This is a genomic window from Streptomyces sp. 135, assembly GCF_020026305.1.
In the GTDB taxonomy this organism is placed as follows: Bacteria; Actinomycetota; Actinomycetes; order Streptomycetales; family Streptomycetaceae; genus Streptomyces.
Genome location: NZ_CP075691.1, coordinates 2,224,828 through 2,281,978, shown reverse-complemented (window position 1 = coordinate 2,281,978; position 57,151 = coordinate 2,224,828). Strand labels below are relative to the sequence as shown.

Here is a 57,151-nt window from a genome sequence, read left to right as displayed (position 1 = left end):
CCTTCAAGGTGCCGACCCCTGGTACTTCCGAGGCCATCGTCGACGCGATCGCCTCCGCCGTGGAAGGCGCGCGGGCCGGTCACGACATCGTCGGCGTCGGCATCGGCGCCGCCGGGTACGTCAACCGCCAGCGCTCCACGGTCTACTTCGCGCCGAACATCGACTGGCGGCAGGAGCCGCTCAAGGACGAGGTCGAGAAGCGCGTCAGCCTGCCGGTCGTCGTGGAGAACGACGCCAACGCCGCGGCCTGGGGCGAGTACAAGTTCGGCGGCGGCAAGGGCCACCGCAACGTCATCTGCATCACCCTCGGCACCGGCCTCGGCGGCGGCATCATCATCGGCAACAAGCTGCGCCGCGGCCACTTCGGCGTGGCCGCCGAGTTCGGCCACATCCGGATGGTCCCGGACGGCCTGCTCTGCGGCTGCGGCAGCCAGGGCTGCTGGGAGCAGTACGCCTCCGGACGCGCCCTCGTGCGCTACGCCCGCCAGCGGGCCAACGCGACGCCGGAGAACGCCGAGTTCCTGCTCTCGCTGGGCGACGGCACCCCCGAGGGCATCGAGGGCAAGCACATCTCCATGGCCGCGCGGCAGGGCGACGCCGTCGCCATCGACTCCTACCGCGAGCTGGCCCGCTGGGCCGGCGCCGGCCTCGCCGACCTGGCCTCGCTCTTCGACCCGTCCGCGTTCATCGTCGGCGGCGGCCTCTCGGACGAGGGCGAGCTGGTCCTCGACCCGATCCGCAAGTCCTTCAAGCGCTGGCTCGTCGGCGCCGCCTGGCGCCCCGAGGCCCAGGTCATCGCCGCCCAGCTCGGCAACAAGGCGGGCCTCGTCGGCGCCGCCGACCTGGCGCGGGAGCCCGACCCCGTCATGTGACCGCCCGGCCCAGTCCGGTCCGGCCCGAACGCCAGTGCCCGCCGCGCCCCACGAGGGAGCGGCGGGCACTGTCGTATCTTGATCGCCATGTCGACGAGTCCCATGGGTACGCTCCCCAACTCCCGCACCGAACCCGACGGTTCGGCGGTCGTCCGGGTGCTCAGCTACAACATCCGATCGATGCGCGACGACACCGACGCGCTCGCCCGGGTCATCGCCGCCTGCGCCCCCGACCTCGTCCTGATCCAGGAGGCGCCGCGGTTCTTCCGCTGGCGCAAGAAACTGGCCCGCCTCGCGCGCGCCGCCGATCTCGTGATCCTCTCCGGCGGCGGCACCGCGGCGGGGCCCGCGCTGCTCTGCTCGCTGCGCGCCACCGTCGAGCGGACCGAGGACGTGCTGCTGCCCCTCACCCCGGGGCTGCACCGGCGCGGCTTCTCGAGCGCCGTCGTCCGCTTCGGGGGCGCCCGCCTCGGCGTCCTCAGCTGTCACCTCAGCCTCCAGACCGACGAGCGGTACGCGCAGGGCGGGATGCTGCTCGACCGCCTCGGGGAGCTGGGCGTGGAGCACGCGGTCGCGGGCGGAGACCTCAACGAACGGCCTCAGGGGCGTACGTTCCGCAGGCTCGCGGCCGAGCTGCGCGACTGCTGGACGGCCGAGCCGTGGGGCGGCGAGTACACCTCGACGCCGGACGATCCGCACCAGCGCATCGACGCGCTGTTCGTCACGCCGGGCGTGGAGGTCCTCGGCTGCGGTGTGCCGCTGGGCCTGCCCGGGGTGACCGAGGCGGACCTGAGGGCGGCCACGGACCATCTGCCGGTGCTGGCCGCCCTCAGGGTCCCCTCTGCCCGGTGAGGTCCGGGCCTCAGACCACCGCGCCGCGCCCCGGGTCGTCGTCCTCGTCGTCGTCCCCGCTGTTCATCCGCACCACGAGCGTGGCGAAGCCGCCCAGGAAGCCGCCGAGGCCGAGCGTGGTCAGCCACCACGTCATCTGCCAGCCCAGCAGCACGGCGAGCAGGATGAGGAGCGGGCCGCCGAGCACGGCGAGCCAGGCGAACTTGGCCGTCACGTCGGCCTCGGGCAGCGGCGGCGGCTCCGGCGGCACGAAGTGGCCCTCGTCGTCCGCGTCGAAGTCGTCCTCGGAGGGCTCCGCGGTGGCGTAGTCGCGCGGGCCACCGCCGCCGACACCGGGCGCGAAGGAGACGGAGCCGCCGAGCGGCTTGCCCGCGCCGGGGCCCGCCTCGTCGTCCGGGTCGGCGGCGCCCTTTCCGGGGTCCTTGCCGACCCCCTTTCCGGCGTCCTTGGCGGGACCCTTGCTGAGGCCGCTCGCGGGGCCGTCCACCGGGCCGTTCGACTCCGGCTCCAGGAGCGCGAGGTCCTCGACCGACTTGAAGGGCTTCGCGCCCGGCGGGTCCGCGGGCTCCTCGCCGTACCCCGCGACGATCGCCTGCCAGGCGGCGTCCTCGTCCAGCGGCAGCCCGTCCTCGGGCGCCGCCTTGTCCTTCCCGGGCTCGCGGTCCTTCTCCGGCTCGCGACTCTCGTCGCGGCTCTCGTCCCGGTCCGCCTCGTGCTCAGCCACCGCTGGCCGTCCCTTCCATACCGACGCTGGGAGCGAGCCGGCCGATGAACGCGTGACTCTCCTCGAAGATCCGGTCCGCGTCGTGGTCCAACGTCGCCACGTGGTAACTCTGTTCCAGCAAGATCTCCGTGACGTCCGTCGACGAGACGCGGCTGAGGACGCGGGCCGAGTCGGCGGGCGGCACCACATGGTCCCGCGGGCTGTGGAGCAGCAGCAACGGCTGGGTCACCTGCGGCAGTTCGGCGTCGACCATGCGGAAGAACACGCGCATGGAGTGCGCGGCGTGCAGCGGCACCCGGTCGTAGCCGATCTCCACCGAGCCCTCCTTGGCGATGTCGCTGGCGATGCCCTTCGTCGTCCGTACGAGGTGCCGGGCGACCGGCAGCGCGTAGGGCGAGAGACCGTGCAGCTTGTTCGCAGGGTTGACCAGGACGATGCCGCTGATCGCGTCGCCGTGCTTGGCCGCGAGGCGCAACGTGAGCGTGCCGCCCATGGAGAGGCCGAAGACGAAGACCCGCGCGCACCGCTCCAGGAGGCCGCGCAGCTCGCGGTCCACCTCCGCGTACCAGTCCTGCCAGCCGGTGACCTGCATGTCCTCCCAGCGGGTGCCGTGCCCGGGCAGGAGCGGCAGCGAGACGGTCAGGCCGCGCTCCGCCAGATACTGGGCCCAGGGACGCAGCGACTGCGGGGATCCGGTGAAGCCGTGGCAGAGCAGGACGCCGACCTCGCCGCCTTCGTGGCGGTACGGCTCGGCTCCGGGGAGGACCGGCACCTTCGGTCTCCTTCGTGAGACGTGGCAAGGGGGGTAGGGAGTACCTCACCGTACGCGACCGGACTGACACCGACCAGGGTCGTCGGGCCCATTGGCCGTACCGCGGGTTAAGGTCTGATCCACAGAAACAGGAGGCACTCGGTTTGATCTACGGCGCAATGAAGGTTGCCATCGGAGGGCCGCTGAAGCTCGGCTTCAGGCCCTGGGTGGAGGGCCTTGAGAACGTCCCCGCCGAAGGCCCCGCGATTCTCGCGAGCAACCACCTCTCGTTCTCGGACTCCTTCTTCCTCCCCGCGGTCCTCGACCGCAAGGTCACCTTCATCGCCAAGGCGGAGTACTTCACCTCGCCGGGAGTGAAGGGCAAGTTGACCGCCGCCTTCTTCAAGGGCGTCGGCCAGCTCCCCGTGGACCGCTCCGGCGCGCGCGGCGCGGGCGAGGCGGCCATCAAGAGCGGCATCGAGGTCCTGGAGCGCGGCGAGCTCTTCGGCATCTACCCCGAGGGCACGCGCTCGCCCGACGGCCGCCTCTACCGCGGCAAACCGGGCGGCCTCGCGCGCGTGGCGCTCGCCACCGGAGCCCCGGTCATCCCGGTGGCCATGATCGACACGGAGAAGATCCAGCCGCCCGGCAAGGTGCTGCCGAAGCTGATGCGCCCCGGCATCCGCATCGGCAAGCCGCTCGACTTCCGCCGCTACCAGGGCATGGAGCAGGACCGCTTCGTGCTGCGGGCGCTGACCGACGAGGTCATGTACGAGATCATGAAGCTCTCCGGCCAGGAGTACGTGGACGTGTACGCGACGGCCGCCAAGCGCCAGCTCAGCGAGGCCGCGAAGGCCGCCAAGGCGGGCGAGAAGTAGCAGCCGGGGGACACCGCGTGGGGGACCGGGGGAGCTGGGGGGCATGGCCAAGCGCGAGCGAGTCATGAGGATGTCGGTCGAGCAGCCGCTCTGGCGCGCCCTCACCGGCTACCGCGTCCTCACGATGCTGTACGCGATCGGGCTCTTCACGACGGCGCACGAGGAACTGGACCGCCCCTGGGTGGCCATCGCCTACTACGTGGTGCTCGCCGGCTGGACGCTTGGCACGCTGCGCCGCGTGGCGAACGCCGCGAGCTGCACCAAGCGGTTCCTCGTCATCGACCTGGCCGTCGCCCTCGTGGGCATCCTCCTGACGCCGCTGGCCGACTCGCACCAGCGGATCGTCGAGGGCGGCCCGACGCTGCCCTCCATATGGACCGCGGGCGCCGTCCTCGCGTACGCCATCAAGGGCGGCTGGCGCTGGGCCGCCTTCGCCTCGCTCCTGGTGGGCGTCGCCAACGTGGTGCAGCGCGGGGCCTTCAGCCGCGACACCATCCACAACGTCCTGCTGGTCTGCATCGCCTCCATCGCCATCGGATACGTCGTGGAGGTGGCCCGCGCCTCCGAGCGCACCCTCGCCCGCGCCCTGGAGATAGAGGCCGCGACCCGCGAGCGTGAACGGCTCGCCCGCGACATCCACGACAGCGTCCTCCAGGTCCTCGCCATGGTGCAGCGGCGCGGCACCGCGATCGGCGGCGAGGCCGCGGAGCTCGGGCGGCTGGCGGGCGAGCAGGAGGTCGCGCTGCGCACGCTGGTCGCCGGCGGCATGGTGCCCGCCTCGCGCGCCTCGGAGGACGCCTCGCAGGGTGCGCTCGTACGGGCCGTCGAGGAACCGGACGACGAGACCGGCGCCGCCGACGACGCGGCGCCCCGCGACCTGCGCTCGCTGCTCGCCCCGCACGCCGGGTCCAAGGTGACCCTCTCCGAACCGGGTGCCCCGGTGCTGCTCGCGCCGTCCGCCGCGAGGGAGCTGGCGGCCGCTGTCGGTGCCGCCCTGGACAATGTCCGCAGACATGCCGGAGCCGAGGCGCACGCCTGGATCCTGGTCGAGGACGAGCCGGGCGAGGTGATCGTGACGGTCAGGGACGACGGGCCGGGCATCCCGGAGGGCCGCCTCGCCGAGGCCGAGGGGGAGGGGCGCCTCGGCGTCGCCCTGTCGATCCGGGGGCGGCTGCGGGAGCTCGGGGGCACGGCCGAGCTGATCTCGGTGCCGGGCCAGGGGACGGAAGTGGAACTGAGAGTCCCGCGCGAAGCGGCGCGGGAAGCACGGGGGAAGGCAGGAAAAGCATGAAGAGCGAGCAGGGGCAGCCGGGGCAGCAGCGGCGGGAGCCGTCCACGGACACCGGTGGGGGAGCGGGCCCGATCAGGGTCATGGTCGTCGACGACCACCCGATGTGGCGCGACGCGGTCGCCCGCGACCTCGCCGAGGCGGGTCTCGACGTCGTCGCCACCGCAGGGGACGGCGAGCAGGCGGTCCGCCGCGCCCAGGCCGCCGCGCCCGACGTCCTCGTCCTCGACCTGAACCTCCCGCTGAAGCCGGGCGTCCAGGTCTGCAAGGAGCTGGTCGCCGCCAACCCCGCGCTGCGCGTCCTGGTCCTCTCCGCGAGCGGCGAGCACGCCGACGTCCTGGAGGCGGTCAAGTCGGGCGCCACCGGCTATCTCCTGAAGTCGGCGTCCACGGAAGAACTGATCGACGCCGTGCGGCGCACGGCCGAAGGCGACGCGGTCTTCACCCCGGGCCTCGCCGGTCTGGTCCTCGGCGAGTACCGCCGCCTGGCCACCGAGCCCGAGGCCGGCACCCCGGACGACCCGAAGGCCCCGCGGCTCACCGACCGCGAGACGGAGGTCCTGCGGCTGGTCGCCAAGGGCCTGAGCTACAAGCAGATCGCCGAGCGCCTGGTCATCTCCCACCGCACCGTGCAGAACCACGTCCAGAACACCCTGGGCAAGCTCCAGCTGCACAACAGGGTGGAGCTCGTGCGGTACGCGATAGAGCGGGGCATCGACAGGGCGGACGACGCCTGACCCCTCGTACGAGTGAACGCCTGTGAGCAACTCCAGCCACATACTGGGGAATTGACCGTTCGCACCGTCCCGTAGTGACCTGGGTCACCATTAGCGTGACTCGCATCAGGTCACTGAGGCGAAGGGACACTTCCATGGGGGCCAAGAAAATTGGCGTACTGACCGGAGGCGGCGACTGCCCCGGGCTCAACGCCGTGATCCGTGGCGTCGTCCGCAAGGGCGTGCAGGAGTACGGCTACGACTTCGTCGGCTTCCGGGACGGCTGGCGCGGTCCGGTGGAGGGCGACGCCGTCCCGCTCGACATCCCCGCGGTCCGCGGCATCCTGCCGCGCGGCGGCACCATCCTCGGCTCCTCGCGCACCAACCCCTTCAAGGTGGAGCACGGGGTGCGCCGCATCAAGGAGAACCTCGCCAAGCACGAGGTCGACTCGCTCATCGCGATCGGCGGCGAGGACACGCTCGGCGTCGCCGCCCGCCTCACCGACGAGTTCGGCGTCCCGGTCGTCGGCGTCCCGAAGACCATCGACAACGACCTCTCCGCCACCGACTACACCTTCGGCTTCGACACGGCCGTCGGCATCGCCACCGAGGCGATCGACCGCCTGCACACCACCGCCGAATCCCACATGCGCGTCCTGGTCGTCGAGGTGATGGGCCGCCACGCGGGCTGGATCGCCCTGCACTCGGGCCTCGCGGGCGGTGCGAACGTCATCCTCATCCCCGAGCAGCGCTTCGACGTCGACCAGGTGTGCGCGTGGGTCGCCTCGCGCTTCAAGGCGTCGTACGCCCCCATCGTCGTCGTCGCGGAGGGTGCGATGCCGAGGGACGGCGAGATGGTCCTCAAGGACGGCACGCAGGACTCCTTCGGGCACGTGCGGCTCTCCGGGGTCGGCGAGTGGCTCGCCAAGGAGATCGAGGGGCGCACCGGCAAGGAGGCGCGCACCACGGTCCTCGGGCACGTCCAGCGCGGCGGTACGCCCAGCGCCTTCGACCGCTGGCTCGCCACCCGCTTCGGGCTGCACGCGATCGACGCGGTGCGCGACGGCGACTTCGGCAAGATGGTCGCGCTGCGCGGCACGGACATCGTGCGGGTGCCGATCGCCGAGGCCACGGCGAAACTCAAGACGGTGGACCCGGCGCTGTACGCGGAGGTCGGCGTCTTCTTCGGGTGAGGCCCCGCCGGGACGGCGCCCCGAGCCGGAGCTCCGGGTGCCGTCCCCGCGGGCGGTCCTTAGACTCGCCGCATGGAGATCCTCGCGTTCGGCGTGCAGTCCGACGAGAAGCCGCTGATGGAGAAGGCCTTCGCGGGACACCACGACGTCCGCTGTCTAGACGTCTTCCTGAACGAGGACACCGCCCCCATCGCCGCGGGCTACGAGATCATCTCCTCCAGCGTCAACGCGACCCTGGACAACCGCGTCCTGCAGACCCTCGCCGCCGGCGGCACGCAGATGATCGCCCAGCGCTCCACCGGCTTCAACAACATCGACCTCCGGGTCGCCGAACGCCTCGGCCTGACCGTCGCCCGCGTCTCGTCCTACTCGCCGTACTCCGTCGCCGAGTTCGCCTGGACGCTCGCCATGGCCGTCAACCGCCGCATCGTCCGCGCCAGCAACCGCACCCGCGACTTCGACTTCCGCCTTGACGGGCTGATGGGCCGCGACCTGCGCGGCCGCACCGTCGGCGTGCTCGGCACCGGCAAGATCGGTGAGGCCTTCACCCGCATCGCGCACGGCTTCGGCATGAACCTCCTCGGCTGGGACGCCGTGGAGAACCCGGCCTGCGTCGCACTCGGCATGACGTACGTCGAGAAGGACCGGCTCCTGGCCGAGGCCGATCTGATCAGCCTGCACGTCCCGCTGCTCCCCTCGACGCAGCACCTCATCGGCGCCGAAGCGCTGCGGTCGATGAAGGACGACGCGATCCTCGTGAACTCCAGCCGCGGCGGCCTGATCGACACCGAGGCGCTCGTCGTGGAGCTGCGCGCCGGACGGTTCACCGGCGTCGGTCTCGATGTCTACGAGGCCGAGGCAGGCCTGTTCTTCCTCGACAAGTCCCTGGAGGTCGTCGCCGACGACACCCTGGCCCGCCTCGTCACGTTCCCGAACGTGGTCGTCACGTCCCACCAGGCGTACTACACGGCGGACGCGGTCACCCAGATCATCGACACCACCGTCCAGAACGTCCTGGACTACCGGGCGGGCCGCCGCTCCGAGAACGTCCTGGTCCCCGCGCCGGCCGTCAGCTGACCGAGCAGTTCCCGCACGATCGAGGCGCCGCGCAGCGTCAGCACCGACTCCGGGTGGAACTGCACCCCGGCGAACCACGGACCGCGCACCGCGTGCACCTCACCGCTCCCCGCGTCCCTGCTGACCTCCACGCCGTGCGCGCCGAGTTCGAGTGCCGCGGCGTCGTCGCAGCGTGCCACGTAGCTGTTGTAGAAGCCGACGGTCTCGGGCCGCCCGAACAGGTCGACGTCCGTCTGCGCGCCCTGGCCGGGCACGTCCTTGCGTACGATCTCCAGGCCCAGCTCCGCCGCGATCAGCTCGTGCCCGAGACAGACGCCGAGCACGCCGTACTCGTGGTCGCGGATCACCTCCGCCGTCAGTGAGCGCAGGAACCGCATCTTCGGGTCGGTGAGGTCGCACGGGTCGCCGGGGCCGGGCCCGAGCACGACGGGCCCCTCGTGCGCGAGCACCGCCTCCCGCAGCCCCCGCGCGTCGTACCGCAGCACCGAGACCCGAAGGCCGCAGGAGCGCAGGACGTGCGCGAGCATCGCGGTGAACGTGTCCTCGCCGTCCACGACGAGCGCGTGCCCGCTCAGTGCGTCACCGCGCTCCTGCATCCGCAGCCAGAACGGCGCGAGCCGCTCCCGCCGCCCGTCCAGCGCCGCCCGCACGCGCGGATCGTCGGCCAGGGCGGGCCGCGTGCCCTCCGTCCGCGGACGGCCGGGCCGCACCCCGAGCGCCGCCAGCACCCCCGCCGCCTTCGCATGCGTCTCGGCGACCTCGCCCACCGGGTCGGAGCCGCGCACCAGCGTCGCGCCGACCGGTACGCGCAGCTTCCCGGCCGCGGAGATGTCGGCGGTACGGATCAGGATGGGGGAGTCCAGCGTCTGCGCGCCGCCGCCGTCCCGGCCGATGAGCGCGAGGGCGCCGGCGTAGTAGCCGCGCCCGGACGGCTCGTACCGCTCGATGACCCGGCAGGCGTTCTGCACGGGTGACCCGGTGACGGTCGCCGCGAACATCGTCTCCCTGAGGACCTCGCGCACGTCCAGCGACGACTTGCCCCGCAGTTCGTACTCGGTGTGCGCGAGGTGCGCCATCTCCTTCAGACGCGGCCCGACCACGACCCCGCCCATGTCGCCGACGGTGCACATCATCTTGAGTTCCTCGTCGACGACCATCGACAGCTCCTCGATCTCCTTGCCGTCGGCGAGGAAGGCGAGCAGGTCGTCGGGGGTCGGCCCCTCGGCCGGATAGCGGTAGGTCCCGCTGATGGGGTTCATGACGACCGTCCCGCCGGACATCCGCACATGCACCTCGGGGCTCGCCCCGACGAGCGTGCGCTCCTCGGTGTGCACGACGTACGTCCAGTACGCGCCCCGCTCGCCCACCAGGAGCCGCCGGAACAGCGCGAGCGCGTCGGCCCGGTCAAAGCCCGGGATCTCGCCCTCGTACGTACGGCGGATCACGAAGTTGGCGCCCTCGCCCCGCCCGATCTCGTCGCGCAGGACGCGCCCCACGATGTCGGCGTACGCGGTGTCGTCCACGTCGAAGGCCCCGCCCTCGACCCGCACGTCGTGCGCGGGAAGCGCGGCCAGGGCCTCGCCGAGCGCGAGTTCGTACGTCTCCTCGGGGGTGAGGACGGTCAGCGGCGTGCCGTCGTCGCGGACGTCGAAGCCGCGCTCCCGGATCTGCCGGAAGGGCACGAGCGCGAGGCCCTCGGGGATGTCGGCGAGGCGGTCGTACGTGCCGGTCGGGCCGATGAGGACCTCGACCGTGTCGTGCTCGTGGCCCGGCGTGCGGCGGCGCAGCAGGGCGAACGGGCGGTCGTCGCAGAGCAGATCGGTCAACTGCATCAGTTCTGTTCCTTCTCACTCGGAGAGGAACGGCCCGGCCCCGGGGAGTCCGGGAAACACGGAAGGCCGCCCCTCGGGCGGCCTTCGCGAGTCTGTGGGTACGCGCAGTCAGTGGGCCGCCGGATGAGCGGGCCACCACCAGTTTCGAGTCGTCGTCTGCGCGTGCATGTGCGGCACCCTAGCGCATCATCAGGAGGTCGAGGCCCTCGTCGAGATACGCGCCGAGTTCCTCACCCGCGGGCACCACGGAGGGCACCGCGTGGCCGAGCTGGGTGTGGCCCAGGTAGACGCTGTACGCGAGCAGGCCGCGGCGGCGTGCCTCCGCCTCCGGGAAGCCGAGCGCGGCGAACAGCTCGGCGACGTACGCCAGGCGGCGTTCGGTCACCTTCCGCAGGGCCGCGGCGACCTGCGGGTGCTCCGCGGTCGCCAGCAGGGAGACCTCCAGGGGGCCGGAGGCGGCGGCGGTGATCGCCTCGGCGAAGAGCAGCCGGATGCGCTTGCGGACGTCCGGCTCGGCCTCCACCTGGGTGATCATCCCCTCGGTGTGGAGCTGTGCCCAGCGGTCCAGAGCCGCCTCGACGAGCGCGTCACGGTTGGCGAAGTGCCAGTAGAAGCTGCCCTTGGTGGTGCCGAGGCGGACCGCGAGCGGCTCCACGGCGACGGCCGCGAGGCCGCCCTCGCCGATCGCCGTCAGCGCCGCGTCCGCCCAGTCGTCGGCGCTCAGCCGGGGCTTCGCCGGGGTCGTCTTCCGCTGCCGTTGCACCATGGCCATACGGTACCGTACGGTGACCATACGCCAGCGTATGGAGGTGCGGCATGGGTGTCGTGCGCAACGAACACGAGCGGCTTCTCGAGGCCCCGGCGGAGGCGGTCGGCGCGCTGCTCGACCGGCTGTCCGCCGAGGATGACCCGGTCTTCCCGGCCCCGCAGTGGGCCCCGATGGTCTTCGACCGCCCCCTGGGCGTGGGCGCGACCGGCGGCCACGGGCCGGTCAGGTACGCCGTCACGGAGTACGAACCGGGCCGCCGCGTCCGCTTCGCCTTCACCCCGCCGGACGAGGGATTCCACGAGCTCACGGTCGAGCCGCGCGCAGAGGGCCGCTGCCTCGTGCGCCACGTCCTTGAGACGCGGCAGCGCGGTCTCGACTTCCTCCTGTGGCCGACGGCCGTCCGGCCGGTGCACGACTCGATGATGGAAGAGCTGTTCGACAACATCGAGCGCGTGGTGGCGGGCGGCTGCGCACGGCCCGTGCGCTGGTCGCCCCGGCTCCGCCTGCTCAACCGGCTCTGGTGGCCCCGGCCCCGGACGGTCGAGGTGCCGCCGGAGGCCCGCCTGCTCCGGGACTCCGTCGAGCGGCCCGACTATCAGGACGCGTACCGCATGGACATGCGCGCCGGCCTGCCCCGCGACCCCGGCGCGTGGACCGGCGTCCTGCGCGACGCCTTCCCCGTCATCGCCCGCGAGGGCGGCGAACTGCTGATGGACGTGAAAACGGCAGGCCTGACGGCCCGCGCCTCGATCCTGGTCGACGAGCGGCACGTCACCCTGAGCACGGCCGTGCGGGCGGACACCACCTGCGCACGGCTCTACTGGAGCGCCGTGCGACGCGCCCACCCCTTCATGGCCCGCGTGATGCTGCGCCGCGTCCACCGCGAGCTCTGCCTCGCGGCTCCGACCGCGGGCGACCGGGCGGCGGCGGCCCCTCGCTCTTCCGTGTCTGCTCCGTCTCACTTGGTGAGCGGGTGAATGGACGGGGCGCCCGACCCCGTAATGTTGACGAGGTGACCGTGAACGCTAAGACCACCGCAACCGGTGGCAACACCTGGCGAAACCTGCCCGCGGCGCAGCAGCCCGAGTACCCCGATGCCGAGGCTCTGCGCGATGTGATCGCGGACCTCGAGTCGTATCCCCCGCTCGTCTTCGCGGGCGAGTGCGACCAGCTGCGCGCCCGACTGGCCTCCGTCGCCAAGGGAGAGGCGTTCCTGCTCCAGGGCGGCGACTGCGCCGAGGCCTTCGACGCGGTGTCGGCCGACCACATCCGGAACAAGCTGAAGACGCTGCTCCAGATGGGCGCCGTCCTCACGTACGCGGCGTCCGTGCCCGTCGTGAAGGTGGGCCGCATCGCGGGGCAGTACTCCAAGCCGCGCTCCAAGCCGACCGAGACCCGCGACGGCGTGACGCTCCCGACCTACCGGGGCGACTCCGTCAACGGCTTCGACTTCACCGAGAAGGCCCGCATCCCGGACCCCGAGCGCCTGAAGCGGATGTACAACGCCTCCGCCTCCACGCTCAACCTGGTGCGCGCCTTCACCACCGGCGGGTACGCCGACCTGCGCCAGGTGCACGCCTGGAACCAGGACTTCGTGAAGTCGTCCCCCTCCGGCCAGCGGTACGAGCAGCTGGCGCGCGAGATCGACAACGCCCTGCACTTCATGCGGGCCTGCGGCACCGACCCGGAGGAGTTCAAGACCGTCGAGTTCTACGCCTCCCACGAGGCGCTGCTGCTCGACTACGAGGGCGCGCTGACCCGCGTCGACTCCCGCACCGGCCGGCTGTACGACACCTCGGCCCACATGGTCTGGGTCGGCGAGCGCACCCGCCAGCTCGACCACGCGCACATCGAGTTCGCCGCGCAGATCCGCAACCCGATCGGCATCAAGCTCGGCCCGTCCACGACGGCCGAGGAGGCGCTCCAGTACATCGAGCGCCTCGACCCCGACCGTGAGCCCGGCCGGCTGACCTTCATCGTCCGCATGGGCGCCGACAAGGTCCGCGACAAGCTTCCCGAGCTGGTCGAGAAGGTCACCGCGTCCGGCGCGACCGTCGCCTGGATCACCGACCCGATGCACGGCAACACCTACGAGGCGGCCTCCGGCCACAAGACCCGCCGCTTCGACGACGTGCTCGACGAGGTGAAGGGCTTCTTCGAGGTCCACAAGGCCCTCGGCACGCACCCGGGCGGCATCCACGTCGAGCTGACCGGTGACGACGTCACCGAGTGCGTGGGCGGCGGCGACGAGATCTTCGTCGACGACCTCCACCAGCGCTACGAGACGGCCTGCGACCCGCGGCTCAACCGCAGCCAGTCGCTCGACCTGGCGTTCCTGGTCGCGGAGATGTACCGCGACCAGTAGTCCTTCGGCAGTACGTACGAGTGGGGCGCGGATCATGTGATCCGCGCCCCACCGTCGTACGGGGGCTTTTGTGGGCCCGGAGTCATGGGTAAGGTTAGGTTTGCCTCACCGATCAATCGGGACGGCGCTGTCGATAAGTCATGTCCGTCCTGTCTCTTCTGTCCGGGAGGTGAGCCGCGTGTACGTCTGCAACTGCTTCGGGGTCACCGAGGCGCAGGTGAAGAAGCACGCGGCGGACGGCGCCTGCACCCCCCGCCAGATAGCGTCGGCCTGCAAGGCGGGCACGGACTGCGGTTCGTGCGTACGGCGCATCCAGGCGCTGCTCGGCCGGGGCGCGTGCCCCCGCAGGGAGCTCGTCGACCAGGGAGAGCCCGCCGTGGCGCTGGCCCCCGAGGCCGAGCTTCCCGAGGCCGCCTAGCTCTCCGGCTGCTCGATGAGCTGCGCGAGGTAGAGCGGCTCACCCAGCTTCTCGACCAGCTCCAGCTGCGTGTCGAGATAGTCGATGTGGTGCTCCTCGTCCGCGAGGATCGACTCGAAGATGTTCGCCGACGTGATGTCGCCCTTGGTGCGCATCACCTCGATCCCGCGCTTGAGGCGGTCGATCGCCTCCACCTCGACCTGCCGGTCCGCCTGGAACATCTCGGTGACGGTCTGGCCCACGCGCACGTGGAAGAGCCGCTGATAGTTGGGCAGCCCGTCGAGGAAGAGAATCCGGTCGGTCAGCACTTCCGCGTGCTTCATCTCGTCGAACGACTCGGCCCGGGTGTACTTGGCGAGCTTCGTCCAGCCGAAGTTCTCCTGCATCTTGGCGTGGAGAAAGTACTGGTTGATCGCCGTCAGCTCGGCGGTCAGCTGCTCGTTGAGAAATTCGATGACCTCGGGGTCGCCCTGCATCGCAAAGGCTCCTTCCAACGGTGTCTGGGCAGGTAGCGCGCATCCTTGCACCGGTGTTCGGAGGCCGTCCAGTAAGTGCACGCTTAGTAGGAGTTGCCCGAATCCGCATCTGTCAGACTTCGTCTGGTCACGCCTACTGTTCCCCGTCTGTCAGGATGGAGTCATGGGTCAGCCGGCGGAACGCGCATCTCGACAGGCAGCGGAGCCGGAGCTTCCGCCGGGTCAGCGGCTCCAGCGCGGCTGGCCGGTCACGCACTACGGGCCGGTGCCGAAGTTCCGGCCCGAGCGCTGGGAGTTCAGGGTCTTCGGGGCCACCGCGGACGGCGAGAAGCACTGCTGGACCCACGAGGAGTTCTCGGCCCTGCCGTACACCACCGTGGTCGGCGATCTGCACTGCGTGACGAAGTTCAGCATGCTGGGCGCCGAGTGGGGCGGAGTGGCGGCCCGTACGATCCTGGAACTCGCGCCGCCCGCGCCCGACGCCACCCACGTCATGGTCTGGGCCGAGTACGGCTTCAGTTCGAATCTGCGGATGGACGACTTCGCCTCCGACCGCACGATTTTCGCCACCCACAAAGGCGGTGAACTGCTCACCGCGGAGCACGGCTTCCCGCTGCGGCTCGTGGTCCCGCACCTGTACGCGTGGAAGGGCCCCAAGTGGGTCCGCGGCGTCGAGTACATGACCGCCGACCGCCGCGGCTTCTGGGAGGAGCGCGGCTATCACAACGTCGGGGACCCCTGGCGTGAGCAGCGCTACTCGTACCAGGAAGAGCCCGGGGACGGCCCCGAGCTCTAGCTGCCGGGTGCGGATGCCCGCTGGTCCACCGGGGTCGTGATCACGAACTCGGCACCCAGTGCGGATGCGCGTCCATCGCGCCGGGCCACAGGGCGGTCGGGCCCAGGTTTCCCTAGTCGCTCCTGAGCCCCTTGAGTCGCGCCACGTCCGCCGCGTGTCCCTCCTTGCCGCCGGGCGTCTCGATGATCAGCGGTACGCCCTCGGTGGCCGGGTGGCGCATCAGCTCGCGGAAGGGCTCCTCGCCGATGTGTCCGGTGCCGATGTTCTCGTGGCGGTCCTTGTGGGCGCCGACGACGTCCTTGGAGTCATTGGCGTGCACGAGCTTCAGGCGGCCCTCGCCGACCGTGTCCACGAGGAGATCCAGGGTCTGCTGCATGCCGCTCGGGCCCGTCAGGTCGTGGCCCGCCGCGTAGATGTGGCAGGTGTCCAGGCAGATGCCCAGCTTCGGGTGCGCGTCGAGTGCCTCGAAGTAGGGGCCGAAGTCCCAGGTGCGGGAGCAGAGCGAGGCGCCCTGGCCGGCCGTCGACTCCAGGAGCAGGAACGGGTCGTCGTCGTGCGTCAGCTCGTCGAGCAGCGGCAGCACGAGTTCGCGCACCTGCTTGAGGGCGACCCCCCGGTCGCGGCCGCCGGTCGCCGAACCGGTGTGCACGACGACTCCGAGCGCGCCGATCTCACGGCCCCGGCGCAGCGAGTGGCGAAGGGAGTCCACGGACTTCTCGGCGGTCGCCTCGGTGTGCGAGCCGAAGTTGATGAGGTAGGGCGCGTGGACGTACGCAGGGATGTTCCCGGCGGCGCAGGCCGCGCGGAACTCCTCGTCCTGCTTCGGATTGCCGGGCGGGGTCGCCCACCCGCGCGGGTTGGCGACGAAGACCTGGACGGCCTCGGCGGCGAGATCACGGGCGTACGACAGTCCTACGGAGGCGAGACCGCCGGCCACGGGGATGTGGGCGCCGACGGGGTTGCGGGACGCGGCGCCCAAGGACGCCGGACGGGGGGATTTGTTGCTGCTCACGCCGTCAAGGGTGGCACGTGGGCGGGGCCGGGCGGGCATCGGCCGGGGGTGGGCTTCGTCATCCCCGCCGGGGCGGAGGGGGCCCGCGCGGACCCCCGGGGGCCCAGGCTCAGCGGATCTCGATGGTGATCGTCGACCCCTTGGGGGCCTCGTCGCCCGCGTCCACCGACTGGTCCTTCACCGTGTCCCCGAAGAGGCCGAGCAGCCCGCGGTCCTTCTCCACCGCGAAGCCTTTCGACTCCAGCTTGTCCACGGCCTCGTCGACGCTCATCCCGGTGACGTCCGGGACCTCGACCATCGGGGGGCCCTTGGAGATCGTCAGCGTGACCGTGTCCCCCTCGGCGAGCGGCTTGTCCGCCACGGGGTCCTGCGCGGCGACGGCGCCCTTGTCCTCGTCGGAGTGGATGCGGGCCGACTTGATCTTCGCCTTCAGCCCGGCGTCCTCCAGGTCCGCTACGGCGTCGGCCTCGGACTCGCCCACCACGTCCGGCACCTCGACCTGGCGGCCCTTGCTGACGATCAGGGCGACGGCCGAGTCGGCCTTGCGGGTGAAGCCGGCCCGCGGGTCCGTACGCACCACGGAGCCCTTCGCGACGTCCTCGCTGAAGGTCTTGGTGACCATGCCGGGGGCGAGACCGGAGTTCTTCAGCTCCTTCTTCGCCTCGGCCAGCGGGATGCCCTTGACGTCCGGCACCTTCACCTTCTCCGGGCCCCGCGAGATGGTCAGCGTCACCTGGTCGTTCTGCCGGATGCGCTCGCCCGGTGCGGGGTCGGTCCCCATGACCGTGCCGCGCTTGTCGGTGTCGCTGTACTCGCGCTTGATCTCCTTGACCTCGAGGCCGGCTTCCGCCAGACGCTTCTCGGCCTGCGCCTCGGTCTTCGCCAGGAGCGGCGGGACCTCCGTGAACTGGCCGGAGTTGATGTACCAGACACCCGCGCCCAGGCCGAGGGCCAGGAGCACCGCGGCCACCACCGCGATCGTGCGGCGGCGCGGATCGAACGGGCCGCGCGAGCGCCGTGCCGGGGCGGGTGGCGCCGGCGGCGGTGTCGTCAGAACGCTGGTGCGGTTCAGGGCGTCCTGCCGGCCCTGCTCTGCCTCGGCCGAGAGCGGGAGTGGCAGCGGGAGCTGCGCCGAGCGGTCCGCGCGCGGGATCACGCTGGTGCGGTCCTCGGAGTTGTCATGGTGGCCGGGGGCGTCATGCTCCGCCGCGCGGGCCTGCGGCGGCACCGCGTCGAGCTGCTCCTCGGTGAGGGCGGCCCGCGCCTGGCGCAGCTGGGCGAGGAGGGCCACCGCGTCGTGCGGGCGGACGTCGGGGGTGCGGGCGGTGGCGGAGGCGACCAGCTCGTCGAGGGCGAAGGGGAGCCCCGGCACGGCCGCCGACGGGGGCGGCACGTCTTCGTTGAGGTGCTGGTAGAGCACCTGGGCGGGGGAGTCCCCGGAGTGCGGCTTCGCGCCGGTCAGCATCTCGTAGAGCACCACGCCGCAGGCGTACACGTCCACGCGCGTGTCCGCCGTGCCGTGCTCGATCTGCTCGGGAGCGAGATAGGAGACGGTGCCAAGGACGGTGCCGGTCGTGTTCGTGACGGTGTCCACCGCGCGTACGAGGCCGAAGTCGGCGACCTTCACCCGGCCGTCGTCCCCTATGAGGACGTTCTCGGGCTTCATGTCGCGGTGCACGAACCCGGCGCGGTGCGCGGCGCCGAGCGCGGCGAGGACCGGCTCCAGGATGTCGAGCGCGGCCCGCGGCTGGAGCGCGCCGCGCTCGCGCAGGACGTCACGCAGCGTGCAGCCTGCCACGTACTCCATCGCCAGATAGACGTACGCCCCGTCGGTGCCCTGGTCGAAGACGCCGACCACGTTCGGGTGCGAGAGGCGGGCGACCGACTTCGCCTCGCGGATGAAGCGCTCCACGAAGGAGGCGTCGGCCGCCAGCGTGGGGTGCATCACCTTGAGCGCGAGCACGCGGTCGAGGCGGGTGTCCACGGCCCGGTAGACCGTGGCCATCCCGCCGACCGCGATGCGCCCCTCGATCCGGTAACGGCTGTCGAGCAGCTGCCCGACGAGGGGGTCCTGAAGGGTCGTGTCCACGCAGGGGAGTCTACGAGCCCCCACCGACACCGTGGCCGGTGCGGTGGGCCCGCGGCCGGACTGCAGCGCAGCTGTGACCGTTCCCGCCGTCGCTCAGAACGCCGGCCGCTCCGGATCCAGCCGCGCCTTGCCCTCCGCGGGGGACGACGCCTCCGCGAAGTGGCGGCGGGGGATCCGCCCGGCCCGGTACGCGAGGCGGCCCGCCTCGACGCCGTGCCGCATGGCCTCCGCCATCAGGACCGGCTCCTGCGCCCGCGTCACGGCCGAGGCGAGCATCACACCCGCGCACCCCAGCTCCATGGCGAGCACCGCGTCGGACGCCGTGCCCGCGCCCGCGTCCAGGATCACCGGCACGCGCGCGTGCTCGACGATCAGCTGGAAGTTGTGCGGGTTGCGGATGCCGAGCCCCGAGCCGATGGGGGAGCCGAGCGGCATGATCGCCGCGCACCCCACGTCCTGGAGCTTGCGCGCGAGCACCGGGTCGTCGTTCGTGTACGGAAGGACCGTGAAGCCGTCGTCGACGAGGGTCTCGGCGGCGTCCAGGAGCTCGATCGGGTCCGGGAGCAGCGTGCGCTCGTCCGCGATCACCTCCAGCTTCACGAGATCCGTGCCGAGCGCCTCGCGTGCGAGACGGGCCGTGAGGACGGCCTCCCCGGCGGTGAAACAGCCCGCCGTGTTCGGCAGGACGCGGATGCCGAGCCGGTCCAGGACGGAGAGCACCGAGCCCTGCACGCCGGGGTCGAGGCGGCGCATGGCGACCGTGGTCAGTTCGGTGCCGGACGCGACGAGGGAGCGTTCGAGGACGTCGAGGCTGGGCGCCCCGCCCGTGCCCATGATCAGGCGCGAGGAGAGGGTGAGTCCGCCGATGACGAAAGGGTCGTCTGCCATGGTCGGATCAGCCTCCCTGGACTGCGGTGAGTACTTCGACGCGGTCACCGGCGGCGAGCACGGTGCCGGACCACCGCGCGCGCGGGACGACGGTTTCGTTGAGGGCGGCGGCGACACCGGAGTGGGCCGCCGTGAGGGTGGCGACGAGGGCTTCGAGCGTGGTGCCCGAGGTCACGTCGCGTACCTCTCCGTTGACGGAAACGGTGAAGGGCGTACTGGAGGCGGGCGTACTCATGCGGGTTGCTCCGTGAACGACTGCGTGGGCAGTGGCTGCGTAGGGGGTACGAGGGAGGGCTCGGTGAAGCGGCGCGGGGTGAACGGCCGCGCCTCGTCGGGAAGCTCACCGGTGGCCAGGGAGTGCGCCATGACGTCGCCCGTCAGGGGCGTCAGCAGGACGCCGTTGCGGTAGTGCCCGGTGGCCAGCTGGAGCCCGGGCAGCCGCGTCGGGCCGAGCAGGGGCGCGTTGTCGGGGGAGCCGGGGCGCAGGCCCGCGCGGGTCTCGGTCAACGGCAGCTCGGTGATGCCGGGCACGAGTTCGTGGGCGTCCCGCAGGAGTTCGTAGACGCCGCCCGCGGTGACCGTGGTGTCCCAGCCGAGCTCCTCGCTGGTGGCGCCGACGACGAGTTCGCCGTTCTCGCGGGGGACGAGGTAGAGGGCGCCACCGCGCACGACCGCGCGCACGGTGCGGCTCAGGAACGGCGCGTACGCCTTCGGCACCGTCAGGCGCAGCACCTGCCCCTTCACCGGCCGCACGGGCGGCAGGACGTCGTCGGGAACGCCCGCGAGGCGCCCGCTGAGGCTGCCCGCCGCCAGCACGACCTGGTCCGCGTGCAGTTCGGTGCCGTCCCCGAGGACGACTCCCCCGGCCCGGTCGCGTACGACCGAGAGCCGCTCGGCCCAGCCGCGGTGGAAGGTGACGCCCGCCCGCTCGCAGGCCACTAGCAGCGCCGCCGCGAGCCGGCGCGGGTCGACCTGGTGGTCGCCGTCGACCCGTAGCCCGCCCCGCACGCCCGGTGCGAGCATCGGCTCCAGGCGGCGGCACTCGCGGCCGCTCAGCCACTGCGACTCCAGGCCGGACCGGCACTGAAGGGCGTGCAGTTCGCGCAGGTGGGCGCGGTCGTCGGAGTCGAGCGCGACGGCGAGCGTGCCGCACGCGCGGTAGCCGAGGTCGCCGACACCGCGGTCGCTCGCCTCGGCCAGTTCGGCGGCGAAGTCCGGATAGCGCCGCGCGGATTCGAGGTTGAGTGCGAGCAGCGTCTGCTCGCCGTGGTGCAGTTCGGTGACGGCGGCCAGCATGCCGGCCGCCACCTGCGCGGCCCCGCCGCCAGGCTCGGGGTCGACGACGGCGACGGAGAGTCCGCGCTGCGCGGTCCGCCAGGCCGTGACCAGGCCGATGATGCCGCCCCCCACGACGAGGACGTCCGTCGGAGTCTTCGATTCCGCCGGTGGCGCACAGGATGGTGTGCGGGGTGGTGTACGTGGCTGCATGGGCGTCCAGCCCCTCCCTTCGCCGGCATGACCCGGATCAGGTTCGTACGGTCGGAGGCCGTCCCAGCCTCCCTCTCAGCCCGGTGCGTCCGGGCTCCCGCGAGTGCTCTGCACCGGCCACCCTAGCCCGTCGCCCCGCGCGGCAGTAGGGGAGCCGTGCCGCCATGGGCGGTGACGGTGTGTCAGAGATCTCCCCGCCCGCCTCTGAAGGCGCCGCCGTCCGCCGCCCTACAGTGATCGGGTGAGCGAGCAGCAGAGGCAGAGCGAGCGGCACGTCGTCATCGTCGGCGCCGGGATGGCAGGGGTGCAGACCGCCGTGGCCCTGCGTGAGCGGGGTTTCGCCGGTCCGGTCACCGTGATCGGCGCGGAACCCCACCAGCCGTACGACAGGCCGCCGCTGTCCAAGGCGGTGCTGCTCGGCAAGGCGGAGGGCTCCGCCTTCGACATCGACTTCGAGGCGCTCGGCATCGGGCTCCGCCTGGGCCGCGAGGTCACCGGGGTGCGCCCCGCGGACCATGAGCTGGACACGGCCGAGGGCCCGGTCGCCTATGACGTCCTGGTGCTCGCGACCGGCGCCGAGCCGATCCGGCTGCCGGGCACCGAGGGCGTTCCCGGCGTCCACCTCCTGCGCACCCTGGACGACGCCGCGCGGCTGCGGCCGGTACTCGCCGCGCAGCACGACATCGTGGTGGTGGGCGCGGGCTGGACGCGCCGGAGGTGCTGCGTGGAGCACGTGGCCGCGCGCCGGGTCGTGCATGCGACCGCCTGGCTGACCGGCTCCGGCATCGCCCTCGGCGCCCACGGGGAAGTCGTGGCCGACGACCACCTGCGCGCCTCGGTGCCCGACGTGTACGCGGTCGGCGACTGCGCCTCGTTCCCTTCCGGGCGGTACGGCGAACGACTGCTCGTCCACCACTGGGACAACGCCCTCCAGGGCCCGCGCACGGTCGCGGCGAACATCATCGGCGAGGACCCCGCGGCGTACGACCCGGTGCCGTACTTCTGGTCGGAGCAGTTCGGCCGCTTCGTGCAGTACGCGGGCCATCACACGCCGACGGACGAGCTGGTGTGGCGCGGCGACCCCACGGGCATGGCCTGGTCGGTCTGCTGGCTGCGGTCCGGCGCCCTGGTGGCGGTCCTCGCGGTGGGCCGCCCCCGGGACCTGGCCCAGGGCCGCAAACTGATCGAGTCAGGCACCCGCCTGGACCCCACTCTGACGGCAGACCCGTCGGTGCCCCTGAAAAAGGCAGCGCTATAACGCCCCTGCCAGGGGCGCGGGGAACTGCGCGCCCAGCCCTCACGCACCCGCACCCGGTCACGCGCCCCCGGACCGCCGGGCGCGGTGCCGTCCGCTGTAGGCCTCCGGCCAGAGATACGCTGGGACGGTGACCGAGATTGACGCAAAGACCGATGCTCTCGTCCCCGCCTGGCTCCACCTCCCCGACATCGCGGAAATGCTCGACGTCGAGGTGACGCGCGTACGCCAGCTGGTCAAGGACGGCCAGCTGATCGCCGTACGCCGTGGTGAGAACCGGACGCTCCAGGTGCCGGCCGCCTTCATCGACGGCGACAAGGTCGTCAAGGGCCTCGTCGGCACCTTGACGCTCCTGAGGGACGACGGTTTCTCCGACGAAGAGATGCTCGAGTGGCTCTTCACCCCCGACCCGACCCTGCCCGGCACCCCCGCGCAGGCACTGAGCGAGAATCGCGGCACGGAGGTGAAGCGCCGCGCCCAGGCGCTCGCCGTCTGAGCAGGCGCCCGTCGTCTGACTGAACACACCGTTCGGGATGCGGGCCGCGCGACGCGCGGCCCGCACGCCCACCGACACCGGGGGGACTTCTCCATGGCCGCCGACCACCCGCGCGCCCAGCTCGCCGACGCCCGGCTCTACCTGTGCGTGGATGCCCGCAAGCGTCAGGGAGACCTCCCCGACTTCCTCGACGCCGTCCTCGCGGGCGGCGTCGACATCGTGCAGCTGCGCGACAAGGGCATGGAGGCGGCCGAGGAGCTGGAGCACCTCCAGGTCTTCGCCGACGCCGCCCGGCGCCACGGCAAGCTCCTCGCGGTGAACGACCGCGCGGACGTCGCGCACGCCATCGGCGCCGACGTCCTCCACCTGGGCCAGGGCGACCTGCCCGTCCCCGCGGCCCGCGCCATCCTCGGCGGCAGCGACGACGTACTCATCGGCCGCTCCACGCACGCCGAGTCCGAGGCCGCCGCGGCCGCCGTCCAGGAGGGCGTGGACTACTTCTGCACCGGCCCCTGCTGGCCCACCCCCACCAAGCCGGGGCGTCACGCCCCGGGCCTCGACCTGGTCCGCTACACGGCCTCCCTCGGCACGGACCGCCCCTGGTTCGCCATCGGCGGCATCGACGCGGGCAACCTCGACGAGGTGCTCGAAGCGGGCGCGCGCCGCGTCGTCGTCGTACGGGCGATCAGCGAGGCCGACGACCCGGGCGCCGCGGCGGCGGATTTCGCGAAGCGGCTGCGTACGGCCGACTGAGCACCTGCTCGGCACTCGCTCGGTGGTGTCCGATCCGTGTCCGATCCGTGGACAAGAAACCGGCAAATGGGATGAAATCCCCAGGCCCGGTTGGGTGACCGCCAGGGCCTGGCTAACCTGCCCGTATGGCCCTAGGCACAGCTTCCACCAGGACTGACCGCGCGCGCACCGTGCGCGACATGCTCGCGACCGGCAAGACGACGTACTCCTTCGAGTTCTCCGCGCCGAAGACCCCGAAGGGCGAGCGGAATCTGTGGAACGCGCTGCGCCGGGTCGAGGCGGTCGCCCCGGACTTCGTCTCCGTCACCTACGGAGCGGGTGGTTCGACGCGCACCGGCACGGTCAAGGAGACCCAGCAGATTGTCGCCGACACCACGCTGACGCCCGTCGCCCACCTGACCGCGGTCGACCACTCCGTGGCCGAGCTGCGCAACATCATCGGGCAGTACGCGGACGCCGGGATCCGGAACATGCTGGCGGTCCGCGGCGACCCGCCCGGCGACCCGCTCGGCGAGTGGGTCGCGCACCCCGAGGGCCTCACCTACGCCTCCGAACTGGTCGAACTCATCAAGGAGTCCGGCGACTTCTGCGTGGGCGTCGCGGCCTTCCCCGCCATGCACCCCCGCTCGCCCGACTGGGAGTCCGACACCCGGCACTTCATCGACAAGTGCCGGGCCGGCGCGGACTACGCGATCACGCAGATGTTCTTCGACCCGGAGGAGTACCTGCGGCTGCGCGACCGCGTCGAGGCGGCGGGCTGCGCGACGCCGATCATCCCCGAGATGATGCCGGTCACCAACGTGCGCCAGCTCGACCGGCTGCCGCAGCTCAGCAACGCCGTGTTCCCGGCCGAGCTGAAAGACAGGATCCTCGCGGCCAAAGAGGATCCCGCCGCTGTACGCTCCATTGGCATCGAGTTCGCGACGGAGTTCTGCGCGCGATTGCTGGCCGAAGGCGTGCCGGGATTGCACTTCATCACGCTCAACAACTCCACGGCGACGCTGGAAATCTACGAGAATCTTGGTCTGCACCAGCAGGCTTGAACGGCAGTACCCCGTACCCACGGGCGGCGGCCGTAGGGGAGTGGGGCGTACATGGGCTGGACGGTCCTCTACATCGCGTTCGGATTCGTCGCGCTGTGGCTGCTGGGCGAGGTGCTGCTCCAGTACAAGGCCAGGCTGCGCTGGCGGCTGCTGGCGTTCGTGGGCTTCCTGGGCGTCGTCGTCGGCGTGGTGATGTCGTCGGTCCCGGTCATCGCGGCCGGCGCCATCGCCTTCGCGGTCGGCCAGACGTACGTGACGCTGTCGTTCCGCCGGGGCTTCTCCACCGGCTGGGCGCTGGGCGGGAAGCCGGGCCTCAGCAAGCGCCGCAAGAAGCCGTCCCAGGGCGCGGCCGCCGCGCAGGAGCCGACGCTCCAGGTGTCCGACCTGGAGTACGAGCAGGCCCCGCCGCCGCCCGCGCACGCCCCCGGGGTCTACGAACCGGAGCCGCTGCCCGACGACACCGGGCAGTACGGCGTCTACACCGACGCCGCGCACGCCCCGCCGGCCGCGGGCGACGCCTACCACGGTGACGGCGGCCAGGGCTATGACGCCGCCGCCTACACCGGCTACGACCAGCAGAACTACCACTACGACGAGACCGGCCACCAGCAGTACGCCGCGTACTCGGACCCGTACGTCGGCACGCAGACCTACGGCGCCCGGCAGAGCTACGACGCCTACGGCGACCAGCAGCAGTACGCCCCCTACGGCGGCGACACCTACGGCGGGCTCGGCGAGGTCTACAACGACACCCCGCCCGGCGGCGTCTGGGTGCCGCACCAGCGCACCACCGACGAGCCGTACGGCGGCGAACTCCCGGCGGAGCAGCCGTATCCGTACCAAGGCGGGCAGACCGGCGGCCACTCCGGCGGATACGACGACTCCGGCTACGACTCGGGCCACAACGAACAGCAGTACCGCTACTGACCCGCTGCTCACCGGCCCCTTGAGGTCACTGCGAGCCGCGGAACTCCGGTCCCTCGACGATCAGCCCGGCGACCAGCGCGCCCGACATGCCCGCGTGGGGCAGGCCGCCGCCGGGGTGCGACCAGCCGCCGACCGCGAAGAGGCCCGGCAGGCGGGTGCTGTTGGCCGGGTGCAGGAGCGCGCCGTCGGCCGCGGCGAGCGCCGGGGCCGGGACAGAACCGCCGTCGGCGCCGGTGGCCTCCGCGATGTCCGCCGGGGTGTGCGCCCGGTGCCACAGGAGGCGTTCGCGCAGGCCGGGGAGCACGGCCTCGGCGCGGGAGATCACGCGCTCGACGTCGGCCGGGGAGACCTCCAGGTGTGCCGGGACCGTCACCGTGAGCGTCACCGCTTCGTGTGCGCCGTCGGGCGTGAGATCGGGGTCGTCGGGGCGCAGCACCGTGACCGTGGGGGAGGCGGGCAGGCCGGGCCGCTCTCCGAAGAGGCGGTCGAGCTCGTCCTGACGGTCGGCGGAGTGCAGCACCGTCCGGTGCGGGGTGCCCTCGGGGCGGGCGCCGGAGAGGGCCAACAGGACCGTCAGACGGCTGGGCATCCCGGAGCGTGCGGGCACATCACCCTCCGACCGTATGTTCACACCGGGCAGCATTCCGGCCAGGACGGCGGGCGCCACGCCGGCGACGGCGAAGTCCGCCTCGGCCGTCGTGCCGTCGGCGAGCTCCACGCCCGCGGCCCGGCCGTCCTTCTCGACGATCCGGACCACCGCCGCGTCGAACACGAACTCGACCCGGCGGGCCAGGCACCGCTCGTACACCGCCTCGGCCAGCGCGCGCAGACCGCCTCGCACCGACCAGGTGCCGAACGTCTGCTCCAGGTACGGCAGGACGGCCGAGCTCGCCGGGGTCGTGCGGGGGTCGAGGCCGTGCGCCAGGGCGAACTGCTCCAGGAGCGCGACAAGGCGGGCGTCGCCGCCCAGCTCCAGCTCACCGATCTCGCTGAGCGTGGCCGCGCGGCGCTCGCGGCGCAGCAGGCGCTTGTGGGGCACCGCGGGGTAGGGCTCGCGGGAGCCGAGCACCTCCCAGTTGGGGTACAGCGGCTCTTCGAGCAGGGGGCGGCGGGTGCGGTCCCAGGTCTCCCTGGCGCGGTTCATGAACGCCGCCCAGCGGGCGCCCGCGCCGTCGCCGAGCGCCGCGTCCAGGGCCTCGCCGACGCCCGCGCGTGAGGCGTTCGGCAGGTCCGTCGTGGTGCCGTCGGCGAAGACATGGCGCACGGCGGGCTCCACCTGGGAGAGCTCGACGCACTTCTCCAGAGGTTCCTTGCCGGTCTTGACGAACAGGTCGCGGTAGACCGCGGGGAGCGGGAGCAGTCCCGGTCCGGTGTCGAAGGCGAAGCCATCCCGCTCGACGCGGCCGAGCGCGCCGCCGTAGGTCCGCCCGCGTTCGTACACCACCACCCGGTGGCCCGCGACGGCCAGCCGGGCGGCCGCCGTCATCGCGCCCATCCCGGCGCCGATCACCACAATCCGTGCCATGCCAGGGACCTTATCGGCCGCCACTGACAGTCACGCCGCGGCCCCGGCCTCAGAGCGGGGGCGGTCCCGTCCGTGCCGCCAGCCGCTTCTCCTCGCGCCGCTGCGCCCTGCGCCGCAGGAACCTGCGGATGCGGGAGATCAGGAAGAACAGCAGGAAGAGGCCGAGCAGCAGGAGCACGGCCGCGATGATCGCCGCGGCCTCGGGGTAGAACATCGCGAAGGAGATGATCCCGCCGACCCCGAGGTCCTCGGCCGTGCTCATCACGACGTTGCTGAACGGCTCCGGCGAGGTGTTGATCGCCATCCGTGTCCCGGCCTTCACCGCATGGCTGGCCAGCGCCGTCGACCCGCCCACGGCGCCCGCGGCGAGGTCGGGGAGGGAGCCGCTCTGCCCCGCGAGGAGCGCCCCCACCACGGCTCCGGAGACCGGCCGGATCACGGTGTGCACCGTGTCCCAGACCGAGTCGACGTACGGGATCTTGTCGGCGACGGCCTCACAGACGAAGAGCACACCGGCCACAATCAGCACGTCCGGCCGTTGGAGCGCCTCGGGGATCTCGTCGCTGATCCCGGTCGCGCCGAAGACGCCGAGCAGCAGGACAACGGCGTACGCGTTGATCCCGCTCGCCCAGCCGCTGGTGAACACCAGGGGGAGTACGGACACGGACGCGATCGTAACCACTCCGGGACGAGGCGGCCTGAGGTGGCGCCCGCACGCCTGAGTATCCGTACCTAGTCGGTGAGATGAGTACGCGCGCGGATGGGCTCCGACCTGCGCGGACGGCAGAGTGTGGGGCACGGAGAAGGGCGCGGCGCCGGTACCGCCGACACGGGGCGGCGGAACGGCGCAGCGCCCTTGACCGCTCCTTCCGCCGCGAGGCGGGAGCGAGGTACGGGGGTGACTCGGGGGAACGACCACACGGGGGTCGCACGGGGGCTACGGGGGACACGAAGAAGCGCCGGTCCGGTGCCGCCTGGAGAACAGGGGGTACCGGACCGGCGCCGTCGTCTGCGCGCGGAAGGCGGCCGCTACGCGCGCGTGCCGCTCACCCGGCCCTGCAACAGGCGGGACAGGGCCGCGTGCACGTCGTCCAGGGAGCGCTCCGGCTGGAAGGCCTGCCAGTCGAGGGCGGCCACCAGCACCATGCCGACGAGCGCCGCCGCCGTCAGCGGGATGTCGATCTCCTCGCTCAACTCGCCGTTCCCGACGCCCTCGCGCAGCACGTCCTCGACGACCGCGACGGCCTGCTGCCTGACCACCAGGAGGGTGGACTGCCAGGCGCGGTTGGTGCGCCACAGTTCGGCGACGTACAGCTGGGTGAAGGCCGGATAGCGGTTGATGAAGACGAGACCGGCCCTGATCATCGCGTCGAGGGCGTCGACCTTGCTGCCGCCGTTCTTGGCCGTCGCCTCGGCCGCGTCCTTCAGGGAGGCGGTGAGCAGGCCGACGCCGTGCCGCAGCAGCTCTTCGAAGAGGACCGATTTGCTCGCGAAGTTGTAGTAGACGGTGCCCTTCGCGACCCCGGCCCGTTCGGCGATCTCGTCGACCGTCGTCGCGGAGAAACCCTGCTCCGCGATGAGGGTGACGGCTGCCTCGTAGAGCTTCTGCCGGGTGGCCTCGCGGCGGGTGCTGCCTGCACTGCTGTCCATGGCCCTGATTCTCACAGGTCCGCCGGGCTCCCCGGCTCCGCCGTGGTCACAGGCTCAGCTCCGGATGCAGCCGGTCAAGGGTCCATACCTGCTTGCGGTGGGCGGAGAGCGCGGTGAGCGCGAGGGCGCCCACGGTGAAGGCCGCCAGGACCCCGCACGCCAGCCATACGGGTGCCAGGCCGCCGCCGGTGATCAGTCTGCGCAGGGCGTCGACGACGTGGCTCATCGGCAGGTAGGGGTGGACCGCGCCGAAGAAGCCGGGGCTCGTCTGCACGGGATAGGTGCCGCCCGCCGACGTCAGCTGGAGCATGAGCAGGGCGAGGACGAGGATCCGCCCGGCCGCTCCGAAGCGGGCGTTGAGCCACTGCACGATGGCCGCGAAGCACGCCGTGACCAGGAACAGGAACCCGATCGTGCCGGCCGCCCTGGCCATCTGGAGACCGAGGCCCCAGTGCAGGACGGACATGAGGGCCACCGTCTGGAGCACCCCGAGGGCCGCCACCGGCAGCCAGCCGGCCAGCGCGATGCGCCACGCGGAGGCACCGGCGGCGAGCGCGCGCCGGTTGAGCGGCTGGATCAGCATGTACGCCACCATCGCGCCGACCCACAGGGAGAGCGGAATGAAGTAGGGCGCGAAGCCGGTGCCGTAGTTGGGCGCCTTGTGCAGCGACTGCGAGGCGAGCTGTACGGGGTCGGCCATGACGCCGGTGCGGTCGTCGCGGTCCTTCTTGCCGTAATCGGGGATCTTCTTGACGCCGTCGTGCAGCCCGCCGGACAGCTTCGCGGAACCGTCGGCCAGCTTGAACATGCCGCCCTTGAGGTCGCTCGCGCCCGTCTCCAGCTTGGTGATGCCCGCGTCCAGGTCGCTCGCCCCGGTCTTGGCGGTGCCGAGGCCGGTGTGCAGCTTCCTGGCGCCGGCGGCGACCTTGCCCGCGCCCTTGTTCAGCTCGTTGATCTGCGTGACGGCCCTCTCCAGGTCCTCGTCGAGGTGCGGGGCCCGGTCGGCGAGCTCCTGCGACTTCTTCTGGAGCGTGGCCAGGTGCCTGTCGAGCTTCTTGACGTCGCCGCTGTGGTCCTTGATCAGCGTGTTCATGTCGTCCGCGAGGGCCGACACGTTCTCCGCGGCCTTCTTGGCCTCCTTGATCTCCGGGCAGGCCGGGTCCGGCACGGGGGCCGTCTCGCAGCGCTTGGTGTAGAAGGCCCCGAGGGTCTTGGAGCCCTCCTCGGCGCCCTTGGCGGCCGCGGGAGCGAGCTTGACCCACGTGTGCAGGTTGCGGCGCATCGCCTTGGAGGAGTCGGCGACCAGCTGGGCGGTGTCCCCGATGGTCTTGCCGTTGTCCTTGAGGAAGGGCCGCACCTTCTCGGCGGTGCCGTTGACCTTGCCGGCGAGCTTCCGCGTGCCGTCCGCGACCCGCTGGGAGCCGCTCTTCAGCTCACCCGCGCCCTTGTGGAGCTTCTTCACGCCCGAGGCCAGGTCGCCGCTGCCGTCCTTGGCGTCACCGAGACCCTTCGCGAGGTCCGTCGTGCCCTTCTTCGCCTTGCCGATGCCGCCGTCGAGCTTGTCGGCGCCCTCGGCGGCCTTCTGCGTCTTGCCGTGGATGTCGGAGAAGGAGATGAAGATCTTGTCGAGGAAGGAGCGCGAGGCCTTCGTGGACGCGGCCGTGCGCACCTCGGAGAAGACCGTCCGCGAGATCTGCCCGACGATGTAGTTGTTGGCGTCGTTCGTACGGACCCGCAGAGCGCCCGTCTCCGGAGAGTCCCCCGAACTCGACGCGATGCGCTTGCTGAAGTCCGACGGCATGGTCAGCGACAGGTAGTACGTCCCGTCCTCGACGCCCTTGCGCGCCTCGGCGTCGGTGACCTCGTGCCACTCGAAGGTCTTGCTGTCGCGCAGCCCCTCGACGATGGAATCGCCCGCCGCGAGCTTCTTGCCCTGCGCGGTGGCCCCCTTGTCCTCGTTGACGAGGGCCACGGGGATGCGGTCGAGACGGCCGTACGGGTCCCAGAAGGAGCACAGGTACAGCGCGCCGTACAGCAGGGGCAGCAGCAGGAGCGCCACGAGCGCGGCGCGCGGCAGCTTTCCCCTGCCGAAGCGCCTGAGCTCAAGCGCGGCGAGCTTCGGCGAGCGCATCCGCCGTCTCCTTGTCGTCGTCGGTGCGGTGCCGTTCCTGAGCCGCTTCGTGGGTGCCGGTGCGCACCACGACCGCGCCGTCCGGCGCCTCGCTGCACACCGCCACGACGGTCGTCCCGCTCTCGGCGAGGGACTTCAGCAGGCCCCAGGCCTCGGCCCGTTCGGCGTCCGGGAGCTTGAGGTCGGTGTCGTCGACGCCGAGGACGCTCGGCCGGCCGATCAGCGCCAGGGCGACGGACAGCCGCAGGGCCTCCAGCCGCTCCAGGTCGCGTACGGAGGTCCGCCGCCCCTTGGGCAGCGACTCCATGTCGAGCCCGGCGGCTGCCAGCGCGGTCTCTACGCGTGAGCGCATCTCGGCCGCCCGCTCGGTGCGCGGCCTCAGGAGTCCCCACAGCGGCCCGCCGAACCGCCGCTCCAGCAGGGCGCGTTCGTGCAGGTGCTCCGCGACGGTCAAAGCCGGGTCGAGGTCGGTGATGCCCGGCACGGGCCCGAGCCCGCTGATCCGGCGCACCGCCGCGAGCTGCTTCGGAAGATGATGCCGTCCCACGCGCGCGTGGCCCTCGGTGGCGCGCATACGTCCCGTCAGAGCGAGCAGCAGACAGGTGCGGCCCGACCCCGACGGGCCCTCCAGCGCGATCAGCGACCCGGGCTCCGCGTCGAAGCCGACGCCGCGGAACGCCCAGCCCCGCGGCCCCTTGAGCCCGAGGCCCTCGGCGGTGACGGCGGCTCCGGGCACGCCGTCGGTCGGACCGTCCACAGTCCCCCCCTGCCCCTCTTTGAACCGTCTTTTGAACTGACTGGTCAGTACAAAAGTAGGCCCGAACCCCCGCTCGAGGCAAAGGGCCAGGTCAGAGCCGATTGTCAGTGGCGTACTCCACGATGGGTACATACGGCCACTGCGCCGTCACACGACGACAGGAGGTTCGTCATGGCCAGCACTTCCGCGGCAGCCGCACGTCGGCACCCCGCCGTCGGCCACGCACCCTCGACCGCCGGCCCGGCGAGCGACGTCCACCCCGTCCTGCGCCGCGCGACCGCCCCGCCCGCCGCACTCGAACTGCTCGCCCAGGCCCACGCCGGCATCGACGAGGCCGCCCGCCTGGACGCCCCGCACGAGCGCTATGCCACCGCCCACCTCGCCGCCCTGCGCACCGCGGCCGCCGTCCTGGCCGCGCGCGGCCGCCCCGAGACGACCCCGCGCCGCAGGCAGCGCATCCGCAGCGCCTGGGAAGTCCTGCCGGAGATAGCCCCCGAACTGACCGAGTGGAGCGCACTGTTCGCCTCCGGCGCCGCCCGCAGGGCGCGCGCCGAGGCGGGCATTCAAGGCGCCGCCACCGCCCGCGACGCCGACGACCTGCTCCGTGACGTGGCGATGTTCCTGCGTCTGGTCGAGCGGATGCTGGTGCTCCAGCCCGTGCTGCCCCAGCCGAGGCAGGAGCCGCCGGACGCGAGCTGACCGGCACGTCCGCGCCCGTGGACAGGTGACAAGGGCACTGCGCGGCAGGCAATAGGGTGGGGGAAATCGCACCCACGCGCCGAGGAGTCAACTGCCGTGTCGGACCCGATGCGCCCGCCCGCCTCCCACCACCACGCTCAGACGGCGTCGCCGCGCTCGGACTCCTCGGATTCCTCGGGAGCCCCCCGGCCCCGCGCGTCGCTGCGTACCGCCGTGGTCTGGGACGTCCTGAAGGAAGCCCTCGACCGCCGCGTCGAGGTCACGGGCCGTCAGGCGCGCACCGAACTCGACGTGCTCGACACCGGAGGCGGCAGCGGCAACTTCGCGGTGCCCGTCGCCCGGCTCGGCCACCGCGTCACCGTCGTCGACCCCAGCCCCAACGCCCTGTTCGCCCTGGAGCGCAGGGCCGCCGAGGCCGGGGTCGCCGACCGCGTGCGCGGCGTCCAGGGCGACGTGCTCGGCCTCTTCGACGTCGTCGAGCGCGGCGGCTTCGACGCCGTCCTGTGTCACGGCGTCCTGGAGTACGTGGACGACCCGGCCGAGGGCGTGCGCCTCGCCGTCGACGCGCTGCGCCCCTCCGGAGTGCTCAGCCTGCTCGGCGCCGGACTCGGCGGGGCCGTGCTCGCGCGCGCCCTCGCTGGCCACTTCAAGGAGGCCCGGACGGCGCTCACCGACCCGGCGGGCCGCTGGGGCGCGGGCGACCCCGTGCCGCGCCGCTTCACCGCCGAGCAGCTCACCGAGCTGGTCGAGGCCGCGGGCGTACGCGTCGACGCCGTGCACGGCGTGCGGGTCTTCGCCGACCTGGTCCCCGGCGTCCTCGTGGACACCGAGCCCGGCGCCCTGGACGCCCTCCTGGCGCTGGAGGCCGCCGCCGCCGAGCTGCCCGCCTTCCACTCCGTGGCCACCCAGCTGCATGTGCTCGGTGAGGCGCGCGGGCCCCGAGGTGGCACGGCGGCCTGAGGTACGGGCGTGGCTGCCCCGCTGATCAGGGACGCAACCGCACATGGAGTACGCCACAGGACCCCCGAACGGGCTACTGGCGCCGTATGATCGAAGGACACCGTCCTGCATGACGGTCCGGCCGCCGGGGAATGCACGCTTCAGCGAGCCGGAGCGATGTGAAGGTCCGGTTTGGCGAAGTTGGCGCAGAGGGGCGGGTTTCACGGGGGCGATTCCCTGCCTATCCTGAAGGGGACCCCCGGTCGCCCCGGCGACTGCACGATGAGGAGGACTCCGTGCCGCTCTCGGAGCACGAGCAGCGCATGCTCGAGCAGATGGAGCGAGCGCTGTACGCCGAAGATCCCAAGTTCGCGACAGCGCTTGAGGGAAGCGGGCTGCGTACGTACACCCGGAAGCGGGTCTACCAAGCGGTCGTGGGCTTCCTGGTGGGCATCGCCCTTCTCATGGCCGGAATGGTCGCCCAGCAGATCTGGATCAGCGTGGTGGGGTTCCTCGTCATGCTGGGCTGCGCGGTGCTCGCCGTCACCGGTTGGCGCAAGGCCCCGAAACCGGGCGAACAGCCCGCGGGCGCGGCCACGGCGCAGGGTGGGCCCCATGCCCGCAGACAGACGAGGCAGCGTCGTTCCGTCATGGACCGCATCGAGCAGCGGTGGCAGCGCCGCCGCGACGAACAGCAGGGCGGTCAGTGAGCCCGGCCCGGCAAGGCTGACCGAACAGACTTGATGAGCGTGTGTAAGGGGTGACCGCCCTGGTGGGCGGTCACCCCTTACCTGTGCGTGCGCTTACGCATGCCTCCGCGTCAGCGCCGCCCACCGCTTGGCGGCCCGCTCGCTCCAGCGGGCGCTCGACGCCGACCAGCGGTCCGAGACCGCCCACACCACCCGTGCGGCCGAACGCGGCGCGAGCGTCGCCCGCAGCCGGGCGGAGCGGGTCGACGTGGCGTGCAGTCCTTCCCGTACGCGCAGCACGTCCTGCGAGAGCCCTGTCACCGGAAGTCGCGGGCTCGGAGCGTAGAGCGCCTGCTCCACGGCGGTCGCCACCCGGTGGACGGCCTCCGCGGGCCCCGACGGCAGCTGCCCGATGCGGACGATCCGCGCGGCGGCGTTGCGCGGGGTCTGTGACTCGTCCGGCTCAATGCCGTGGTCCCAGGCCGTGTCGGTCACTTCGAGCCAGGCGGCCAGGGTCCGCGCGACGGCGTCCCCCGGTGTACGACCGCCGGCGCCGAGCCGCGCCGACCGCATCCGGGTCCGCCACAGCATCGGCAGCACGGGCAGCGTGACGACGAGCAGGACCGCGAGGGCCACCAGGACGATCATCTGGATGGGTGGCCCGTCACCACCCGAACCAGCGGCGACCTGCGGCGCGGCGCTCGCGCAGCCGCCCTGCTTGCGCACGTCCGGCGGGCAGCTGTCGGACGCCGAGGGCGCCGTGGACGGCTCCGAGGAGCGGGCCGGCTCCGGGGCGTCCGGGTCGCTCGCGTCGCCCGAGGGGACATCGGAGCGGGTGTACTCGGGCACCGTGCCCCGGCTCGGCGTCGGCTCGAAGCGGGTCCAGCCCACGCCTTCGAAATACAGCTCGGGCCAGGCGTGCGCGTCCCGCAGCCCGACCGACATCGTGCCGTCGGCCTGCGCGGAACCCGGCGTGAAGCCCACCGCGACGCGGGCCGGGATGCCGAGCGTGCGCGCCATGGAGGCCATCGCGAAGGAGAAGTGGACGCAGAAGCCTTCCTTCTGCCGCAGGAACTTCTCGATCGCGGCGGGTCCGCTGCCCGCCCGCACCTGGGTGTTGTACGTGAACCCGCCGTCCGAGGCGAAGTAGTCCTGGAGCTTGACCGCCTGCTCGTAGGGGTTCGCGGAGCCCTTGGTGACCCGGCGGGCCGTGGCCCCGACCAGCCCCGGCAGCGAGTCAGGGACCTTGGTGAACTCTTTCCGCAGGTCCGCGGGGGGCGATGGAGCGTCCGCGAGTTGCTCGGCGGTGGGCTCCACGACCAGGCTCTTGACCTCGTAACGGGCGCCGCGCGTGGTCTGGCCCCGGTCGCCGACGAGGGCGCGGCCCACCGGCTCGTACCGCCAGCGGCCGCCGATCTTCACGTCGCTGGCCGGGAAGGGCATCGGCAGCCAGTTCTGCGCGTAGCCGTCGGCGGCGGAGATGTTCGTCTGGATCTCGCTCCTGCGGACGTCCGGGAGCAGACCCCGTGGCGTCGGCAGGGGAGAGGGCACGTCCTCGATGCTCCGGACGGTGGTCTTCCACGTGGTGCCGTCGAACTGGTCGAGCGAGACGATCCGCAGATACAGGTCGTCGGTCCGCTCGGCGTTCGTCCGGTAGGTGATGACCTCGCGGTCCTCCGGCTGGTTCAGGCTGTCCTGGAGCGCGACCAGGGGATTGACGGCGGAGATCGTCCCGCCGCCGCCCGAGCCGCCCCCGCCGGGGCCACCGGAACCGTCCAGGAGACCGCCGTCCAGGGCCGGCAGGGCGAGCGGCACCACCAGGGCGATGCCGAGGGCGAGGGCGCCGATGCGCCGGCCCGTGCGGACCGGGGCGATCGCCCCGCCGCCGCTCTCCAGGCCCCCGGAGACCCGCCCCGGAGCGCGCGCCGCGCCGCCGAACACCCGGCCCCACTGGGAGATCCGGTCCCTGCCCTCCGCCAGGAGCAGCAGCAGGTATCCGGCCGAGGCGAGCAGGAACCACAGCCATCCCGCGCCGTCCCCGGAGAGCCCCGCCGCGACCGAGTACAGCGCGAGCAGCGGCAGCCCGGCCGGGGCCGCCGTACGGAACGTCACCGCGAGGGCGTCCACCGCGAGGCCGATCACCAGGACGCCGCCGACCAGCATCAGCCGGATGCCGTCACTGAGCGGCGCCGGAATCGCGTACCGCCCGACGTCCTCGCCGCCCGCCTCAAGGAGCACCGCGAACCGCCGGAACACGTCGGGGCCCGGCAGGATGCCCGCGATGGCCTGCTCGCGGGCGAAGACCAGGGTGAGCAGCAGCAGCGACACCAGCGCCTGCACGGCCACGGTGAGCGTCCTGGCCAGCGGCAGCCGCCGGGCCAGCGCGCCGACCCCGCTCTGCACCACCAGCAGGATGACGGCCTGCACGAACCACGTCGCCGGATCGACGAGCGGCAGTAACGCGCTCGACGCCATCAGTGTCGCCGCGGTGGCACACAGCGCGAGCCGCGCGCGTCCGCTCATGACCGTCCCCCCACTGTCGTACGTCCCTGCCGTGCTACCGGGCCTCCCGCGCGCGGGTGCCCCGGCGATCCGTACCGCGTCCTCATGCCCAGCCCCCGGTCGTGGTCCCCGTCGCGGGTGCCGGGCCCGCGCTCGTGCGCGCGTGGTCGGCCCGGCGCCACAGGTCCGTCAGGCTCGCCCCCGGCGGCACGGTGAGGGCCGTCCAGCCCGCCTCGCGCAGCAGCTGCACCCGTACGTCACCGGCGCCGGCCGGCACACCGCCGGAGCGCTGCGCCCACACGGTGCTGTCCAGGACGAAGGCGACCGCGGCGCCGCTGCGCTGACGCATCTTGGCGACCACCGCCGCCTGTTCCTCGTCGAGGTCGCCGAGGAAGGCGATGAGGAGGCCTTCATTGCCCCCGCGCAGCACGTCGTACGCACGGGAGAGCCCGGCGCCGTCCGAGTGCTCGATCACCGCGAGGGTGTCCATCATCAGCCCGGCCGCGTCCGCCGACTCCTGGCTCGCGCCCGCGAAGCCGTCCGAGCCCTCGCCCGGCACGGAGGTGCCGGTGTCGGTCAACAGCCTGACCGAGAAGCCCCGTTCGAGCATGTGCACCAGGGCCGAGGCCGTGCCCGACACCGCCCACTCGAAGGCCGAGTCGGGCCCGGCGCCCCGGAAGCCGGTGCCCCGGGTGTCCAGGAGCACCGTGCAGCGGGCGCGCTGCGGCTGCTCCTCGCGGCGGACCATCAGCTCGCCGTAGCGCGCGGTGGAGCGCCAGTGGACGCGGCGCAGGTCGTCGCCGTGGCGGTACCCGCGCGGGATGACGTCGTCCTCACCGGCGAGCGCCAGCGAGCGGTTGCGCCCGTCGCCGTACCCCTTGGCCTCGCCCGAGAGCCGCACCGGGGGCAGCGCCTCCACGCGCGGGATGACCGTCAGGGTGTCGTACGTCGAGAAGGAGCGGGTCAGCTCGCACATCCCGAACGGGTCCGTCAGGCGCAGCTGCAGCGGCCCCAGCGGATAGCGTCCGCGCAGGTCGGAGCGGACGCGGTAGGACACCTCGCGGCGCCCGCCCGCCTCGACCCGGTCGAGCACGAACCGGGGCCGGGGCCCGAGGACGTAGGGCACCCGGTCCTGGAGCATCAGCAGTCCCGTGGGCAGTCGCGAGACGTTGTCCATGCGCAGGTGGACGCGGGCCTCCGAACCGGCCGGCACGCGCCCGGGGGAGAGCCTGCGGCTGCCCGCCACGCGGTACCGGGTGCGGAAGAGGACCACGGCGCAGACCAGCGGCAGTACGGCGAGCAGCAGCCCGACGCGCAGCAGGTCGCTCTGGCCGAGGACGTAGGCGCAGATGGCGGCGGCGATGCCCGCCGCCAGGAAGGAACGCCCGCGTGTGGTCAGGCCCGCGAGAGCCGTGCGCAGCCCGCCCTTGTCGCCCTCGGCGGGACCCGCAGGACCCGCTGGCGCCGTCATCACAGCCTCCGCGTGCCGGGCGGCTGCGGGGCGAAGAAGGCGCCGTTGCCCGGCTGGGCGGCGGCGGGGACGGGGGTGTGCTGGAGGATCTCCAGGACGACGGATTCGGCCGTGCGGCGGTTCAGCTGGGCCTGCGCGGTGGGCAGCAGGCGGTGCGCGAGGACCGCGACGGCCAGCGCCTGTACGTCGTCCGGCAGGGCGAACTCCCGGCCGCTGAGCGCCGCGGAGGCCTTGGCGGCGCGCACCAGGTGCAGCGTGGCGCGCGGCGAGGCCCCGAGTCTCAGGTCGGGGTGGTTGCGCGTGGCGGAGACCAGGTCCACCGCGTACCGCCGCACGGTGTCGGCCACGTGGACCGTGCGCACCGCGTCGATGAGCTTCACGATGTCGTGGGCGTGCGCCACCGGCTGGAGGTCGTCCAGGGGCGAGACGCCGCCGTGCACGTCGAGCATCTGGAGCTCGGCCTCCGGCCCCGGATAGCCGATCGAGACGCGCGCCATGAAGCGGTCGCGCTGCGCCTCGGGCAGGGGGTAGGTCCCCTCCATCTCCACGGGGTTCTGCGTGGCCACGACCATGAAGGGGCTGGGCAGTTCATAGGTCTGCCCGTCGATGGTGACCTGGCGCTCCTCCATGGACTCCAGGAGCGCGGACTGCGTCTTCGGAGAGGCGCGGTTGATCTCGTCGCCGATCACGATCTGCGCGAAGATGGCGCCCGGCTTGAACTCGAAGTCCCTGCGCTGCTGGTCGAAGATGGACACACCGGTGATGTCCGACGGCAGCAGGTCCGGCGTGAACTGGATCCGCCGCACCGAGCAGTCGATGGACCGCGCCAGTGCCTTGGCGAGCATGGTCTTGCCCACGCCCGGCACATCCTCGATGAGCAGATGCCCCTCGGCGAGGAGCACGGTCAGCGAGAGCCGTACGACCTCCGGCTTGCCCTCGATCACACCCTCCACCGACCTGCGGACACGCTCCGCTGTGGTGGTCAGATCTGTGAGGCTCGCTCGATCGTCATACGTCGTCACCCGGCCCTCCTCGGCCCTGCCCCGCGCTCCTGAGGAGCAGGGGGTACCCCATTTCCGGGCCGCCGCTCAAGCGCACGACCCGGTCCACCCCGAATTCACCGGCACCACGCGTGAATGGTGTGCGTGGTGCCACCCCCGCATTGTTGTTGGGCGTACCGGGTCGTGTCACTCGCCTGTGGATAACTGGCGCCGATTTGTCGGGTCTTACGACCTTTTGTCAGTCACGCAGGGTCGATTACGCGGGGGCGATCTCCCGCAGCAGACCCGTCGTCACGTCGAAGACAAAGCCGCGGATGTCGTCGGTGTGCAGCAGGAACGGCGAGGTCCGTACGCGCTGCATCGACTGGCGTACGTCCTGCTCGACGTCGCGGAAGGACTCCACCGCCCACGTCGGCCGCTGCCCCACCTCGTTCTCCAGGTCCTGGCGGAACTCCTCGGTGAGGGACTCCAGGCCGCAGCCGGTGTGGTGGATGAGGACCACGCTGCGGGTGCCGAGCGCGCGCTGGCTGATGGTCAGGGAGCGGATGACGTCGTCGGTGACCACGCCGCCCGCGTTGCGGATGGTGTGGCAGTCGCCCAGCTCGAGGCCGAGCGCGTCATGCAGATCGAGGCGGGCGTCCATGCAGGCGACGACGGCGACACGCAGTACGGGGCGGGCGTCCATGCCCGGATCGGCGAAGCCGGCGGCGTACCGCTTGTTCGCCTCGACCAGGCGGTCGGTGACCGTGCCGACGGCTATGTCGCCGATCGGCTCTGCGGGGCTGTTACCCGAGGGGGATGCGGAAGTCGACATGGATATGACGTTAATGGCCACTGATCAACTCGGCCCGCTGTGAGAAGGGACAAAGAACGCCAATAACTCTTGTTGTGAGCTAACCCACAGGGTGTGGCGGCTACGGCCGAATGGGTGACTACGGGGGATTTGCGCCCGTGTCTCGGACCGGGCCGCGACGCGCAGGCCGGTTGATTGACCGGAAGACACCGTGGACTAAAGTGACGCGAAGCGGGAGACGTGACCTGCTCCCCGCTGGACCGCACATCCCGGAGATTCTTGAGAATCCCCACGTGCGCGGCGCGTACGTACGGCTCGGCCTCCTCCCGCTCCCGGTCGGCTGACGCCACTTCCCCGGCGCCGGCGGACCATTCCCCTTCACGGAGCGGGCGGGGACCCGGCAGTGCGTACGGACGCCGCGCCGGACCTGAGAGGGCCCCTTGACCGACAACAGCCGACACGTCCCGGTGATGCTCCAGCGGTGCCTGGACATGTTGGCCCCCGCCCTCGCCGAACCGGGCGCGGTCGTCGTCGACTGCACCCTCGGCCTCGGCGGCCACAGCGAGGCCCTCCTGGCCACCTTCCCCGCGGCGCGCCTCGTCGCCCTGGACCGCGACAAGGAAGCACTGCGCCTGTCCGGCGAACGGCTCGCCCCCTACGGCGACCGGGCCACCCTGGTGCACGCCGTCTACGACGAGCTCCCCGAGGTGCTCGACCGCCTGGACATCCCGCGCGTACAGGGCGTCCTCTTCGACCTCGGCGTCTCCTCCATGCAACTCGACGAGGCGGACCGGGGATTCGCGTACGCCCAGGACGCGCCCCTGGACATGCGCATGGACCAGACGACCGGCATCAGCGCCGCCGAGGTCCTCAACACGTACGCGCCCGGCGAACTGGTGCGGATCCTGCGCCAGTACGGCGAGGAGAAGCAGGCCAAGCGCATCGTCAGCGCCGTCGTGCGCGAGCGCGAGAAGGAGCCGTTCAGCAACAGCGCGCGGCTCGTCGAGCTCATCCGCGACTCCCTGCCGCAGGCCGCCAAGCGCACCGGCGGCAACCCCGCCAAGCGCACCTTCCAGGCCCTGCGCATCGAGGTCAACGGCGAGCTGAGCGTCCTGGAGCGGGCGATCCCGGCGGCCGTGAAGGCGCTCGCCGTCGGCGGTCGGATCGCCGTCCTGTCGTACCACTCGCTGGAAGACCGCCTGGTCAAGCAGGTGTTCGCGGCCGGTGCCGCGAACACGGCGCCGCCCGGCCTGCCCGTGGTCCCCGAGCGCTACCAGCCGCGCCTGAAGCTTCTGACCCGCGGCGCCGAACTGCCCACCGAGGAAGAGGTCGCCGAGAACCGCAGGGCCGCCCCGGCGCGGCTGCGGGGCGCCGAGCGCGTCCGCGAGGACGTGAGCTGAGGCCCGGCCGGCCGAAGGACACGTGAGCACCGTCCGCTGAGCTGAGTTACGCGAGGAGGCTCCATGAGCAAGAAGCCCGAGCTGCGGGGGAGGGCCGCCCGCCTCGCGAAACTGCTCCCGCAGGGCCAGAACCAGGCCGCGCGCACGCCCTTCGTCCTCCTGGTCGTGCTGCTCCTCGGCGGTGGCCTGATCATGCTGCTCATCCTGAACTCCTCGCTCAACGAAGGCTCGTTCCAGGTGAGTGAGCTCAAGCGGCAGACGAAGGACCTCACCGAGGAGAAGCAGGAGCTCCAGCGCGACGTGGACGGCTACGCCGCGCCCGACGCCCTCCAGCGGCGCGCCGACAAGCTCGGCATGGTCCCCGGCGGCGACCCGGCCTTCCTGAACCCCGACGGCACCGTGCGCGGTGTGCCCGGCGCCGCCGCGGCCCGGCCCTCGGCGCTGCGTCCGCAGGAGGTGGCGCCCCGGCGGCCTCCGTGCCGATCTCCGCCCCGCCCCGGCCCCGCCTGCCGTCTCCGCCCGGCGCCCGCGGCCGCGCCAACCGCGGCTGGGCCACCCGCGACCGTGCCCCCACGCCCCCCGGCCCCGCAGCCCGGCCCCGACGACCTCCGGCAGGTGACGTTAAGTGTCCGACAGGGAACCCCGCGGCGTCGGGTGCCAGGGCCCTCGCGGCCCGCACGCCCTGGCGCGCCCGGCGCCCGGCATCCGCAGGGCGCCCGCCGCCCGCCGCCCCGGCACCAAGGCCAGGCCCGCACCATCCGCCTGGGCAGCCCTCGCCCACGCCTGCGCATGGTCAGCCTGGGCCTGACGCTGGTGATGCTGGCCTTCGTCGTGCGGCTCCTCCAGGTGCAGGCCGTCGACGCGAGCGTGTACACGGCCAAGGCGGAGAAAAACCGCTACTTCACGCACACCCTGGCGGCCGAGCGCGGACGCATCACCGACCGCGCCGGCGTCGAACTGGCCGCCAGCGTGGACGCGTACGACATCACGGCGGACCCCACGCTGTTCACGCCGAAGGAGATGAAGACCAAGGACGCGCCCGAGCAGGCGGCGGCGCTCCTGGCCCCCATCCTCGACAAGAGCGTCGCCGAGCTCACCAAGAAGCTCAAGACGCCCGACACCCGCTACGTCCTGCTCGCCCGCCGCCAGACCCCGAAGGTGTGGAAGCAGATCAAGGACCTGCGCGGCGCGCTCGCCGAGAAGGCGGGCACCGACCCGGGCTCCCCGAACGTCCTGGCCGGCGTCCTCGCGGACCCGAGCAGCAAACGGGTCTACCCCAACCACGACCTGGCCGCCGGGATACTGGGCTGGGTCAGCTCCAACGGCAAGGGCGGCGGCGGCCTGGAGCGGCAGCTCGACAAGCAGCTGGCGGGCGAGGACGGCAAGATCCGCTACGCCCAGTCCGGCGGCAGGCAGGTGCCGACCGCGGGCTCCACGGAGACGCCCGCCGTGCCCGGCTCCGACATCGAGCTCACCATCGACCGTGACATCCAGTGGGCCGCGCAGAACGCCATCACGGAGCAGGTCAGGAAGTCCGAGGCCGACCGCGGCTACGTGATAGTGCAGGACACGCGGACCGGCGAGGTCCTCGCGATGGCCAACGCCCCCGGTTTTGACCCGAACGACCTCACGCAGGCCGACGGCGCGGCGCTCGGCAACGCCGCGCTCCAGGACGCCTTCGAGCCCGGCTCCACCGCCAAGGTCATGTCCATGGCGGCGGTCCTGGAGGAGAACGTGGCAACGCCCGGCACCCGGGTGACGGTGCCCAACCGGCTGCACCGCGGCGACCGCCTCTTCCAGGACGACATCGACCACCCGACCTGGCACCTGACGCTCAACGGCGTGCTCGCCAAGTCCTCCAACATCGGCACCATCCTCGCCACCGGCCAGCTGGGCAAGACGCAGGAGCAGGCCAACAAGGTCCTCTACTCCTACCTGCGCAAGTTCGGCCTCGGCAAGGAGACCGGCCTCGGCTTCCCCGGCGAGACCTCCGGCATCCTCGCGCCCCCCGCCAAGTGGTCGACCTCGCAGCAGTTCACGATCCCGTTCGGCCAGGGCGTCTCCATCAACGCGATGCAGGCGGCCTCTGTCTACTCGACGATCGCCAACGGCGGCGTACGCGTCGAGCCCACGCTCGTGCGCGGTACGAAGGGGCCCGACGGCCGCTTCACGCCCGCGCCGAAGCCGAAGAAGACGCGGGTGGTGAGCGACAAGACCGCCAAGACGGTGTCGCAGATGCTGGAGTCCGTCGTCGACGACGAAGAGGGCACCGGCACCAAGGCCCGCATCCCCGGCTACCGCGTCGCGGGCAAGACCGGTACGGCCAACCGGGTCGACCCCGCGACCGGCCGCTACAAGGGCTACACCTCGTCCTTCGCGGGCTTCGCGCCGGCCGACAAGCCGCGCGTCACGGTCTACTGCGCGATCCAGAACGCCACCAAGGGCAGTTACTTCGGCGGCCAGATCTGCGGGCCCATCTACAAGGAAGTCATGGAGTTCGCGCTCAAGACGCTCCAAGTCCCGCCCACGGGGAGCGGTCCGGCCCGCCTTCCCGTCACCTTCGAGCCCTAGGACCCGACCAGGAACCGCCCGTGACAACGATCACTCCCGACCCCGGGAACCACCCCCCGCCACGCCCCTCACTTCGCCCCGAGTGGGGTGCGCCCGGTACGCTCACCGCCGTGCCACACGCTGATCAGTCCCAAACCACCCAGAAGGGCGCTCCCGTGACCTACCCGGGACCGCCGCGGCCGGACCAGGTCTCCGCGACCTCCTTGACGGACCTGGCGGGCCAGCTGGGCGTCGCCGTCGAGGGCGCCGCGCAGATCACGGGCATCACGCACGACTCCCGCGCGGTCCGCCCCGGTGACATCTACGCCGCGCTGCCCGGCGCCCGTATGCACGGCGCCGACTTCGTGGCGCAGGCCGCCGACCTCGGCGCCGCGGCGATCCTCACGGACCCGACCGGTGCCGAACGCGCGGCCGCGACCGGCCTGCCGGTCCTGGTCGTCGACAGCCCGCGCGGCCGGATGGGCGAACTCGCGGCGACGGTCTACGGCCACCCCGGCCGCGACCTCCTCCAGATCGGCATCACCGGCACCTCCGGCAAGACGACGACCGCGTACCTCGTCGAGGGCGGCCTCAAGGGCCTGCGCGCGACCGGGCTCATCGGCACCGTCGAGATGCGCATCGGCGAGACGCGCATCAAGTCGGAGCGTACGACCCCCGAAGCCACCGACCTCCAGGCGCTGTTCGCGGTGATGCGCGAGCGCGGCGTCGAGGCGGTCGCCATGGAGGTCTCCAGCCACGCCCTGGTGCTCGGGCGCGTGGACGGCTGCGTCTTCGACGTCGCCGTCTTCAACAACCTGAGCCCGGAGCACATGGAGTTCCACTCCGACATGGAGGACTACTTCCAGGCCAAGGCGCAGCTGTTCACCAAGCGGCGCTCGCGGCTCGGCGTGGTCAACTTCGACGACGAGTACGGGCGTCGGCTCGTCACCGAGTCCGAGGTGCCCGTCACCACGTTCTCCGCCGAGGGACACCCCGACGCCGACTGGCGCGCCGAGGACGTCGTGGTCGGCCCGCTGGACTCGACGTTCGTCGTGGTCGGCCCCAAGGGCGAGCGCATCACGGCGAAGTCGCCGCTGGCCGGCCCCTTCAACGTCGCCAACACCCTCGCCGCGATCGTCTCGCTGGCCGTCGCGGGCATCGACCCGCAGCAGGCCGCCGACGGCGTCGCCGCGGTGCCCGGCGTGCCCGGCCGCCTGGAGCGCGTCGACGCGGGCCAGCCCTACCTCGCGGTCGTCGACTACGCCCACAAGACGGACGCCGTCGAATCGGTCCTGCGCGCGCTGCGCAAGGTCACCGAGGGCAAGCTGCACATCGTGCTCGGCTGCGGCGGCGACCGCGACAGGACCAAGCGGATGCCGATGGGCGCGGCTGCGGCCCGCCTCGCCGACACCGCCGTACTGACCTCCGACAACCCCCGTGGCGAGGACCCCCTCGCGATCCTCGCCACGATGCTCGCCGGCGCCGCCGAGGTGCCGATCCACGAGCGCGGCGACGTCGCCGTGTTCGAGGACCGCGCCGCCGCCATCCGCGCGGCCGTCGTCCGCGCGCGACCGGGCGACACCGTCCTGGTCGCGGGCAAGGGCCACGAGCAGGGGCAGGACATCGCCGGGGTGGTGCGTCCCTTCGACGACCGCCAGGTGCTTCGCGAAGCTATCCAGCAAACCCAGGGATGAAGTTGTGATCGCCCTCTCCCTCGCCGAGATCGCCAGCGTCGTCGGCGGGCAGACGTACGACATACCGGATCCGGCCGTCCAGGTCACCGGACCCGTCGTCCGGGACTCCCGTGAGGTGGAGCCCGGCAGCCTCTTCGTCGCCTTCGTCGGCGAGCGCGTCGACGGCCACGACTACGCGGCGGACGTCGTCGCGGCAGGCGCCGCGGCCGTCCTCGCCTCGCGGCCGGTCGGCGTGCCCGCCATCGTCGTCGACGACGTAACGGCGGCGCTCGGCGCCCTCGCCCGCCACGTCGTGGAGCGGCTCGGCGCGACCCTGGTCGCCCTGACAGGATCGGTCGGCAAGACCAGCTCCAAGGACCTGCTCGCGCAGGTGCTGCGGCGCAAGGCGCCCACGGTCTTCACGCCGGGCTCCCTCAACAACGAGATCGGCCTGCCGCTGACCGCGCTCAGCGCCACGGACGAGACGCGCTTCCTCGTCCTGGAGATGGGAGCGCGCGGAATCGGCCATATTCGCTACCTCACCGGTCTCACGCCGCCGAGGATCGGCCTCGTCCTGAACGTCGGCACCGCCCACATCGGCGAGTTCGGCGGCCGCGAGCAGATCGCACAAGCGAAGGGTGAGCTGGTCGAGGCGCTACCCGCGGACGGGGCTGCCGTCCTCAACGCCGACGACCCCCTCGTGCGCGCCATGGCGTCGCGCACCAAGGCGCGCGTGATCCTCTTCGGAGAGGCCGAGGACGCCGACGTACGTGCCGAGAATGTCCGACTCACGGAGAACGGACAGCCTGCTTTTACGCTGCACACACCCTCCGGGTGCAGCGACGTGACCTTGCGGCTGTACGGTGAGCACCACGTGTCGAACGCGCTTGCCGCGGCCGCCGTCGCCCATGAGCTGGGCATGTCCGTCGACGAGATCGCCCTCGCGCTCTCCGAGGCGGGCACGCTGTCCCGCTGGCGGATGGAGGTCACCGAGCGCCCGGACGGTGTGACGGTCGTCAACGACGCCTACAACGCGAACCCCGAGTCCATGCGAGCGGCCCTGCGCGCGCTCGTGGCCATGGGCAAGGGGCGCCGGACGTGGGCGGTGCTCGGTCAGATGGCCGAGCTCGGGGACGACGGTCTCACCGAGCACGACGCGGTCGGACGCCTTGCCGTCCGGCTCAACGTGAGCAAGCTCGTGGCAGTCGGGGGCAGGGAAGCGTCCTGGCTCCAACTGGGCGCATACAACGAGGGTTCGTGGGGTGAGGAGTCGGTGCACGTGTCCGACGCACAGGCGGCGATCGACCTGCTGCGCAGCGAGCTGCGCCCGGGAGACGTCGTGCTGGTGAAGGCGTCCAGGTCGGTCGGTCTCGAGCGGGTCGCCACGGCGCTGCTCGACGACGCCGCGGTGTCTTCTGAGGGGCAGGTCTCCGGCCGATGAGGCAGATCCTCTTCGCGGGTGTGATCGGGCTCTTCCTGACCCTGGTCGGCACCCCGCTGCTGATCAAGCTCCTGGCCCGCAAGGGCTACGGTCAGTTCATCCGGGACGACGGCCCGCGCGAGCACCACAGCAAGCGCGGTACGCCGACCATGGGCGGTATCGCCTTCATCCTGGCCACGCTCATCGCGTACTTCCTCACGAAGATCATCACCGGCACGGAGACCACGCTCTCCGGCCTCCTGGTGCTCTTCCTGATGGCGGGCATGGGCCTCGTCGGCTTCCTCGACGACTACATCAAGATCGTCAAGCAGCGTTCGCTCGGTCTGCGCGCCAAGGCGAAGATGGCCGGCCAGCTGATCGTCGGCATCGGCTTCGCCGTGCTCGCGCTGAACTGGCCGGACAACCGCAACCAGACCCCGGCCTCCACCAAGCTGTCGTTCGTCACGGACTTCGGCTGGTCGATCGGCCCGGTCCTGTTCGTGGTCTGGGCGCTGTTCATGATCCTCGCGATGTCGAACGGCGTGAACCTCACCGACGGCCTGGACGGCCTCGCCACCGGCGCCTCCGTGATGGTCTTCGGCGCCTACACCTTCATCGGCGTCTGGCAGTACCAGGAGTCCTGCGCCAACGCGACGACGCTGACCAACCCCCAGGCGTGCTTCGAGGTCAGGGACCCGCTCGACCTGGCGGTCGTGGCCTCCGCGCTGATGGGCGCCTGCTTCGGCTTCCTGTGGTGGAACACCTCGCCCGCCAAGATCTTCATGGGTGACACCGGTTCGCTCGCCCTCGGCGGCGCGCTGGCGGGCCTTGCGATCTGCTCCCGCACGGAGCTGCTCCTCGCGCTGCTCGGCGGCCTCTTCGTGATGATCACCATGTCGGTCGTCATCCAGGTCGGCTCGTTCAAGCTGACCGGCAAGCGCGTCTTCCGGATGGCGCCACTCCAGCACCACTTCGAACTCAAGGGGTGGTCCGAGGTCCTTGTGGTGGTCCGCTTCTGGATCATCCAGGGCATGTGCGTGATCGTCGGCCTCGGTCTCTTCTACGCGGGATGGGCAGCCGAAAAGTGACCTTCGCCTCCGACTGGCAGGGCAAGAACATCACCGTCGCCGGTCTCGGCGTGAGCGGCATCAGCGCCGCCCGCGCCCTGGCCGGCCTCGGCGCGTCGGTGACCGTCGTGGACGGCGGCTCGGCAGCGGCGCACGAGGAGCGTGCCGCCCCGCTCCGGGGCGAGGGCATCTCCGTACGCCTGGGCGACGCCGAGACGCTGCCCGAGGGCACCGACCTGGTGGTCACCTCGCCGGGCTGGAAGCCGTCGTCACCGCTGTTCGCCGCGGCCGCCGAGGCGGGCGTGGACGTCATCGGGGACGTCGAGGTCGCCTGGCGGCTGCGCGGTCCGGACGCGGCGCCCTGGCTCGCCATCACGGGCACCAACGGCAAGACGACGACCACGCAGATGCTCGCCTCGATCCTCGAAGCCGCGGGCCTGCGCACGGCCGCCGTCGGCAACATCGGCACCCCGATCGTGGACGTCGTCCTCGAAGGCGACGACGCGTACGACGTGCTCGCCGTCGAGCTGTCCTCGTACCAGCTGCACTGGGCGCCCTCGCTGCGCGCCCACTCCGCGGCCGTCCTCAACCTCGCGCCCGACCACCTCGACTGGCACGGCTCCATGGAGGCGTACGCCGCCGACAAGGGGCGTATCTACGAGGGCAATCAGATCGCCTGCGTCTACAACGTCGCGGACAAGGCGACCGAGGACCTGGTCCGCGAGGCCGACGTCGAAGAGGGCTGCCGGGCCATCGGCTTCACGCTGAACGCGCCCGCGCCCTCGCAACTGGGCGTGGTGGACGGCATCCTGGTCGACCGTGCCTTCGTGCCGGACCGCCAGAAGCAGGCCCAGGAGCTCGCCGAGATCTCCGACGTCCGCCCGCCCGCGCCGCACAACATCGCCAACGCGCTGGCCGCCGCGGCCCTCGCCCGCGCCTTCGGCGTCCAGGCGACGGCCGTACGCGACGGTCTGCGCGCCTTCCGTCCGGACGCCCACCGCATCGAACACGTCGCCGATGTCGCGCAGGTCGCCTACGTCGACGACTCCAAGGCCACCAACACCCACGCCGCACAGGCTTCGTTGGCGGCGTACGAGTCGATCGTGTGGATCGCGGGCGGCCTCGCCAAGGGCGCCACCTTCGACGAACTCGTCACGAGCGCGGCGAAGCGGCTGCGCGGTGTCGTCCTGATCGGCGTCGACCGCGCCCTGATCCGCGAAGCCCTGGCGCGACACGCCCCCGAGGTCCCGGTCGTCGACCTCGACCGGACCGACACTGGGGCGATGTCCGAGGCGGTACGGCGGGCGGCGGAGCTGGCTCAGCCGGGGGACACCGTGCTGATGGCTCCGGCCTGTGCGTCGATGGACATGTTCACCAACTACAACAAGCGTGGTGAAGCGTTCGCGGACGCCGTCCGCGAACTCGGCTCCACGCGCGCCTGACCGGGTCTCACGCCCGGCCGGCGCCGGGCACACCCTTGGGAGGGGAATGTGGCCAGGTCATCCGTGCGGGTCGCCAGACGTCCGGCTCCGGTACGCGCCAGAGGTGCCTCCCACCCTCCGGGCGAGAGCGGGCCCCGGCGGCTCGTCAACAGGGTCCGCCGGGCCTGGGACCGCCCGCTGACCGCCTATTACCTGATCTTCGGCAGCAGCCTGCTGATCACCGTGCTCGGCCTGGTGATGGTCTACTCCGCGTCGATGATCCAGGCGCTCCAGCTGGACCTGCCCGCCTCGTACTTCTTCCGCAAGCAGTTCGTCGCCGCCGTGCTCGGTACGATCCTGCTGCTGCTCGCCATGCGGATGCCCATCAAGCTCCACCGGGCGCTGGCCTATCCGATGCTCGCGGTGACCGTCTTCCTGATGGTCCTCGTACAGATCCCGGGGATAGGGCGCAGCGTCAACGGCAACCAGAACTGGATCTATCTGGGCGGCCCGTTCCAGCTCCAGCCCAGTGAGTTCGGCAAGCTAGCCCTCGTGCTGTGGGGCGCCGACCTGCTCGCGCGCAAGCACGACAAGCGGCTGCTGACCCAGTGGAAGCACATGCTGGTGCCGCTCGTCCCGGTCGCCTTCATGCTGCTCGGGCTCATCATGCTCGGCGGCGACATGGGCACCGCGATCATTCTCACCGCGATTCTTTTCGGCCTGTTGTGGCTCGCGGGCGCACCGACCCGGCTGTTCGCGGGGGTGCTCGGCGTCGCGGCGCTGATCGGTGTGATTCTCATCAAGACGAGCCCCAACCGGATGGCGAGGCTCGCCTGCATCGGCGCCACCGATCCCGGGCCCGGCGACCAGTGCTGGCAGGCGGTACATGGCATTTATGCCCTTGCCTCCGGCGGATTCTTCGGTTCCGGCCTGGGCGCGAGTGTGGAAAAATGGGGTCAACTGCCCGAACCACACACCGACTTCATCTTCGCCATCACCGGGGAGGAACTCGGTCTGGCGGGGACACTGTCGGTGCTCGCCCTGTTCGCGGCTCTAGGCTATGCGGGTATCCGCGTGGCCGGACGCACGGAGGACCCCTTCGTGAGGTATGCCGCGGGAGGCGTGACCACCTGGATCACGGCCCAGGCCGTGATCAACGTCGGTGCGGTGCTCGGTCTGCTGCCGATCGCCGGTGTCCCGCTCCCGCTGTTCTCCTACGGGGGTTCGGCGCTGTTGCCGACCATGTTCGCCATCGGGCTCCTCATCGCCTTCGCGCGATCGGACCCCGCTGCGAAGGCGGCCCTGGCCATGCGGCAACCTCGGGTGAGATGGAACACGATGCGACGGCGCGCCAAGGCGCGTCCGTCCGGAGAGCGGTGAATTTCGGTGCATGTCGTACTCGCCGGCGGGGGGACCGCCGGCCACATCGAGCCCGCGCTCGCCCTCGCGGACGCCCTGCGGAGGCAGGACCCGACCGTGGGCATCACGGCCCTGGGCACGGAGCGTGGACTCGAGACCCGACTCGTACCCGAGCGGGGCTACGAACTCGCGCTGATCCCGGCCGTCCCGCTGCCGCGCAAGCCCACCCCTGAACTGATCACCGTCCCAGGAAGGCTGCGGGGCACCATCAAGGCGGCCGAGCAGATCCTGGAGCGGACGAAGGCGGACTGCGTCGTCGGCTTCGGCGGCTACGTAGCCCTGCCCGGTTACCTCGCGGCCAAGCGGACCGGGACGCCGATCGTCGTGCACGAGGCCAACGCGCGGCCCGGGCTCGCCAACAAGATCGGTTCGCGGTACGCCCACGGGGTGGCCGTCGCCACCCCCGACAGCAAGCTGCGCAACTCCCGCTACATCGGCATCCCGCTGCGCCACACGATCGCCACGCTCGACCGGGCCCGGGTCCGCCCGGAGGCGCGCGCCGCCTTCGGCCTCGACCCCAACCTGCCGACCCTGCTGGTCTCCGGTGGCTCACAGGGCGCCCGGCGGCTCAACGAGGTCGTCCAGCAGGTCGCCCCGGTGCTCCAGCGCGCGGGCATCCAGATCCTGCACGCGGTCGGCCCGAAGAACGAATTGCCGCATGTGCAGCAGATGCCGGGGATGCCCCCCTACATCCCGGTACCGTACGTGGACCGGATGGACCTCGCGTACGCCGCGGCCGACATGATGCTCTGCCGCGCGGGCGCGATGACCGTCGCCGAACTCTCCGCCGTCGGGCTCCCCGCCGCGTACGTACCGCTGCCGATCGGCAACGGCGAACAGCGGCTCAACGCCCAGCCGGTGGTCAAGGCCGGCGGTGGACTGCTGGTCGACGACGCGGAGCTGACGCCCGAGTGGGTCCAGGGCAACGTCCTGCCCGTGCTGGCCGATCCGCACCGGCTGTACGAGATGTCCCGCGCCGCCTCGGAGTTCGGCCGGCGGGACGCCGACGAGCTTCTGGTCGGCATGGTGTACGAGGCGATTGCGGCACGCCGTAACGCGTGAGAAGGCAGGGGACCGTGGCCGGACCGACCACCGCCGAACGGCAGCAGCAGAAGTCCGGCCCGCCCCGCCCGCAGCGCACCCGCCGGGTCCGGTCGGCCCGTCCGCGTACCCTGGTCCTGGCCCTGGCCCTCGCCGTGCTCCTGGCGGCGGGGGGCATCTGGGCCCTCTACGGCTCGCAGTGGGTGCGCCTGGAGGAGGTGAAGGCGTCGGGCACCCGCGTGCTGACGCCCCGAGAGGTGATCGACGCGGCGGACGCCCCCGTCGGAGAACCACTGGTTTCGGTCGATACGGACGCCCTTGAGGAGCGTCTCCGCTCGAAATTGCCCCGAATTGACTCGGTTGAGGTCGTACGGTCCTGGCCGCACGAAATCGCACTGGAAGTGACGGAACGTAAGCCGGTTCTCTACCTCGAAAAGGGCGGAAAGTTCATCGAAGTGGACGCCGAGGGAGTGCGATTCGCCACGGTCGAGCACGCGCCCACGGCCGTGCCGCGGCTCGAATTGACGCCGGATCACAAGAACGACGCCGCGAGCCTGCGCCGGTTCGGCACCGACCGGCTGCTGCGCGAAGCGGTGCGGGTCGTCGGTGACCTGCCCGGAGCCGTCGCCCGCGATACCCGGAAGGTCAAGGTCCGTTCGTACGACTCCATCTCGCTGGAGTTGAGCGGCGGCCGTGCGGTCGTCTGGGGCAGTGGCGAGAAGGGGCGTACGAAAGCCACTACCCTCACCGCGCTGATGAAAGCGACCCCCAAGGCGCGGCACTTCGATGTGAGCGCCCCCACCGCCCCTGCGTCATCAGGGAGTTGACGCGTATCGCCGCAGGCCAGCACCCTGGTTCGGCATCGCTACGGCTGATCACATAGGGTGAAAAGAAAAACGGGAGGTTCGGCGTGTTCGTTGAACGTGCGCCACTTGTCGACTTAGTGTCCTGTTCGGAAGAGTCCAGGGAACAGACACACTGGTAACCCTAAACTTCAGCGTTAGGGTTCGGGTCGGCGTTCGGACCGTCCCATTCGGCATCAGTCGCCGCATCGCATCGATGCGAAACGGCGACACGTAACTCGAGGCGAGAGGCCTTCGACGTGGCAGCACCGCAGAACTACCTCGCAGTCATCAAAGTCATCGGTGTCGGCGGCGGTGGTGTCAATGCCATCAACCGGATGATCGAGGTCGGTCTCAAGGGCGTCGAGTTCATCGCCATCAACACCGACGCGCAAGCCCTGTTGATGAGCGACGCCGACGTCAAGCTCGACGTCGGCCGGGAACTGACCCGCGGCCTCGGCGCCGGCGCCAACCCGGCCGTCGGCCGCAAGGCCGCAGAGGACCACCGCGAGGAGATCGAGGAGGTCCTCAAGGGGGCCGACATGGTCTTCGTCACCGCCGGCGAAGGCGGTGGCACCGGCACCGGCGGCGCACCCGTCGTCGCCAACATCGCGCGCTCGCTCGGCGCCCTCACCATCGGCGTGGTCACCCGGCCGTTCACCTTCGAGGGCCGCCGCCGCGCCAACCAGGCCGAGGACGGCATCGCGGAGCTGCGCGAAGAGGTCGACACCCTCATCGTCATCCCCAACGACCGGCTGCTGTCCATTTCGGACCGCCAGGTCTCGGTCCTCGACGCCTTCAAGTCGGCGGACCAGGTCCTGCTCTCCGGTGTCCAGGGCATTACCGACCTCATCACCACGCCCGGCCTGATCAACCTCGACTTCGCCGACGTCAAGTCGGTCATGTCCGAGGCCGGTTCGGCACTCATGGGCATCGGCTCGGCCCGCGGCGACGACCGCGCGGTGGCCGCCGCCGAGATGGCGATCTCCTCACCGCTCCTGGAGGCGTCCATCGACGGCGCCCGCGGGGTGCTGCTCTCCATCTCCGGTGGCTCGGACCTCGGCCTCTTCGAGATCAACGAAGCGGCCCAACTGGTCAGCGAGGCCGCACACCCCGAGGCCAACATCATCTTCGGCGCGGTCATCGACGACGCGCTCGGCGACGAGGTCAGGGTCACCGTCATCGCGGCGGGCTTCGACGGCGGGCAGCCACCGTCCAAGCGGGACAACGTCCTTGGCTCGGCCTCCACGACCGCCAAGCGCGAGGAGCCGGCGCCGTCCGCGGCCCCGCGTCCCGCGGAATCGTCCCGCCCGGCCTTCGGCGGACTCGGCAGCGTCACCCCGCGCGAGGAGCCCCCGGCCCCGGAACCCGCGGAAGCCGCCCCGGCGAGCGAGGCCCCGGCCACCCCGGTGACCCCGCCGCAGGTCCCGCCGGCCCGTCCGTACCAGGACAGCCAGGCCGAAGAGCTGGACGTGCCGGACTTCCTGAAGTGATATCGGACTTCTCGAAGTGATAAGCAAGCACAGCACCGCGAGCGGCGCGCACTTCGCCTTCACCGACAGGTGGGGCGGGGTGAGCGCCGTTCCGTACGAAGAGCTCAATCTCGGCGGCGCGGTCGGCGACGAGGCCGAGGCCGTGCGGGAGAACCGGACGCTGGCCGCCAAGTCCCTCGGCGTCGACCCGGACCGGGTCGTCTGGATGAACCAGGTGCACGGCCGCGATGTCGCCGTGGTCGACGGGCCCTGGGGATCCGAGGCCGAGATCCCGGCCGTCGACGCGGTGGTGACCGCCCGCAGGGGCCTCGCCCTCGCGGTCCTGACCGCCGACTGCACGCCGGTCCTGCTCGCCGATCCGGTCGCCAAGGTCGCGGCCGCGGCGCACGCCGGGCGCCCGGGCATGGTGGCGGGCGTCGTGCCGGCCGCCGTCGAGGCCATGGTGGAGCTCGGCGCCGACCCCGGGCGCATCGTCGCCCGCACCGGGCCCGCCGTCTGCGGGCGTTGTTACGAAGTACCCGAGGCGATGCGCGCCGATGTCGCCGCCGTCGAGCCCGCGGCGTACGCCGAGACGAGCTGGGGTACGCCGGCGGTCGATGTGACCGCCGGGGTGCACGCCCAGCTGGAGCGGCTCGGAGTGCACGACCGGGAGCACTCGCCGGTGTGCACGCTGGAATCCGGTGACCACTTCTCGTACCGCCGCGACCGCACGACCGGTCGTCTCGCGGGCTATGTCTGGCTGGACTGATAAGGAATGACGGACCGTAGGACTCAACTCGCAGCAAATCTCGCGCAGGTCGAGGAGCGCATCGCCGCGGCGTGCGCGGCGGCCGGGCGCAAGCGGGAAGAGGTGACCCTGATCGTGGTCACCAAGACCTATCCGGCGAGCGATGTGCGAATCCTGTCGGAACTCGGAGTGCGTCACGTCGCGGAGAACCGCGACCAGGACGCGGCACCGAAGGCCGCGCAGTGCACGGATCTCCCCCTTACCTGGCACTTTGTCGGTCAGTTGCAGACCAATAAGGTGCGTTCCGTGGTCGGTTATGCCGATCTGGTGCAGTCCGTGGACCGGCCCAAGCTCGTCACGGCCCTTTCGGCGGCCGCCGTCCGCGCGGAGCGTGAACTCGGCTGCCTGATCCAGGTCGCGCTCGACGCCGAGGAGAACGGGCGGGGGGAGCGCGGGGGTGTCGGCCCCGGCGGAATCGGAGAGTTGGCCGACCTCGTGGCCGGGGCGCCGGGACTGCGTCTCGACGGTCTGATGACCGTCGCGCCGCTCACCGGTCCGTACGCGGGACGGCAACAGGCGGCGTTCGAGCGGCTGATGGAATTCGCAACCCTCATGCGCGCGGCTCATCCGGCTGCGAACATGGTGTCAGCAGGGATGAGTGCGGACCTCGAACAGGCCGTGGCGGCCGGGGCGACACATGTGCGCGTCGGTACGGCGGTACTCGGAGTCCGACCCGGGCTCGGGTAACGTCGCCAAGAAGTCGGACCACAGCAGAAAATATGGTCATTCTCGCTGTTGAGGCGGGGATACCACGTGGATCGCGGGCAGTTGGTGACGACAGCCGATCCACCACAGAGCGGAGGACTCAGAGCATGGCCGGCGCGATGCGCAAGATGGCGGTCTACCTCGGCCTCGTGGAGGACGATGGGTACGACGGAGCGGGGTTCGACCCCGATGACGAGTTCGAACCCGAGCCGGAGCCCGAGCGCGACCGCAGGCGGCATGAACCGCCACACCAGTCGCACCAGTCGCACCAATCCCATCAGTCCCAAAGGGACGAATCGGTACGAGTGGTGCAGCCCCCCGCCCCCCGTGAGCCGGTGGCCCATTCCGCTTCGCTAGCCGCGGAATCCGGACGTCCGGCACGAATCGCCCCCGTGGCATCCATCACACCTGAACGTCAGAGCCTGGAGAAGAACGCACCGGTGATCATGCCCAAGGTCGTGTCCGAGCGGGAGCCCTACCGCATCACCACGTTGCACCCCCGGACCTACAACGAGGCCCGTACCATCGGGGAACACTTCCGCGAGGGCACTCCGGTGATCATGAATCTGACCGAGATGGACGACACCGACGCGAAGCGACTTGTCGACTTTGCCGCCGGTCTGGTCTTCGGTCTCCATGGCAGCATTGAGCGCGTGACGCAGAAGGTGTTCCTGTTGTCGCCTGCTAACGTCGATGTAACGGCGGAGGACAAGGCTCGCATCGCAGAGGGCGGGTTCTTCAACCAGAGCTGAGACGCAAGTGACGCAGTAGTCGCAAGCAAGACGCAGTACCGGAACGACGAAGCACGAGTAACAGGGGAGAGGGAACCGCGAACATGAGCGTGGTCTTGCAGGTGCTTTACATCGCGCTGATGTGCTTCCTCATCGTGCTTATCTTCCGACTGGTCATGGACTACGTCTTCCAGTTCGCCCGCTCATGGCAACCCGGCAAGGCGATGGTGGTCGTTCTGGAGGCCACCTACACTGTCACTGATCCACCGCTCAAGCTTCTGCGGCGGTTCATTCCGCCGCTGCGTCTCGGGGGCGTGGCGCTCGACCTGTCCTTCTTCGTACTGATGATCATCGTCTACATCCTGATCTCCGTCGTGAGCCGGCTGTGAGCTCGATGTCAGCTACGTTCTTGCCGAATGCCGACGACTACGTTGAGGTGAAGAGATGCCGTTGACCCCCGAGGACGTGCGGAACAAGCAGTTCACGACCGTCCGCCTCCGAGAAGGCTATGACGAGGACGAGGTCGATGCCTTCCTCGATGAGGTCGAAGCCGAACTGACTCGCCTGCTCCGCGAGAACGAGGATCTGCGCGCCAAGCTGGCCGCCGCCACCCGCGCCGCTGCTCAGAACCAGCAGCAGGGCGGTATGCGCAAGGGTCCCGACGGGCCGCAGGACCAGCGAGGTCCGGGTGCTCCGGTGCCCGCCGCTATATCGGGACCGCAGCCGGTCCCGCCGCAGCAGATGGGTGGCCCCATGGGTGGCCCGCCTCAGCTGCCCGGCGGCGCACCGCAGCTGCCCGCAGGTCCCAGCGGACATGGCCAGCAGCACGGCCAGCAGGGTGGTCCGCAGGGCCCCGGCCCGATGGGTCAGGGCCCGATGGGCGGCCCCATGGGTGGTCCCATGGGTGGCGGCCCGATGGGTGGTCCGCAGATGCCGCAGCCCGGTCAGGGCCCCGGTGGCGACAGCGCCGCCCGCGTGCTGTCCCTTGCGCAGCAGACCGCCGACCAGGCGATCGCGGAGGCCCGTTCCGAGGCCAACAAGATCGTCGGCGAGGCCCGTTCGCGCGCCGAGGGCCTCGAGCGTGACGCCCGTGCCAAGGCCGACGCCCTGGAGCGGGACGCGCAGGAGAAGCACCGTGTCGCGATGGGCTCCCTGGAGTCCGCTCGCGCCACGCTGGAGCGCAAGGTCGAGGACCTGCGCGGCTTCGAGCGCGAGTACCGCACGCGTCTGAAGTCGTACCTGGAGTCGCAGCTGCGCCAGCTGGAGACGCAGGCCGACGACTCGCTGGCCCCGCCGCGTACGCCTGCCACCGCCTCGCTGCCGCCGTCCCCGGCGCCGTCGATGGCTCCGGCCGGCGCGGGTGCCCCGTCCTACGGCGGCAACCAGTCGATGGGTGGCGGCAACCAGCAGGGCGGCGGTCCGTCCTACGGCGGCCAGCAGCAGATGTCGCCGGCGATGACCCAGCCGATGGCGCCGGTGCGGCCGCA

53 protein-coding genes and 1 riboswitch (2 of these 54 running past the window's edge) are annotated in these 57,151 nt (G+C 71.6%); of the genes, 34 read left to right on the top strand and 19 right to left on the bottom strand.

The window, feature by feature from the left end; genetic code table 11:
* Positions 1–872, top strand: partial view of an ROK family glucokinase gene (locus tag KKZ08_RS10300; RefSeq protein ID WP_223774164.1) — the 3' portion only. Its footprint begins 82 nt before the window's first position; 872 of the gene's 954 nt are visible here — the last part of the coding sequence; its start codon lies beyond the left edge, outside the window; the stop codon is at positions 870–872.
* 87 nt (positions 873–959) lie between these two features.
* On the top strand, positions 960–1,724 hold the full coding sequence (locus tag KKZ08_RS10295) for an endonuclease/exonuclease/phosphatase family protein (protein ID WP_223774163.1): 765 nt from the start codon (positions 960–962) through the stop codon (positions 1,722–1,724).
* Between the two features lie 10 nt (positions 1,725–1,734).
* Here KKZ08_RS10295 and KKZ08_RS10290 read toward each other — a convergent pair whose 3' ends face one another.
* Together KKZ08_RS10290 and KKZ08_RS10285 are read right to left on the bottom strand one after the other, a co-directional pair.
* On the bottom strand, positions 1,735–2,448 hold the full coding sequence (locus KKZ08_RS10290) for a hypothetical protein (RefSeq protein WP_223774162.1): 714 nt from the start codon (positions 2,446–2,448) through the stop codon (positions 1,735–1,737).
* Complete coding sequence (locus KKZ08_RS10285; RefSeq protein ID WP_223774161.1) at positions 2,441–3,220, bottom strand: alpha/beta fold hydrolase; 780 nt, start codon at positions 3,218–3,220, stop codon at positions 2,441–2,443. Before KKZ08_RS10285 ends, KKZ08_RS10290 begins: the two co-directional genes overlap by 8 nt.
* 146 nt (positions 3,221–3,366) lie before the next feature.
* Here KKZ08_RS10285 and KKZ08_RS10280 point away from each other — a divergent pair, with 146 nt between their 5' ends.
* The 5 genes from KKZ08_RS10280 (at position 3,367) to KKZ08_RS10260 (ending at position 8,351) form a co-directional block, all read left to right on the top strand.
* The gene (locus tag KKZ08_RS10280) at positions 3,367–4,077 is read left to right on the top strand and encodes a lysophospholipid acyltransferase family protein (protein WP_223778988.1); all 711 of its coding nucleotides are present in this window, start codon (positions 3,367–3,369) and stop codon (positions 4,075–4,077) included.
* A gap of 43 nt (positions 4,078–4,120) precedes the next feature.
* Positions 4,121–5,368 (top strand): DUF5931 domain-containing protein, encoded by a 1,248-nt coding sequence (locus KKZ08_RS10275; protein ID WP_223774160.1) that lies wholly within the window; start codon positions 4,121–4,123, stop codon positions 5,366–5,368.
* 80 nt (positions 5,369–5,448) lie between these two features.
* A complete protein-coding gene (locus KKZ08_RS10270; RefSeq protein WP_223778987.1) occupies positions 5,449–6,102 on the top strand; it encodes a response regulator transcription factor in 654 nt (217 codons plus the stop codon).
* A gap of 134 nt (positions 6,103–6,236) precedes the next feature.
* On the top strand, positions 6,237–7,274 hold the full coding sequence (locus KKZ08_RS10265) for a 6-phosphofructokinase (protein ID WP_223774159.1): 1,038 nt from the start codon (positions 6,237–6,239) through the stop codon (positions 7,272–7,274).
* Positions 7,275–7,346: 72 nt separating this feature from the next.
* The gene (locus tag KKZ08_RS10260; protein WP_223774158.1) at positions 7,347–8,351 is read left to right on the top strand and encodes a 2-hydroxyacid dehydrogenase; all 1,005 of its coding nucleotides are present in this window, start codon (positions 7,347–7,349) and stop codon (positions 8,349–8,351) included.
* Here the strand turns inward: KKZ08_RS10260 and KKZ08_RS10255 are convergent.
* Positions 8,294–10,183 carry an anthranilate synthase family protein gene (locus KKZ08_RS10255; RefSeq protein ID WP_223774157.1) on the bottom strand — a complete coding sequence of 630 codons (1,890 nt, stop codon included), beginning with the start codon at positions 10,181–10,183 and terminating at the stop codon, positions 8,294–8,296. The two genes, KKZ08_RS10260 and KKZ08_RS10255, sit on opposite strands and share 58 nt — an antisense overlap.
* Positions 10,184–10,361: 178 nt before the next feature.
* Positions 10,362–10,949: a TetR/AcrR family transcriptional regulator gene (locus KKZ08_RS10245; protein ID WP_223774156.1), complete on the bottom strand. Its 588-nt coding sequence runs from the start codon at positions 10,947–10,949 to the stop codon at positions 10,362–10,364.
* 50 nt (positions 10,950–10,999) lie between these two features.
* Here KKZ08_RS10245 and KKZ08_RS10240 point away from each other — a divergent pair, with 50 nt between their 5' ends.
* From KKZ08_RS10240 to KKZ08_RS10230, 3 genes are all read left to right on the top strand, one after another.
* Positions 11,000–11,929 (top strand): DUF2867 domain-containing protein, encoded by a 930-nt coding sequence (locus KKZ08_RS10240; protein ID WP_223774155.1) that lies wholly within the window; start codon positions 11,000–11,002, stop codon positions 11,927–11,929.
* A 35-nt stretch (positions 11,930–11,964) separates the two neighbouring features.
* Positions 11,965–13,317, top strand: coding sequence for a 3-deoxy-7-phosphoheptulonate synthase class II (locus KKZ08_RS10235; RefSeq protein ID WP_223774154.1), 1,353 nt, complete (start codon positions 11,965–11,967; stop codon positions 13,315–13,317).
* 169 nt (positions 13,318–13,486) lie between these two features.
* Entirely contained in the window at positions 13,487–13,735 is a 249-nt protein-coding gene (locus tag KKZ08_RS10230; protein ID WP_223774153.1) for a (2Fe-2S)-binding protein, read from the top strand.
* Here KKZ08_RS10230 and bfr read toward each other — a convergent pair.
* Positions 13,732–14,211 carry a bacterioferritin gene (gene bfr / locus KKZ08_RS10225; RefSeq protein ID WP_223774152.1) on the bottom strand — a complete coding sequence of 160 codons (480 nt, stop codon included), beginning with the start codon at positions 14,209–14,211 and terminating at the stop codon, positions 13,732–13,734. The genes KKZ08_RS10230 and bfr overlap by 4 nt on opposite strands.
* A gap of 163 nt (positions 14,212–14,374) precedes the next feature.
* Here bfr and KKZ08_RS10220 point away from each other — a divergent pair, with 163 nt between their 5' ends.
* Positions 14,375–15,007, top strand: coding sequence for a sulfite oxidase-like oxidoreductase (locus tag KKZ08_RS10220; RefSeq protein WP_223774151.1), 633 nt, complete (start codon positions 14,375–14,377; stop codon positions 15,005–15,007).
* Between the two features lie 112 nt (positions 15,008–15,119).
* Here KKZ08_RS10220 and KKZ08_RS10215 read toward each other — a convergent pair whose 3' ends face one another.
* From KKZ08_RS10215 to thiO, 5 genes are all read right to left on the bottom strand, one after another.
* Positions 15,120–16,019 carry a deoxyribonuclease IV gene (locus KKZ08_RS10215; RefSeq protein ID WP_223774150.1) on the bottom strand — a complete coding sequence of 300 codons (900 nt, stop codon included), beginning with the start codon at positions 16,017–16,019 and terminating at the stop codon, positions 15,120–15,122.
* Between the two features lie 109 nt (positions 16,020–16,128).
* Positions 16,129–18,108, bottom strand: coding sequence for a Stk1 family PASTA domain-containing Ser/Thr kinase (gene pknB, locus KKZ08_RS10210; RefSeq protein ID WP_223774149.1), 1,980 nt, complete (start codon positions 18,106–18,108; stop codon positions 16,129–16,131).
* A 93-nt stretch (positions 18,109–18,201) separates the two neighbouring features.
* Positions 18,202–18,996, bottom strand: a complete 795-nt coding sequence (locus tag KKZ08_RS10205) for a thiazole synthase (RefSeq protein ID WP_223774148.1) — start codon at positions 18,994–18,996, stop codon at positions 18,202–18,204.
* Between the two features lie 7 nt (positions 18,997–19,003).
* A complete protein-coding gene (gene thiS / locus KKZ08_RS10200; protein ID WP_223774147.1) occupies positions 19,004–19,231 on the bottom strand; it encodes a sulfur carrier protein ThiS in 228 nt (75 codons plus the stop codon).
* Positions 19,228–20,484: a glycine oxidase ThiO gene (thiO, locus tag KKZ08_RS10195; RefSeq protein ID WP_223774146.1), complete on the bottom strand. Its 1,257-nt coding sequence runs from the start codon at positions 20,482–20,484 to the stop codon at positions 19,228–19,230. The genes thiS and thiO overlap by 4 nt, the downstream gene beginning before the upstream one ends.
* Positions 20,482–20,595, bottom strand: a riboswitch (TPP riboswitch). Its footprint overlaps the gene before it by 3 nt.
* A 130-nt stretch (positions 20,596–20,725) precedes the next feature.
* Here thiO and KKZ08_RS10190 point away from each other — a divergent pair.
* From KKZ08_RS10190 to KKZ08_RS10170, 5 genes are all read left to right on the top strand, one after another.
* Positions 20,726–21,742: an FAD-dependent oxidoreductase gene (locus KKZ08_RS10190; RefSeq protein WP_223774145.1), complete on the top strand. Its 1,017-nt coding sequence runs from the start codon at positions 20,726–20,728 to the stop codon at positions 21,740–21,742.
* 127 nt (positions 21,743–21,869) lie between these two features.
* Positions 21,870–22,235: an Rv2175c family DNA-binding protein gene (locus tag KKZ08_RS10185; protein WP_205037939.1), complete on the top strand. Its 366-nt coding sequence runs from the start codon at positions 21,870–21,872 to the stop codon at positions 22,233–22,235.
* 93 nt (positions 22,236–22,328) lie between these two features.
* Positions 22,329–22,988 (top strand): thiamine phosphate synthase, encoded by a 660-nt coding sequence (gene thiE, locus KKZ08_RS10180; protein ID WP_223774144.1) that lies wholly within the window; start codon positions 22,329–22,331, stop codon positions 22,986–22,988.
* A gap of 125 nt (positions 22,989–23,113) precedes the next feature.
* Positions 23,114–24,031, top strand: a complete 918-nt coding sequence (metF, locus tag KKZ08_RS10175; RefSeq protein WP_223774143.1) for a methylenetetrahydrofolate reductase [NAD(P)H] — start codon at positions 23,114–23,116, stop codon at positions 24,029–24,031.
* A 51-nt stretch (positions 24,032–24,082) separates the two neighbouring features.
* The gene (locus KKZ08_RS10170; RefSeq protein WP_223774142.1) at positions 24,083–24,958 is read left to right on the top strand and encodes a hypothetical protein; all 876 of its coding nucleotides are present in this window, start codon (positions 24,083–24,085) and stop codon (positions 24,956–24,958) included.
* A gap of 25 nt (positions 24,959–24,983) precedes the next feature.
* Here KKZ08_RS10170 and KKZ08_RS10165 read toward each other — a convergent pair whose 3' ends face one another.
* The 5 genes from KKZ08_RS10165 to KKZ08_RS10145 form a co-directional block, all read right to left on the bottom strand.
* Positions 24,984–26,483 (bottom strand): NAD(P)/FAD-dependent oxidoreductase, encoded by a 1,500-nt coding sequence (locus KKZ08_RS10165; protein WP_223774141.1) that lies wholly within the window; start codon positions 26,481–26,483, stop codon positions 24,984–24,986.
* Positions 26,484–26,532: 49 nt separating this feature from the next.
* Positions 26,533–27,147, bottom strand: a complete 615-nt coding sequence (locus KKZ08_RS10160) for a DUF4126 domain-containing protein (protein ID WP_223774140.1) — start codon at positions 27,145–27,147, stop codon at positions 26,533–26,535.
* 365 nt (positions 27,148–27,512) lie between these two features.
* Positions 27,513–28,133: a TetR/AcrR family transcriptional regulator gene (locus KKZ08_RS10155; RefSeq protein WP_223774139.1), complete on the bottom strand. Its 621-nt coding sequence runs from the start codon at positions 28,131–28,133 to the stop codon at positions 27,513–27,515.
* 46 nt (positions 28,134–28,179) lie between these two features.
* Positions 28,180–30,264, bottom strand: coding sequence for a YhgE/Pip domain-containing protein (locus KKZ08_RS10150; protein WP_223774138.1), 2,085 nt, complete (start codon positions 30,262–30,264; stop codon positions 28,180–28,182).
* On the bottom strand, positions 30,236–31,021 hold the full coding sequence (locus KKZ08_RS10145) for an ATP-binding cassette domain-containing protein (RefSeq protein ID WP_223774137.1): 786 nt from the start codon (positions 31,019–31,021) through the stop codon (positions 30,236–30,238). The genes KKZ08_RS10150 and KKZ08_RS10145 overlap by 29 nt, the downstream gene beginning before the upstream one ends.
* 171 nt (positions 31,022–31,192) lie before the next feature.
* Between KKZ08_RS10145 and KKZ08_RS10140 the strand changes: the two genes are divergently transcribed.
* The 3 genes from KKZ08_RS10140 to KKZ08_RS10130 all read left to right on the top strand — a co-directional run bounded on the left by KKZ08_RS10140 (position 31,193) and on the right by KKZ08_RS10130 (position 33,369).
* Complete coding sequence (locus KKZ08_RS10140; RefSeq protein ID WP_223774136.1) at positions 31,193–31,720, top strand: SAV_6107 family HEPN domain-containing protein; 528 nt, start codon at positions 31,193–31,195, stop codon at positions 31,718–31,720.
* Positions 31,721–31,816: 96 nt separating this feature from the next.
* Positions 31,817–32,680, top strand: coding sequence for a methyltransferase (locus KKZ08_RS10135; RefSeq protein ID WP_223774135.1), 864 nt, complete (start codon positions 31,817–31,819; stop codon positions 32,678–32,680).
* A gap of 275 nt (positions 32,681–32,955) precedes the next feature.
* Positions 32,956–33,369, top strand: coding sequence for a DUF3040 domain-containing protein (locus KKZ08_RS10130; protein WP_223774134.1), 414 nt, complete (start codon positions 32,956–32,958; stop codon positions 33,367–33,369).
* A gap of 93 nt (positions 33,370–33,462) precedes the next feature.
* On the opposite strand, the gene KKZ08_RS10125 is transcribed toward KKZ08_RS10130, so the two are convergent.
* The 4 genes from KKZ08_RS10125 to KKZ08_RS10110 all read right to left on the bottom strand — a co-directional run bounded on the left by KKZ08_RS10125 (position 33,463) and on the right by KKZ08_RS10110 (position 39,136).
* Positions 33,463–35,871, bottom strand: a complete 2,409-nt coding sequence (locus KKZ08_RS10125; protein ID WP_223774133.1) for a transglutaminaseTgpA domain-containing protein — start codon at positions 35,869–35,871, stop codon at positions 33,463–33,465.
* 82 nt (positions 35,872–35,953) lie between these two features.
* Positions 35,954–37,321 carry a DUF58 domain-containing protein gene (locus tag KKZ08_RS10120; RefSeq protein WP_223774132.1) on the bottom strand — a complete coding sequence of 456 codons (1,368 nt, stop codon included), beginning with the start codon at positions 37,319–37,321 and terminating at the stop codon, positions 35,954–35,956.
* Positions 37,321–38,343 carry a MoxR family ATPase gene (locus tag KKZ08_RS10115; RefSeq protein WP_223774131.1) on the bottom strand — a complete coding sequence of 341 codons (1,023 nt, stop codon included), beginning with the start codon at positions 38,341–38,343 and terminating at the stop codon, positions 37,321–37,323. Before KKZ08_RS10115 ends, KKZ08_RS10120 begins: the two co-directional genes overlap by 1 nt.
* Positions 38,344–38,578: 235 nt before the next feature.
* A complete protein-coding gene (locus tag KKZ08_RS10110) occupies positions 38,579–39,136 on the bottom strand; it encodes a carbonic anhydrase (protein ID WP_223774130.1) in 558 nt (185 codons plus the stop codon).
* Between the two features lie 419 nt (positions 39,137–39,555).
* Between KKZ08_RS10110 and rsmH the strand changes: the two genes are divergently transcribed.
* From rsmH to KKZ08_RS10035, 15 genes are all read left to right on the top strand, one after another.
* Positions 39,556–40,515 (top strand): 16S rRNA (cytosine(1402)-N(4))-methyltransferase RsmH, encoded by a 960-nt coding sequence (gene rsmH / locus KKZ08_RS10105; RefSeq protein ID WP_223774129.1) that lies wholly within the window; start codon positions 39,556–39,558, stop codon positions 40,513–40,515.
* A 654-nt stretch (positions 40,516–41,169) separates the two neighbouring features.
* Positions 41,170–43,086: a penicillin-binding protein 2 gene (locus tag KKZ08_RS10100; protein ID WP_276573920.1), complete on the top strand. Its 1,917-nt coding sequence runs from the start codon at positions 41,170–41,172 to the stop codon at positions 43,084–43,086.
* Positions 43,087–43,106: 20 nt separating this feature from the next.
* On the top strand, positions 43,107–44,759 hold the full coding sequence (locus KKZ08_RS10095; RefSeq protein WP_223774128.1) for a UDP-N-acetylmuramoyl-L-alanyl-D-glutamate--2,6-diaminopimelate ligase: 1,653 nt from the start codon (positions 43,107–43,109) through the stop codon (positions 44,757–44,759).
* 4 nt (positions 44,760–44,763) lie between these two features.
* Positions 44,764–46,179, top strand: coding sequence for a UDP-N-acetylmuramoyl-tripeptide--D-alanyl-D-alanine ligase (gene murF, locus KKZ08_RS10090; RefSeq protein WP_223774127.1), 1,416 nt, complete (start codon positions 44,764–44,766; stop codon positions 46,177–46,179).
* Positions 46,176–47,246, top strand: coding sequence for a phospho-N-acetylmuramoyl-pentapeptide-transferase (gene mraY, locus KKZ08_RS10085; protein WP_030783859.1), 1,071 nt, complete (start codon positions 46,176–46,178; stop codon positions 47,244–47,246). The genes murF and mraY overlap by 4 nt, the downstream gene beginning before the upstream one ends.
* On the top strand, positions 47,243–48,667 hold the full coding sequence (murD, locus tag KKZ08_RS10080; RefSeq protein WP_223774126.1) for a UDP-N-acetylmuramoyl-L-alanine--D-glutamate ligase: 1,425 nt from the start codon (positions 47,243–47,245) through the stop codon (positions 48,665–48,667). Before mraY ends, murD begins: the two co-directional genes overlap by 4 nt.
* A 48-nt stretch (positions 48,668–48,715) precedes the next feature.
* Positions 48,716–50,026 (top strand): putative lipid II flippase FtsW, encoded by a 1,311-nt coding sequence (gene ftsW / locus KKZ08_RS10075; RefSeq protein WP_223774125.1) that lies wholly within the window; start codon positions 48,716–48,718, stop codon positions 50,024–50,026.
* 6 nt (positions 50,027–50,032) lie between these two features.
* Positions 50,033–51,127 carry an undecaprenyldiphospho-muramoylpentapeptide beta-N-acetylglucosaminyltransferase gene (gene murG, locus KKZ08_RS10070; RefSeq protein WP_223774124.1) on the top strand — a complete coding sequence of 365 codons (1,095 nt, stop codon included), beginning with the start codon at positions 50,033–50,035 and terminating at the stop codon, positions 51,125–51,127.
* 14 nt (positions 51,128–51,141) lie between these two features.
* A complete protein-coding gene (locus tag KKZ08_RS10065; RefSeq protein ID WP_223774123.1) occupies positions 51,142–51,933 on the top strand; it encodes an FtsQ-type POTRA domain-containing protein in 792 nt (263 codons plus the stop codon).
* 275 nt (positions 51,934–52,208) lie between these two features.
* Positions 52,209–53,441: a cell division protein FtsZ gene (gene ftsZ, locus KKZ08_RS10060; protein WP_223774122.1), complete on the top strand. Its 1,233-nt coding sequence runs from the start codon at positions 52,209–52,211 to the stop codon at positions 53,439–53,441.
* A gap of 16 nt (positions 53,442–53,457) precedes the next feature.
* Complete coding sequence (gene pgeF, locus KKZ08_RS10055; protein WP_223774121.1) at positions 53,458–54,189, top strand: peptidoglycan editing factor PgeF; 732 nt, start codon at positions 53,458–53,460, stop codon at positions 54,187–54,189.
* A gap of 6 nt (positions 54,190–54,195) precedes the next feature.
* Positions 54,196–54,915: a YggS family pyridoxal phosphate-dependent enzyme gene (locus KKZ08_RS10050; protein ID WP_223774120.1), complete on the top strand. Its 720-nt coding sequence runs from the start codon at positions 54,196–54,198 to the stop codon at positions 54,913–54,915.
* A 125-nt stretch (positions 54,916–55,040) separates the two neighbouring features.
* The gene (gene sepF / locus KKZ08_RS10045) at positions 55,041–55,685 is read left to right on the top strand and encodes a cell division protein SepF (protein ID WP_223774119.1); all 645 of its coding nucleotides are present in this window, start codon (positions 55,041–55,043) and stop codon (positions 55,683–55,685) included.
* Positions 55,686–55,768: 83 nt separating this feature from the next.
* Positions 55,769–56,053, top strand: a complete 285-nt coding sequence (locus tag KKZ08_RS10040; RefSeq protein ID WP_055528652.1) for a YggT family protein — start codon at positions 55,769–55,771, stop codon at positions 56,051–56,053.
* 55 nt (positions 56,054–56,108) lie between these two features.
* On the top strand, positions 56,109–57,151 hold the 5' portion of the coding sequence (locus KKZ08_RS10035) for a DivIVA domain-containing protein (protein WP_223774118.1). 70 nt of this gene lie beyond the right edge of the window; only the first 1,043 of its 1,113 coding nucleotides appear in the window; the start codon lies at positions 56,109–56,111; its stop codon lies beyond the right edge, outside the window.

Bases quoted from the DNA above. Each gene is read 5' to 3' on its own strand.
- KKZ08_RS10165 (WP_223774141.1), bottom strand. From the start codon at position 26,483: ATGGCACGGATTGTGGTGATCGGCGCCGGGATGGGCGCGATGACGGCG.
- metF (WP_223774143.1), top strand. From the start codon at position 23,114: ATGGCCCTAGGCACAGCTTCCACCAGGACTGACCGCGCGCGCACCGTG.
- KKZ08_RS10050 (WP_223774120.1), top strand. From the start codon at position 54,196: ATGACGGACCGTAGGACTCAACTCGCAGCAAATCTCGCGCAGGTCGAG.
- sepF (WP_223774119.1), top strand. From the start codon at position 55,041: ATGGCCGGCGCGATGCGCAAGATGGCGGTCTACCTCGGCCTCGTGGAG.
- KKZ08_RS10170 (WP_223774142.1), top strand. From the start codon at position 24,083: ATGGGCTGGACGGTCCTCTACATCGCGTTCGGATTCGTCGCGCTGTGG.
- KKZ08_RS10140 (WP_223774136.1), top strand. From the start codon at position 31,193: ATGGCCAGCACTTCCGCGGCAGCCGCACGTCGGCACCCCGCCGTCGGC.
- KKZ08_RS10155 (WP_223774139.1), bottom strand. From the start codon at position 28,133: ATGGACAGCAGTGCAGGCAGCACCCGCCGCGAGGCCACCCGGCAGAAG.
- KKZ08_RS10220 (WP_223774151.1), top strand. From the start codon at position 14,375: ATGGGTCAGCCGGCGGAACGCGCATCTCGACAGGCAGCGGAGCCGGAG.
- thiS (WP_223774147.1), bottom strand. From the start codon at position 19,231: ATGAGTACGCCCGCCTCCAGTACGCCCTTCACCGTTTCCGTCAACGGA.
- thiO (WP_223774146.1), bottom strand. From the start codon at position 20,484: ATGCAGCCACGTACACCACCCCGCACACCATCCTGTGCGCCACCGGCG.
- KKZ08_RS10275 (WP_223774160.1), top strand. From the start codon at position 4,121: ATGGCCAAGCGCGAGCGAGTCATGAGGATGTCGGTCGAGCAGCCGCTC.
- KKZ08_RS10255 (WP_223774157.1), bottom strand. From the start codon at position 10,183: ATGCAGTTGACCGATCTGCTCTGCGACGACCGCCCGTTCGCCCTGCTG.
- KKZ08_RS10245 (WP_223774156.1), bottom strand. From the start codon at position 10,949: ATGGTGCAACGGCAGCGGAAGACGACCCCGGCGAAGCCCCGGCTGAGC.
- bfr (WP_223774152.1), bottom strand. From the start codon at position 14,211: ATGCAGGGCGACCCCGAGGTCATCGAATTTCTCAACGAGCAGCTGACC.
- KKZ08_RS10150 (WP_223774138.1), bottom strand. From the start codon at position 30,264: ATGCGCTCGCCGAAGCTCGCCGCGCTTGAGCTCAGGCGCTTCGGCAGG.
- KKZ08_RS10265 (WP_223774159.1), top strand. From the start codon at position 6,237: ATGGGGGCCAAGAAAATTGGCGTACTGACCGGAGGCGGCGACTGCCCC.
- KKZ08_RS10295 (WP_223774163.1), top strand. From the start codon at position 960: ATGTCGACGAGTCCCATGGGTACGCTCCCCAACTCCCGCACCGAACCC.
- mraY (WP_030783859.1), top strand. From the start codon at position 46,176: ATGAGGCAGATCCTCTTCGCGGGTGTGATCGGGCTCTTCCTGACCCTG.
- KKZ08_RS10120 (WP_223774132.1), bottom strand. From the start codon at position 37,321: ATGACGGCGCCAGCGGGTCCTGCGGGTCCCGCCGAGGGCGACAAGGGC.
- KKZ08_RS10240 (WP_223774155.1), top strand. From the start codon at position 11,000: ATGGGTGTCGTGCGCAACGAACACGAGCGGCTTCTCGAGGCCCCGGCG.
- KKZ08_RS10270 (WP_223778987.1), top strand. From the start codon at position 5,449: ATGGTCGTCGACGACCACCCGATGTGGCGCGACGCGGTCGCCCGCGAC.
- KKZ08_RS10040 (WP_055528652.1), top strand. From the start codon at position 55,769: ATGAGCGTGGTCTTGCAGGTGCTTTACATCGCGCTGATGTGCTTCCTC.
- KKZ08_RS10260 (WP_223774158.1), top strand. From the start codon at position 7,347: ATGGAGATCCTCGCGTTCGGCGTGCAGTCCGACGAGAAGCCGCTGATG.
- KKZ08_RS10110 (WP_223774130.1), bottom strand. From the start codon at position 39,136: ATGTCGACTTCCGCATCCCCCTCGGGTAACAGCCCCGCAGAGCCGATC.
- thiE (WP_223774144.1), top strand. From the start codon at position 22,329: ATGGCCGCCGACCACCCGCGCGCCCAGCTCGCCGACGCCCGGCTCTAC.
- KKZ08_RS10125 (WP_223774133.1), bottom strand. From the start codon at position 35,871: ATGAGCGGACGCGCGCGGCTCGCGCTGTGTGCCACCGCGGCGACACTG.
- KKZ08_RS10205 (WP_223774148.1), bottom strand. From the start codon at position 18,996: ATGGCAGACGACCCTTTCGTCATCGGCGGACTCACCCTCTCCTCGCGC.